This is a genomic window from Paraburkholderia sp. UCT2, assembly GCF_014397665.1.
Taxonomy (GTDB): Bacteria; Pseudomonadota; Gammaproteobacteria; order Burkholderiales; family Burkholderiaceae; genus Paraburkholderia; species Paraburkholderia tuberum.
On sequence record NZ_VZQO01000056.1, the window covers coordinates 1 to 50,985 of the forward strand.

At 65.7% G+C, this 50,985-nt stretch carries 45 protein-coding genes and 1 pseudogene; 12 read left to right on the forward strand and 34 right to left on the reverse strand.

Going from position 1 to position 50,985, the window contains the following annotated elements; translation table 11 throughout:
* Positions 1-184, reverse strand: a pseudogene (locus F6X39_RS31440) (threonine ammonia-lyase, biosynthetic); the annotation flags it as partial.
* Between the two features lie 101 nt (positions 185-285).
* Between F6X39_RS31440 and F6X39_RS31445 the strand changes: the two are divergent.
* A complete protein-coding gene (locus tag F6X39_RS31445) occupies positions 286-567 on the forward strand; it encodes a hypothetical protein (protein ID WP_187619476.1) in 282 nt (93 codons plus the stop codon).
* Here F6X39_RS31445 and F6X39_RS31450 read toward each other — a convergent pair.
* From F6X39_RS31450 to F6X39_RS31460, 3 genes are all read right to left on the reverse strand, one after another.
* A complete protein-coding gene (locus F6X39_RS31450) occupies positions 539-1,804 on the reverse strand; it encodes a virulence factor family protein (RefSeq protein ID WP_187619477.1) in 1,266 nt (421 codons plus the stop codon). The two genes, F6X39_RS31445 and F6X39_RS31450, sit on opposite strands and share 29 nt — an antisense overlap.
* Positions 1,801-4,392 carry a bifunctional lysylphosphatidylglycerol flippase/synthetase MprF gene (gene mprF, locus F6X39_RS31455; protein WP_187619478.1) on the reverse strand — a complete coding sequence of 864 codons (2,592 nt, stop codon included), beginning with the start codon at positions 4,390-4,392 and terminating at the stop codon, positions 1,801-1,803. Before mprF ends, F6X39_RS31450 begins: the two co-directional genes overlap by 4 nt.
* Before the next feature lie 448 nt (positions 4,393-4,840).
* The gene (locus F6X39_RS31460; protein ID WP_018417771.1) at positions 4,841-4,984 is read right to left on the reverse strand and encodes a hypothetical protein; all 144 of its coding nucleotides are present in this window, start codon (positions 4,982-4,984) and stop codon (positions 4,841-4,843) included.
* Between the two features lie 231 nt (positions 4,985-5,215).
* Here F6X39_RS31460 and F6X39_RS31465 point away from each other — a divergent pair, with 231 nt between their 5' ends.
* Positions 5,216-6,619 carry an MFS transporter gene (locus tag F6X39_RS31465; protein WP_187619479.1) on the forward strand — a complete coding sequence of 468 codons (1,404 nt, stop codon included), beginning with the start codon at positions 5,216-5,218 and terminating at the stop codon, positions 6,617-6,619.
* 51 nt (positions 6,620-6,670) lie between these two features.
* Here F6X39_RS31465 and F6X39_RS31470 read toward each other — a convergent pair whose 3' ends face one another.
* From F6X39_RS31470 to F6X39_RS31495, 6 genes are all read right to left on the reverse strand, one after another.
* Complete coding sequence (locus F6X39_RS31470; RefSeq protein ID WP_187619480.1) at positions 6,671-7,165, reverse strand: DUF421 domain-containing protein; 495 nt, start codon at positions 7,163-7,165, stop codon at positions 6,671-6,673.
* A gap of 89 nt (positions 7,166-7,254) precedes the next feature.
* On the reverse strand, positions 7,255-7,920 hold the full coding sequence (locus F6X39_RS31475) for a glycosyltransferase (protein WP_187619481.1): 666 nt from the start codon (positions 7,918-7,920) through the stop codon (positions 7,255-7,257).
* Complete coding sequence (locus tag F6X39_RS31480) at positions 7,917-8,522, reverse strand: SAM-dependent methyltransferase (RefSeq protein WP_187619482.1); 606 nt, start codon at positions 8,520-8,522, stop codon at positions 7,917-7,919. The genes F6X39_RS31475 and F6X39_RS31480 overlap by 4 nt, the downstream gene beginning before the upstream one ends.
* Before the next feature lie 33 nt (positions 8,523-8,555).
* Positions 8,556-9,752: an acyl-CoA dehydrogenase family protein gene (locus tag F6X39_RS31485; RefSeq protein ID WP_187619483.1), complete on the reverse strand. Its 1,197-nt coding sequence runs from the start codon at positions 9,750-9,752 to the stop codon at positions 8,556-8,558.
* Positions 9,753-9,872: 120 nt separating this feature from the next.
* The gene (locus F6X39_RS31490) at positions 9,873-11,846 is read right to left on the reverse strand and encodes a PAS domain S-box protein (RefSeq protein ID WP_187619484.1); all 1,974 of its coding nucleotides are present in this window, start codon (positions 11,844-11,846) and stop codon (positions 9,873-9,875) included.
* Positions 11,847-12,327: 481 nt separating this feature from the next.
* A complete protein-coding gene (locus F6X39_RS31495; protein ID WP_187619485.1) occupies positions 12,328-13,386 on the reverse strand; it encodes an NAD(P)/FAD-dependent oxidoreductase in 1,059 nt (352 codons plus the stop codon).
* A 157-nt stretch (positions 13,387-13,543) separates the two neighbouring features.
* Between F6X39_RS31495 and F6X39_RS31500 the strand changes: the two genes are divergently transcribed.
* Entirely contained in the window at positions 13,544-13,984 is a 441-nt protein-coding gene (locus F6X39_RS31500) for a carboxymuconolactone decarboxylase family protein (RefSeq protein ID WP_187619508.1), read from the forward strand.
* A gap of 41 nt (positions 13,985-14,025) precedes the next feature.
* Here the strand turns inward: F6X39_RS31500 and F6X39_RS31505 are convergent, their stop codons facing one another.
* Positions 14,026-14,886: a LysR family transcriptional regulator gene (locus tag F6X39_RS31505; RefSeq protein ID WP_018435610.1), complete on the reverse strand. Its 861-nt coding sequence runs from the start codon at positions 14,884-14,886 to the stop codon at positions 14,026-14,028.
* A gap of 151 nt (positions 14,887-15,037) precedes the next feature.
* On the opposite strand from F6X39_RS31505, the gene F6X39_RS31510 reads away from it, so the two are divergent.
* From F6X39_RS31510 to F6X39_RS31530, 5 genes are all read left to right on the forward strand, one after another.
* Positions 15,038-16,435, forward strand: a complete 1,398-nt coding sequence (locus F6X39_RS31510; protein WP_222945375.1) for an MFS transporter — start codon at positions 15,038-15,040, stop codon at positions 16,433-16,435.
* Positions 16,436-16,529: 94 nt separating this feature from the next.
* A complete protein-coding gene (locus tag F6X39_RS31515; RefSeq protein ID WP_187619486.1) occupies positions 16,530-17,459 on the forward strand; it encodes a LysR family transcriptional regulator in 930 nt (309 codons plus the stop codon).
* Between the two features lie 77 nt (positions 17,460-17,536).
* Positions 17,537-17,764 (forward strand): hypothetical protein, encoded by a 228-nt coding sequence (locus F6X39_RS31520; protein ID WP_187619487.1) that lies wholly within the window; start codon positions 17,537-17,539, stop codon positions 17,762-17,764.
* A gap of 225 nt (positions 17,765-17,989) precedes the next feature.
* Entirely contained in the window at positions 17,990-19,105 is a 1,116-nt protein-coding gene (locus F6X39_RS31525; protein ID WP_187619488.1) for a glycosyltransferase family 2 protein, read from the forward strand.
* Positions 19,071-19,343 (forward strand): hypothetical protein, encoded by a 273-nt coding sequence (locus F6X39_RS31530; protein ID WP_187619510.1) that lies wholly within the window; start codon positions 19,071-19,073, stop codon positions 19,341-19,343. The genes F6X39_RS31525 and F6X39_RS31530 overlap by 35 nt, the downstream gene beginning before the upstream one ends.
* Before the next feature lie 135 nt (positions 19,344-19,478).
* Here F6X39_RS31530 and F6X39_RS31535 read toward each other — a convergent pair whose 3' ends face one another.
* From F6X39_RS31535 to F6X39_RS31595, 13 genes are all read right to left on the reverse strand, one after another.
* Positions 19,479-20,786 carry an MFS family transporter gene (locus F6X39_RS31535; RefSeq protein WP_187619489.1) on the reverse strand — a complete coding sequence of 436 codons (1,308 nt, stop codon included), beginning with the start codon at positions 20,784-20,786 and terminating at the stop codon, positions 19,479-19,481.
* Positions 20,787-21,042: 256 nt separating this feature from the next.
* A complete protein-coding gene (locus tag F6X39_RS31540) occupies positions 21,043-22,566 on the reverse strand; it encodes a SpoVR family protein (RefSeq protein WP_187619490.1) in 1,524 nt (507 codons plus the stop codon).
* A gap of 232 nt (positions 22,567-22,798) precedes the next feature.
* Positions 22,799-24,070, reverse strand: a complete 1,272-nt coding sequence (locus tag F6X39_RS31545; protein ID WP_184022725.1) for a YeaH/YhbH family protein — start codon at positions 24,068-24,070, stop codon at positions 22,799-22,801.
* Between the two features lie 162 nt (positions 24,071-24,232).
* Entirely contained in the window at positions 24,233-26,155 is a 1,923-nt protein-coding gene (locus tag F6X39_RS31550) for a PrkA family serine protein kinase (protein WP_184022724.1), read from the reverse strand.
* A 591-nt stretch (positions 26,156-26,746) separates the two neighbouring features.
* A complete protein-coding gene (locus F6X39_RS31555) occupies positions 26,747-27,508 on the reverse strand; it encodes a 2-keto-4-pentenoate hydratase (protein ID WP_187619491.1) in 762 nt (253 codons plus the stop codon).
* Between the two features lie 375 nt (positions 27,509-27,883).
* Positions 27,884-29,674, reverse strand: a complete 1,791-nt coding sequence (locus F6X39_RS31560; protein WP_187619492.1) for a methyl-accepting chemotaxis protein — start codon at positions 29,672-29,674, stop codon at positions 27,884-27,886.
* Positions 29,675-30,031: 357 nt separating this feature from the next.
* On the reverse strand, positions 30,032-30,961 hold the full coding sequence (rbsK, locus tag F6X39_RS31565; protein ID WP_184022721.1) for a ribokinase: 930 nt from the start codon (positions 30,959-30,961) through the stop codon (positions 30,032-30,034).
* 86 nt (positions 30,962-31,047) lie between these two features.
* On the reverse strand, positions 31,048-32,091 hold the full coding sequence (locus tag F6X39_RS31570) for a LacI family DNA-binding transcriptional regulator (protein WP_187619493.1): 1,044 nt from the start codon (positions 32,089-32,091) through the stop codon (positions 31,048-31,050).
* 255 nt (positions 32,092-32,346) lie between these two features.
* The gene (locus F6X39_RS31575; RefSeq protein ID WP_187619494.1) at positions 32,347-33,438 is read right to left on the reverse strand and encodes an ABC transporter permease; all 1,092 of its coding nucleotides are present in this window, start codon (positions 33,436-33,438) and stop codon (positions 32,347-32,349) included.
* Positions 33,438-35,030, reverse strand: coding sequence for a sugar ABC transporter ATP-binding protein (locus F6X39_RS31580; RefSeq protein ID WP_187619495.1), 1,593 nt, complete (start codon positions 35,028-35,030; stop codon positions 33,438-33,440). Before F6X39_RS31580 ends, F6X39_RS31575 begins: the two co-directional genes overlap by 1 nt.
* 293 nt (positions 35,031-35,323) lie before the next feature.
* The gene (locus tag F6X39_RS31585; RefSeq protein WP_184022717.1) at positions 35,324-36,298 is read right to left on the reverse strand and encodes a sugar ABC transporter substrate-binding protein; all 975 of its coding nucleotides are present in this window, start codon (positions 36,296-36,298) and stop codon (positions 35,324-35,326) included.
* 315 nt (positions 36,299-36,613) lie between these two features.
* Positions 36,614-37,591 (reverse strand): magnesium/cobalt transporter CorA, encoded by a 978-nt coding sequence (corA, locus tag F6X39_RS31590; RefSeq protein ID WP_184049320.1) that lies wholly within the window; start codon positions 37,589-37,591, stop codon positions 36,614-36,616.
* Positions 37,592-37,770: 179 nt separating this feature from the next.
* A complete protein-coding gene (locus F6X39_RS31595) occupies positions 37,771-38,250 on the reverse strand; it encodes a hypothetical protein (RefSeq protein ID WP_187619496.1) in 480 nt (159 codons plus the stop codon).
* Positions 38,251-38,550: 300 nt separating this feature from the next.
* On the opposite strand from F6X39_RS31595, the gene cydX reads away from it, so the two are divergent.
* Together cydX and F6X39_RS31605 are read left to right on the forward strand one after the other, a co-directional pair.
* On the forward strand, positions 38,551-38,697 hold the full coding sequence (gene cydX, locus F6X39_RS31600; protein ID WP_187619497.1) for a cytochrome bd-I oxidase subunit CydX: 147 nt from the start codon (positions 38,551-38,553) through the stop codon (positions 38,695-38,697).
* Positions 38,694-39,275 carry an AAA family ATPase gene (locus tag F6X39_RS31605; RefSeq protein WP_187619498.1) on the forward strand — a complete coding sequence of 194 codons (582 nt, stop codon included), beginning with the start codon at positions 38,694-38,696 and terminating at the stop codon, positions 39,273-39,275. Before cydX ends, F6X39_RS31605 begins: the two co-directional genes overlap by 4 nt.
* A 116-nt stretch (positions 39,276-39,391) precedes the next feature.
* On the opposite strand, the gene F6X39_RS31610 is transcribed toward F6X39_RS31605, so the two are convergent.
* Together F6X39_RS31610 and F6X39_RS31615 are read right to left on the reverse strand one after the other, a co-directional pair.
* Positions 39,392-40,489 (reverse strand): saccharopine dehydrogenase family protein, encoded by a 1,098-nt coding sequence (locus F6X39_RS31610; RefSeq protein ID WP_187619499.1) that lies wholly within the window; start codon positions 40,487-40,489, stop codon positions 39,392-39,394.
* Positions 40,490-40,746: 257 nt separating this feature from the next.
* Complete coding sequence (locus F6X39_RS31615; protein ID WP_090805298.1) at positions 40,747-41,205, reverse strand: Lrp/AsnC family transcriptional regulator; 459 nt, start codon at positions 41,203-41,205, stop codon at positions 40,747-40,749.
* Between the two features lie 338 nt (positions 41,206-41,543).
* Here F6X39_RS31615 and F6X39_RS31620 point away from each other — a divergent pair, with 338 nt between their 5' ends.
* Together F6X39_RS31620 and F6X39_RS31625 are read left to right on the forward strand one after the other, a co-directional pair.
* Positions 41,544-42,062 carry a Spy/CpxP family protein refolding chaperone gene (locus F6X39_RS31620; protein WP_187619500.1) on the forward strand — a complete coding sequence of 173 codons (519 nt, stop codon included), beginning with the start codon at positions 41,544-41,546 and terminating at the stop codon, positions 42,060-42,062.
* 265 nt (positions 42,063-42,327) lie between these two features.
* On the forward strand, positions 42,328-42,765 hold the full coding sequence (locus F6X39_RS31625) for a PGDYG domain-containing protein (RefSeq protein ID WP_184022710.1): 438 nt from the start codon (positions 42,328-42,330) through the stop codon (positions 42,763-42,765).
* 40 nt (positions 42,766-42,805) lie between these two features.
* On the opposite strand, the gene F6X39_RS31630 is transcribed toward F6X39_RS31625, so the two are convergent.
* From F6X39_RS31630 to F6X39_RS31665, 8 genes are all read right to left on the reverse strand, one after another.
* Complete coding sequence (locus F6X39_RS31630) at positions 42,806-43,171, reverse strand: DUF3022 domain-containing protein (RefSeq protein ID WP_187619501.1); 366 nt, start codon at positions 43,169-43,171, stop codon at positions 42,806-42,808.
* A 96-nt stretch (positions 43,172-43,267) separates the two neighbouring features.
* Positions 43,268-44,179 (reverse strand): YhfC family intramembrane metalloprotease, encoded by a 912-nt coding sequence (locus F6X39_RS31635; protein WP_187619502.1) that lies wholly within the window; start codon positions 44,177-44,179, stop codon positions 43,268-43,270.
* Between the two features lie 83 nt (positions 44,180-44,262).
* A complete protein-coding gene (locus tag F6X39_RS31640; RefSeq protein WP_187619503.1) occupies positions 44,263-45,357 on the reverse strand; it encodes a LacI family DNA-binding transcriptional regulator in 1,095 nt (364 codons plus the stop codon).
* A 54-nt stretch (positions 45,358-45,411) separates the two neighbouring features.
* The gene (locus F6X39_RS31645) at positions 45,412-46,377 is read right to left on the reverse strand and encodes a 2-hydroxyacid dehydrogenase (RefSeq protein WP_187619504.1); all 966 of its coding nucleotides are present in this window, start codon (positions 46,375-46,377) and stop codon (positions 45,412-45,414) included.
* Complete coding sequence (locus tag F6X39_RS31650; RefSeq protein ID WP_187619505.1) at positions 46,377-47,666, reverse strand: MFS transporter; 1,290 nt, start codon at positions 47,664-47,666, stop codon at positions 46,377-46,379. The genes F6X39_RS31645 and F6X39_RS31650 overlap by 1 nt, the downstream gene beginning before the upstream one ends.
* 123 nt (positions 47,667-47,789) lie before the next feature.
* Positions 47,790-48,773: a sugar kinase gene (locus tag F6X39_RS31655; RefSeq protein WP_187619506.1), complete on the reverse strand. Its 984-nt coding sequence runs from the start codon at positions 48,771-48,773 to the stop codon at positions 47,790-47,792.
* A 141-nt stretch (positions 48,774-48,914) separates the two neighbouring features.
* Complete coding sequence (locus tag F6X39_RS31660; RefSeq protein ID WP_187619507.1) at positions 48,915-49,709, reverse strand: sugar phosphate isomerase/epimerase family protein; 795 nt, start codon at positions 49,707-49,709, stop codon at positions 48,915-48,917.
* 236 nt (positions 49,710-49,945) lie between these two features.
* Complete coding sequence (locus F6X39_RS31665; protein WP_184066019.1) at positions 49,946-50,839, reverse strand: LysR family transcriptional regulator; 894 nt, start codon at positions 50,837-50,839, stop codon at positions 49,946-49,948.
* Positions 50,840-50,985 lie beyond the last annotated feature (146 nt).

Sequence of the window (50,985 nt, forward strand, 5' to 3'; positions counted from 1 at the left end):
GGTTGTCCTCGCGCTTCAGATAGACCGGGTTGCGCAGCCGCGCCGACAGGTTCGGCGCGCGTTCGAGTTCGGTCTCGCGCGCCACGTCGTAGACGCGCGCGGTCAGGGTCTTTTTCAGGTAGTCGTGAGACGGCGCGACGCGCCCGGCCGCTGCGGCGGCCTGTTCGAGTTCGTTTAACAGCACGGCGAGCTCCTGGGTGGCAACATTCGATGCAACAACGCATCAACGGCGATCGACATCGAACGATAGCAATCGCGGCATGTTCGCCAGGAGGCAGGCAGAGAATGAACCTGAAAGCGGACATAAAAAAACCCGCCTCGTTTGGCGGGTTATGTGTGACTGCAAGTCGACGCGCGCTAACCCACCATTCGATGAATGATGCTAATAATCAGCGCAATACGGATGTCGAGGCAGTTCATGTCGGCGATCTTCGTCGACTCGGCAAGCTTTGTCAATCTCCGCGCAGTGCGGCAGTGCCACACAAGAAAAACGGGGCGCACCGGCAAGCGCGCCCCGCTGAGACGACCAACACCGACATCAATCGCGCACGCCGCTCTGCTTATTGAACGCCGCGAGAATGCGTTGCTCGAGCGCGTTGTAATCGCGGCCAAAGTGATGATCGCCGGTCGTGCGGATGACTTCGACGCCGGTCTTGTCGAGCGCCGGACACAGCGTGTCGGTCTCGCTCTCGCCATAGAAGCATTGAACGATCGACGGCGGCACATGCGTCAACTCGGGGCGCACGTTCAGCGCCTTGTCGCTCGCGGGCATGCCGAGCCAGCCGCCGACGCGGATCTGGAAATCGGCGTCGGGCGCGAAGCCTAGCAGCGAAATCAGCGACACCTTATCGCGCTGCGCCTGCGGCAGACGGTTATACGCGAACGGCAGCACGTCGGCGCCGAACGAATAGCCGATCAGCGCGATATGCTGCGCGTGCCAGCGCTCGCCATAGGTTTGCATCACCCGCGCGAGATCGCGGCTCGTTTGCGCGGGCGGCTTCTCGCTCCAGAAATAACGCAGGCTGTCCCAGCCGACCACCGACACCCCATCTTTCTGCAGTGCCTGCGCGATCGTCTTGTCGAGATCGCGCCAGCCGCCATCGCCGGAAATCACGATCGCCATCAAGCCGTTCGGATGCGCGGCCGGCAACTCGATCAGCGGCAGGTCGGACACGTCGTCGGCGCTGATCGAGACCGGCTGCAGATGCGGCGTCAGCAATGCAACGAGACGCGCGCGATCGGCATTTCCCGTGCTCGCCTTTTCGACGAAGCCCGGTACCTTGTCGCGAATCACGGTCGGGTCCGGCGGACACGGTTCGAAGCGCGCGTCGAGCGTGTGATCGGCGTCGACCGACACCGCGCCCGCGATCGTATTGGACGGCGCCTGCTCGAGCACGTGCATCGCGAGCGTCGCGCCCTGCCCCGTACCCGCGACGATCGGCGCGAAGTAGCGGCTCGACTGCGATTGCCGTTCGAGCTGATGGCTCAGCGCCTCGGCATCGCCCACCAACTGATGACAGGTTTCCTTTTTCGCGGCAAGGTTGGCCGCGTAGTGCGCGGTATCGACGCCGACCGTCATCGCGCCCGCTTTCGCGAGCGCATCGGCGCTCTGCTGATCGGCTGCGCTCCAGCCGCTTGCCTGCGAATACAGCACGACGAAGCCGCGCAGCGGCCCCTCGGGCTGCGTCACGCGCACGTCGCCATAGCGGCCGCCGGGCACGGTGGTGGTGGCCGCGTGCGCGAGCGCGCCGCAACTCAGAACGCTCGCCGCGACGGCGAGCCGGAACAACGGATGCAATGTCATGAACGCCGGCCTCCTGCCAGCAGCGACAGGTCCGCGAGCGTGAAGAACACGCCCGAACCGGATGCCGCGAGATAACGCGGCTCCCAGCGCGGCTGGAACTTGCTCTTGAAAGCACGCAGTCCGCGGAAGTTATAGAAGCGGCCGCCGAAGCGCCACACGATGCCGGCCAGCCGATGCCAGCGTGACGCGAGCGGCGTCGGCTGCACACCGGAGAGCGGCGCAATGCCGAGACTGAGCGAGCGGAAACCCGCCTGTTTCAGATGCAGCGCGAGTTGCGTGAACAGATATTCCATCGCATACGGCGACGCGCTTTCGACGTGACGCATCACGCCGACGGTCGCCTCGGTATTCATATCGGTCGTCATGAAGGTCACGAATGCGACCGGCTCGCTGTTCTGGCGCACCAGCATCACCGACTGCGCGGCCAGGTATTCGTCATGGAAAGCCGCGACCGAGAAGCTCTTCTCGCGCGCGTCGCGGCTGTCGAGCCAACCGTCGGAAATGCCGCGTAGCGTTTCGAGCGAGGCCGGCACATGGGCCTGATCGATCACTTCGACGCTAAAGCCGTCGCGCTCGCCGCGCTTGAGCGCATAGCGCAGATGCGCGCGATGCGAGCCCTTCAGATCGAAGTCGTCGAGCACGACGTGCGCTTCCTCGCCGAGCTTCATCAGCGTGAGGCCAGCGTCGAGATACAGCGGCAGCGCATTCGCGCGCACCTGGTAGAACGCGGCGCGGCCGCCATGTGCATGCGCGAGCGCGACGAACTTGCTGATGAGACCCGCCCACTCTTCGCGCGGCCCCACCGGATCGTGCAACGCGGCCCACGTGCGGCCGTATTTCGCGTACATCAGGAACGCCTCGCGCGACTCCGAAAACAGGAAGCTCTTGTCGCCCATCAACGCGAGACCGGCATCGCTGCGCTCCTGCGCGCGCACGATGCGCGCGGCGTCGTGCAGATCTTCGGGCGCCGGCTTCACGAAGCGGCCCGGCGCCGGACGCAGCAATTGCCAGAACGAGAAGGTCGCGGCGAATACGCTCGCGGCGAGCGTCGCGCGCAGCGCGCGCGGCGCGCGCTCGTCGAACGCGAATTGCCACCACAGATCGCCCGTGTACGGCACGTCACGGAAAGCGAACAGCATGACCCACGTCGCGAGCATCAGCACCATCGCGACCGACACGAGCCAGCCGGCCGTGAAACGCTCCGCGAACAGCGACGAATGACGGTTGAAGCGCTTGCGCGTCGCGAGCAGCAGCACGATCAGCATGCCGAGCACACCGGCTTCGACGAACGCGAGACCCTTGGTCAGCGACAGCGCGAGGCTCAGCAACGCGAGCGCGAGCGTCATCCACCATGCCGCATCGAGCCGCCGCAGCAGGCCGCGCGCGACGAACAGCAGCAGCACGCCGAGCACGCTGCATAGCATCTGCGAGCTTTCGAGCACCCACAGCGGCACCAGGTCGCGCAGCATATGAATGCGCTGCCAGAACGCCGGCGTCGCGCTCGAAATGACCAGCATGCCGCCGACCACGAACGTGACGAGGCTCAGAAACAGCGGCGCGAGTTCCGACACGCGCTCCGCCTGCAACATCGACAGACGATTCTTCAGCGCGCGCCCCTCGAAGCCCGCGAGCAGCGCCGCGGAGACGATCAGCGGCACGCCGAAATAGATCGCGCGATACGCGAGCAGCGCGGCGACCATTTGATGCATCGGCACGCTGCCGCTCAGCGTGAACACCATCGCCGCTTCGAACACGCCGACGCCGCCTGGCGTATGGCCAATCAGGCCGAGCAGCATCGCGGCCGCGTAGACGGTGATGAAGCCGACGAAGCTCACGTTCGCATGCGGCAGCAATGCCCACAACGCGAGGCCCGCGGCGACCACGTCGAGCACCGCCAGCGCAACCTGCGCGAGCAGATCGCGGCGCGCGGGAATATCGAACGAGAGCCACTGCCAGCGCGTGCGGATCGGCCGGGTTTGCCGACGGCACGCGGCCGCGGCGAGCGCCAGCGCGAGCAGCAGCGCAGCGCCGCTCCAGCGCAGCGCGACTGGCGACAGATGCAGCATCGGCGCGAGCTGGCCCGCCATGCAGACCATGCCCAGCGCGGTCATCAAGACGAGGGCGAGCGCGAGCGACACGCTCGTAAACACCGTCATGCGGCCGATCTGCGCGGGCGTGATGTTCGCGACGCCATACACGCGCGCCCGCACCGCTCCGCCCGTCAGCGCGCCGAAACCGGTCGCATTGCCGAGCGCCGAACCGGCCGTCGCGCCGACCCACAGCGCCGCGCGCGGCACGCTCGCGCCGAGATAGCGCAGGCCGACCGCGTCGCGCCCGACCAACGCGACGTAGCTGAGCGCGGTCGCGCCGAGCGCACCGATCCACTCGCGCGCCGACAACTGGCGCAGTTCGCGGATCACCGAACGGTAATTCACTGCCTCGGACAGATGCTGCAGCACGACCAGCAGCAACCCGCAAATGACGAGCGCGAGCACGGGCGACAGAAGGCCCCGGCTGCCAAGCGCTTTCGATGCACGGCCGAGCAGCGCGGGGAGGCGCTCGAAGCTGTGTTGAAGTCGGTGGAACATGGTCAATGCGGGCCTTGCGAGGAGCGGTCGCGGCGACGGGTCGTCACGCGCGGTATCGCCTGTGGCGGCGATTACAAAGTGATAACGGCAAAACGTGCAAAAGGTTGACAGCATTAGCAATTTTGCCGTCAGTTCACTTGCGCGTCGCGTGTCAAAAGCGCGCGATTGTAATGCTTCCTCGCGTGATATGAGGCGTCGGGCCGGCGCAACCGCGGCATCAAGATCGCGGCTGGGCGTGCCGTAATCAGGGGCGGAAGCACGATATCAGGAAGGGAAACGGCGATGGCAGCCCGGAATTGGCTAACGGCGGGCGTCTATCTGGTGGGACTGGGGAGCCGACTCGCTGAACGTGCTCCGCTTGACGGGGCCAGAAAGCACAATGCCCGCTACTCGAGCGGGCATTGACACGACAGCTGGGGCTTGCGGGGCCCGCGCGGGAAACTCGCGCTTAGTTCGGGCGACGGTACGCTTCGGCGATCACTGCGCAGTTCTGCAGATGCAGGTTCAGCGCATGCAGCGCCAGCGCGCGCAGCTTGCCGAAGAACGTGTTGGCAGCGGGGGTGGAACGGACGACATTCGATGCGGTATTCATGGCGGCTCCTTATCAGGGTTTATACCTACGGAATAACCCCGATTATAGCGATCTCGTGCCGCAGCGCAACAAAACAATATTTTTTGGCGACGTCGCGAATGCCAACGTAGCGCACCGGATACGCAAAATTCGTAAAGGGGCCGCATCGGTCGTTCAGGTATTAACAATCCGCACCGTACAGGTGCAATAATGCCCCCTTTGCCTGCGACGCTTCGCCGCAGGCTCGCCGATATGACCGTTGCCCAGACCCAAAAAGCTCTGATTGCGCCTCTTATCGTCGCGTGCGCGATGTTCATGGAAAGCGTCGACGCCAACGTGATCGTCACCGCGCTGCCGGCCATGGCACGCGATTTCGGGCGCGATCCGGTCACGCTGAAGATCGCGGTGACAAGCTACGTGCTCGGGCTCGGCGTGTTCATCCCGGTATGCGGCTGGCTCGCCGACAAGTTCGGCGCGCGCACGGTATTCCGCACCGCGATCGGCGTCTTCGTGACGGGTTCGCTGTTGTGCGCCGCGTCGAACTCGCTTGCCACTTTCACGGTTGCGCGTTTCATCCAGGGCGTCGGCGGCGCGATGATGGTGCCCGTCGGGCGCATCATCATCTTTCGCGTGGTGGAGAAAGCCGACTTCATCCGCGCGATGAATTACCTGAGCGTGCCCGCCATGCTCGGCCCCGCCGCCGGTCCGCTGCTCGGCGGCTTCATCACCACGTATCTGCACTGGCGGCTGATCTTCTTCATCAACGTGCCGATCGGCATTCTCGGCATCTATCTGACCAATCGCTATATCGCCAATACGCGCGAGCCCGACCCCGGCCCGCTCGACTGGATCGGCTTCCTGCTGTCGGCGGCGGGCGCGGTGCTGCTGTTGCTCGGCTTGTCGCTGGTCGGCGGCGAACAGATTTCGAATACGGACGCGTTCGGCATGTGCGCGCTCGGCGCGGTGCTGCTCGCGATCTACGTCGCGTATGCGCAGCGCGTCGCACTGCCGCTTCTGGATTTGCGTTTTTTCAAGGTGCCGACTTTCCAGGCGAGCGTGCTCGGCGGCTCGCTATTTCGCATCGGTCTCGGCGCGTTGCCGTTCCTGCTGCCGCTGCTGCTGCAGGAAGGCCACGGCATGAGTGCGTTCCAATCGGGGCTGATCACCTGCGCGTCCGCGTTCGGCGGCATGTTCATGCGCACGATCGCCTCCACGGTGCTGCGCCGCTTCGGCTTTCGCCAGGTGCTCGTGTTCAACGCCGCGCTATCGGGCATTTCGATCGCCGCGTGCGGGCTGTTTTTCCCGCACACGCCGACGTGGATCATCTGGATCGTCGTGTTGCTGGGCGGCTTCTTCCCCGCGTTGCAGTTCACGAGCCTCAACTCGCTGACCTACGCGGAGATCGCGAGCCGCGACGTCGGCCGCGCGACGAGCCTCGGCAGCGTCGTGCAGCAGATGTCGCTCGGCCTCGGCGTGACGGTCGGCGGCATCGTGCTGCAGATTTCGCGCGCGCTGCATGGGCATCCGAGCATCACCTGGTCGGATTTCTGGCCCGCGTTTCTCGTGGTCGGGCTATGCTCGTTCGCGTCGATTCCGGTCACGCTGCGCCTGCCGCGCGGCGCGGGCGCGGAGATTTCGCGAGGCGGGCGCGGCTGAGCCGGCTGCCGTGTCCCCGCGCAAGCGCCCCGCTCTTCACGGTTCGGGCGCTCACGCGCGCTTGCGAATCACGCTCACGTCGCCATTGCGTTCGAGAATCGCGGCGGCCACGTCGTCCATCGAGCGCGAACCGGTTTTCTGCCGCACGCTTTCCTCGATGTCGGTGCGCGTGACGAGCGCCGCGTGCATTTCGTTCGCGTGGAACTTGCCGTCGCTGAACACCTCGCGCTCGGCGCCGCCCACCAGCAGCTCGAAGCGGCGCGAGCGTATGAACGACCACGCGAGCACCCGGTGACACACGACGATCGCGAACGACGCGACCACGGTCGCGATAAACGGCGACGCACCGACGATCGCTCGGCTCAGCGTCGCGCCGAGCAGAATCACGACGACCGAATCGAACGGCGAGCGCTGCCCGAATGAACGGCGCCCCGATACACGGATCAGCGCGAGCGCGATCACGAACACGGCGATCGAGCGCATACCCATCTGCAACGGATCGAGCTCCCTGCCTTGGCCGAATAGAACGAAAAACGCGTCCATCATGTTCGTCCTCCCCGCGGCGTATTGCCGTGCGAATGTTCTGGTGTCCGGATAGTTGCGAGCGAGACGAGCCCGCGACGCGTCGCCGTCGCTCAGGCCAGCGCGCCATCGGTCGCCCATGAGATGAGCGTATCGCCGAATCCGCCGCGCACGCGGGCCACGGTGCGCGCGCTCGTGGTCACGCGCGGCGCGGCGCTCCACGCGATGCGCGCGCCAGTCTCGATCAGGCGATCGACGAGCGCGGCATCCTCGCTGCACTTGAGCGGCGGAAAGCCGCCTGCGCGCCGATAGGCGTCCGCGGAAACGCCGAGATTCGCGCCGTGCACATGACGATGTCCGTCGGCGTCGACATACGTCTTGCGAAAATATTCGCGCACGCTGTGCGGATGCGCGCTCCAGTCGTCGACGGCGATCGAGCCGCACACCGCATCGGCGCCGAGCGCCAGTTGCGCGGCCAGCCAACCGGGCGACACGCGGCTGTCGGCATCGGTAAACGCCAGCCAGCGCGCGCCGTGCGCAAGCAGCAGCGACGCGCCGAGCGCCCGCGCGACGCCGACGTTGCGCGCCTTCAGCGTCAGCGTCTGCACGCCGTAAGCGCGCGCGATCGCTCCGCTGAAATCGCTGCACGCGTCGAGCGCGACGACGATCCGCACCTCCTCGCCGGCGAGCGCTTCGTGTCGCGACGCTTCGAGCAAGGCCGCGAGGCACCGTGCGAGCAACGTCTCTTCGTTATGCGCCGGAACGATCACGCCGATCATAGAAGCCCCTCGTGCTGCGCGACCGAACGTGCGTCGCGCGACCACACGTCGATCAGCAAGTCGGCTTCGTCGTGATGCGCGAGACGCGCGAGACCGCAGCGCGCATCGAATAGCGCGTGCGCATGGTCGGCGGATTCGCGCGCTTCGGCGAACGGCCGGCGCCAATGGCAGGCGAGCAGCGTGCCGTCCGGCGTCAGCGACCCGCCGATGCGCGCGGCCAGCGTTTCGAGCTCGGCCGCGTCGAGGTAGTACGCGAACTCGCTGATCACGATCAGATCGAACGGCCCGTGCTCCGTCGGCCAGTCGCGCGGCACCCTGCGCTGCTCGATCCGCACGTTCGATGCGCCCGCCACGCGTTCACACGCAAGCTCGACGGCGCGCGCGTGCAGATCGGCGGCGAGCAGCGCGTCGCAGCGCGTCGCGAGCCCGGCCGTCAACTCGCCGTTCGCGCAGCCCGGCTCGAACGCGTTGCGATAGCGCGGCCGCGGCAGCAGCGCGAGCGTCAGCGAACGCTTGCGGCGTTCGTACCAGCCTTCGCGCAAACGCCACGGATCGTCGCTGCGTCGGTAGAGTTCATCGAAGTACGGCGCCGTCGAGCTCATCTCAGCGATCCTCTCAAGGCAGGGGGGAAAAAGTCATAGCGTCCACGGCGCGAGTGTTTGCGAAGACGCCTGATGCGATGCCGGCGCGGCAGTCGTGTCAGCGGCCTCGACGAGCCGTTCGCCGAGCAATGCGAGGTCGCGTTCCGCGTGGCTCTGCCGCAGAAACACCGGCAGGTCGGCAAGCGCCCGCGCGAAGCGCGCGTCGCGGCACAACGGGCCCGCGCCGAGCGCGCGCGTCGCGTGCTCGATCACGGCGCTCACGGCCTGCTCGACGGCCAGACGCGCGCGCAACACGCGCGTCGCTGCATCGGCCGACGGCTGCGCGTCGATCCACGCGGCGGTTTCGCGCAGCAGCGCGGCGGCCGACTGCAAGGCGACATCGGTCGCACCGAGATGAGCGAGCCGATGCGCGTCCGCGTGCCGGGCGCACGCGTCGCGCAGCGTGCGCGCGATTTGCGCGGCCGCGCCGTACCAGCACGCGGCGATACCGGCGCCGCCATGCCAGAAGCCCGCGCGGCGCAGATACGCATGCGGCGCGCCGACGAGCGTCGCCACGGTGTCTTTGAACGTGACATCCGCGCTCGCGGTCGCCTGCATGCCGACGGCCTGCCACTTCGATGTATCGATCGAGATCGAGCTCTGGTCGAGCGCGAGCGCCGCGAGCACGGGCTCGTCGTCGCGCCATGCGCTCACGAGCGCATGGGTGAGCACCTGCGCGCCGGAGCACCAGGCTTTGGTGCCGGACAGGCGCACCTGCGCGCCCTCGCCGGCAACGGTCTGGATTCCTTCGTCGATGGCACGCACCCGCGCGTGCGGCGCTTCGGCGGCCCACACGCCCCAGCGGCTTGCCGCGGGCGGCAGCGGACCATTGAGCTCGGCGAGAATCGCGAGCGCATCGGTATGGCCTTCGAACAGTTTGACGAGGCCGAGGTCGCATGCGGCGACGGCGGCCAGCGCGCGCCAGCGCACCAGCGTCTCCCCATGCCCCGGCCATGGCAAGGTCGGCGCGCGATCGTAGCCGCGCTCGATCAGATCAGCGAGCAGTGCTCCGAGGGCAGCGGGATCGTTCGCATCGAAACGCGCGTCGCGCAGAAAATCGTCGAGCGAGATAGCAGGCTTGCCGGGCTGCGGCGCGCGGGCGCTCGCGCGTAGTGCGCGGCCACCGTCTTGATTTGAGACCTGCCGTGACTGGGCCTTGAAGCTGGCCGCGTGGTCGCGCGTGTCGAACATCGTGCCTCCCTGCACCGGTTAGATCCGCGGCCCGCCGAGCGGCGGCGGACTGGAACGTATGCAGAGTCGCAGCAAACACCGTGCCCCGGCCGGCGAGGCAGCCGCGCAGCGAAACAGCGGCTACGTCCCGCCGCTTCCGCTCAGACGTCCATCCGCCTTCGCGAGCAACGCGTCGAGGACCACCATCTCGACCGGCTTCACGAGGTGCGCATGGAAACCCGCGCTGCGAGTTCGATCGAGATCGCTCGCATGGCCGAAACCCGTCATCGCCGCGTACATCGTGCGCGACATCTCGGGCAGCGCGCGCATCGCCGCGAGCGTCGCATAGCCATCCATCTTCGGCATCGCGAGGTCGATCAGCGCGAGATGCGGCGAGAAGCGTGGCGAGATCTGCAGCGCCTGCTCGCCCTCGTAGGCGATACGCACCTCGTGGCCCTTCAGTTCGAGCAGCATCGCGAGGCTGTCGGCCGAATCGCGATTGTCGTCGACGAGGAGAATGCGCAGCGGCTGCACGTGGGGCGCGGCATTGATCGTGCCGCTCTCCGCGGTGTCGGACTGCGCGGAGGCGAGCGGCAGACTCAGCGTGAACGTGCTGCCGAGTCCCGGTCCTTCGCTGCTCGCGACGATGCTGCCGCCATGCATTTCGACGAGCGACTTGCACAGCGTCAGGCCGATCCCAAGGCCGCCCTCGCCGAAACTTTGCCCTTCCTTCTCCTGCGCGAACAGTTCGAAGATCTTGTCGAGCGAGCGCACCGGAATACCGCAGCCGGGGTCGCGCACTTCGAGCACCGCCATGCGAAAGTCGACACGTCCCTGCAGCTCGATCGCGCTGCCGTTCGGCGAAAACTTCGACGCGTTGTGCAGCAGGTTTTGCAGGACCTGCACGAGCCTCGTCATGTCGCCGCGAATCATCACGGGAGCGTCGGGTACATGCGCGACCACGCGCTGCTCGCGCGAGTCGGTGAACGGCCGCGCCGCTTCGATCGCGCGCGTGACGAGCTCGGCGAGATCGACGCGCGCAATACGCAGTTCGACCTTGTCGGACATGATCCGGCCGATATCGAGCAGATCGTCGACGAGTCGCGTCAGGTGCGTGACCTGGCGATCGATCAGATCGCGCGCCCGCGCGATCACCGGGCTCAGATCGGTTTCCATCTGCATCGTGCCGATCGCGTTGCGCACCGGCGCGAGCGGATTGCGCAGTTCGTGCGCGAGCGTCGCCAGAAATTCGCGCATGCGCTCCCCGGAGCGCTCCAGTTCCTCGCGCCGGCGCCGCTCGGTCAAATCGCGCGTGACCTTGGCGAAGCCGCGCAAGCGTCGCGATTCGTCATAGACGGCCGTGATGATCACGTTGGCCCAGAACGTCGAACCGTCCTTGCGCATGCGCCAGCCTTCGTCTTCGACGGTGCCGATCTGGCGCGCGATCGCGAGCTCGCGCGCGGGCTTGCCGGCCGCGGCCTCCTCGGGCACATAGAACTGCGAGAAGTGCCGGCCGACGATTTCGTCGTGCGTATAGCCCTTGATGCGCGCGGCGCCCGAATTCCAGCTGACGACGAAGCCTTGCGGATCGAGCATGAAGATCGCGTAGTCCTTCACGCTATCGACCAGCAGACGGAAGCGCTCCTCGCTCTGGCGCAGCGCTTCGAGGTATTCGCGCTGCGCGGTCAGGTCGCGCGTGATCTTCGCGAAGCCCGTGACCTCGCCCTTCCCGTTGCGTATCGCGGTGATCACGACGTTCGCCCAGAACGTCGTGCCGTCCTTGCGCACGCGCCAGCCTTCATCTTCGAAACGGCCGGTCAGCGCCGCCTGTTCCAGCTCGTAGGTCGGCCAGCCGCGCGCAACGGCTTCCTCGGTATAGAAGCGCGAGAAATGCTGGCCGACGATCTCGCTCTGCGCATAGCCCTTCAGCTTCTGCGCGCCGACATTCCAACTGACGATGTTGCCTTTCGCATCGAGCAGAAAGATCGCGTAGTCCGAAATCGCCTGCACGAGCGACAAATAATCGACGCCGACGGGCGCTGACGGCGCGGCCTCGGCCTGTACTGGAGCGGGCCCGCCGTAGTCGCGGGAAGAAGAAGCATCGAGCTGGGTCATGGCGGACACGTCATTGGAATTTTCGTCTTAAGCAAACCTCGCGCCTGGCCGGCGGCGAAGCCGTCGCGCAAGCGGTTGCGCGGTCCACGGAGGGGCCGGGATGCGTCGCCAAGGGCGCTCGCGCGCCGGCTGATAAGGCGCCAAGCTTATAACGACGAGCCCCGCGACAGCTAGCGGGTCATGACGGAAAACGTCGCCGCGCTGCGGTTTCGGCTTTCCGTTTTGCCCTTCGTTGGCAAAAACAGGCGTGTCAATTGAAAAAGGTATTCACGACGCGGCGGGCTGCGCGATCGGCCACCATGAGGCCAGCAAGAAAGACAAGGCCGCGAGTCGACCCGCTGGAAAATACTGCCTGCCGCGAGGAACCCGAGCAGATAACAGCGGGCCGACCGTCGCGTGAGGCCAACGGCCGGCCCGGCGCGACATCGCTGCAAATCGGCACGCGTCGCGAGTCGAAACTGCTGCTGCGCTGGCGCGCCCGTCAAGCCGCCGCGCCGATCTTTTCCGCGAGCTTCGCGTCGTAACTCGAATGGACATGCACGCGTTTCCTGTCGGGATACGCGTATGCATACGCCTTGCGCAGCGCGAGCGACGCCTCGTGAAAGCCCGACAGGATCAGCTTCTGCTTGTTCGGATAGTTTGCGATGTCGCCGACGGCGAAAATGCCCGGCCGCGAGCTTTCGTAGTTCGAAGTATCAACGTCGACGCGCCCGCCATGAATCGTCAGTCCCCATTGCGCGATCGGTCCGAGATCGGCGACGAGTCCATACAGCGCGATCAGATGGTCGGCTTCGAGCTGTGTCTCGCCGTTGACCTGCCGCAGCGTCAGCGAACGCAGCGCGCCGTCTTCCACATCGAGCGCCGCGATCCCGCCGACGACGAAGTCCATCTCGCCAGCGTCGACCGCGCGCCGCATCAGCTCGACGCTCGAATCGGCCGCGCTGAAGCCGGCGCGCCGATGCACGAGGGTCACGCGCCGCGCGACCTTGCGTAGTGCCAGCGCCCAGTCGAGCGCCGAATCGCCACCGCCCGCAACGACCACGTTTTTGTCGGCGAAATCGGCGAGGCGCGGCACGCTGTAGTGCACGTAGCGCCTTTCCAGCGGCACGGCCTCGGGGAGCGTGAGCTTTTGCGGGACGAACGCGCCGTTGCCGGCGGCGAGCAGGATCGCCGCGACGTCGAACACGAGGCCGCGCTGCGTGCGCACGGTCCAGCGTCCGTCGTCGCGCTGCTCGAGCGTGTCGACGCGCTGTTCCAGATGAATCGGCACATCGAACGGCCTGCACTGCGCGACCAGTCGCTCGACCAGTTCGCGTGCGGTGCACGACGGAATCGCGGGAATATCGTAGATCGGCTTGTCGGGATACAGCTCGATGCACTGGCCGCCGACCCGTCCGAGTATGTCGACGATCTGACAGGTGAGGCCGATCACGCCGGCCTCGAATGCCGCGAACAGAGCCACGGGACCGGCGCCGACGATCAGGACATCGGTGCGGATCGGCGAGGCGGGCATAGCGGACGGATCGGTGGCAACGGTCATGGGGCAGGTCTCCGGATCACGGTGAAAGGCGCAATGGAAGCGTCGATGACCCACCATACCGAATCGGCCCGCACGCGGCAACGATGCCATCGTCGACGGTAAGGGTGCTAGGCGTGCCCGCTCAACGCCCGAAAGTGGCTACCTGAAAATACCTGGAATCAATACCTGGAATCGGCCATTCTACAAAGCCAATCCCGCCGCGATCAAATCGCTGCTCGGCGTCGAAGAGCGCATCGGCAAATCGTCGCTCGAAAAATCGCTGACCGAACTGGTGCGGCTGCGCGCGTCGCAGATCAACGGCTGCGCGTATTGCGTCGATATGCATACGGCGGCCGCGCGCAAGGGCGGCGAAACCGAGCGGCGTCTCGCGACCGTCGTCGTGTGGCGCGAAACGCCGTTCTTCACGGACCGCGAACGCGCGGCGCTCGAGTGGACCGAAGCGCTCACGCTGGTGTCGCACGATCATGTGCCCGACGCGGTATGGCAGGCGGTGCGGCCGCATTTCAGCGACGAGGAACTGGTCGACCTGACGCTGCTCGTCTCGGCAATCAATGCATGGAACCGCTTCGCGATCTCGTTCCGGAAGATGCCGGCCTGAGCGGCGGCATGACGGCAGCATGAGGCGACGCACTGCCCGCCTCACTCCCCGATCCACGACCCGCGCAGATCGCTGTCATGCAGCAACTGCAACAGCGTGCCCGCCGGGCGACTCAAGCGCTTCGCCGCCAGCGCGATGAATTCCACCGACGGCAGCGTCGGCAGTCCGGCCGCATTCAACGGCGGCGCGAGGCCGCGCGCGGCCAGATACTGCGGCCGCACGGTGATGCCGAGTCCGCCGCGCGCGGCCGCGATACAGCCGGAATGACTGCTGCTCGTGCAGACGATCTGCCAGCTCGCGCCGGCTTCGGCGAGCGCATCGAGCACGACCGCGCGCGTCACGCTCGGCTCGGCGACCAGAATCAGCGGCAGCGGCTGACTCAGATCGACGAGCGTGCCGGTGCGCGCGAGCCATTCGAGGCGCCCGGTGAAAAGCGGCACGCCGCGCCGGTCACCGAGCCGGCGCTTGCCGACCAGCAGATCGATTGCGCCCGCGTCGAGCAACTCGTAGAGCCTGCCCGTCATGCCGATCGTGATTTCCAGTTCGACGTCGGGATGCGCGTTGCGAAACGCCGCGAGCACGGTGGGGAGCGGGCCGAGCGCGATGTCGTCCGATGAGCCGAGCCGCACGCGCCCCTTCAGACGCGGCGCGCGAAACTGCGATTCCGCGCGTGACAGCGCCTGCAGGATCACGCTCGCATGCGCGAGCATCGCTTCGCCGTCGGGTGTCATCGCGAGCGAATGGGTGTCGCGCACGAACAGGCGCCGGCCCACGCTCTGTTCGAGGCGCCGGATATGTTCGCTGACGCTCGACTGTGTCAGGTCGAGCCGCCGCCCCGCTTCGGTGAAGCTATGGCAAGCCGCGACGGTCGAGAAGGTCTTGAGCCAGATTGGATTGAGCATGCGTGATTGTCGCGCTGCTTATCGGCATTGTCGATAACAGTCAGCGGGCTTAGTGGGGTTCCCGATTGATGAGGATGTCAATAAGATGACGGAATTCCGCCTGGCCCCGCTCTGGCGGCGCTTTGCCGCCGCCGCGCCCGCTGTCGAAAACATGACCAAGGACTCCTCTCAAACCGCCCTACTATGGATCGTCGCCGCCGGCTTCTTCATGCAGTCGCTGGACACGACGATCGTCAACACCGCGCTGCCGTCGATCGCGAACAGCCTGCGCGTCGCGCCGCTCGCGATGCAACCGGTCGTCGTCGCCTACACGCTGACGATGGCGATGCTGACGCCCGCCTCCGGCTGGCTTGCCGACCGCTTCGGCACCCGCCGCGTCTATTTCGCCGCCATTCTCGTGTTCGTGCTCGGCTCGATCTGCTGCTCGAGCGCGCACACGCTCGGCCAGCTCGTGATGGCGCGCGTGCTGCAAGGCCTCGGCGGCTCGATGCTGCTGCCGATCGGACGCCTCGCGGTGCTGCGCAGCGTGTCGGGCGAGCAATACGTGTCGGCGCTCGCGTTCATATCGATCGCGGGGCAGCTCGGCCCGATCGCCGGGCCAACGCTCGGCGGCTGGTTCGTGCAGGCGATCACGTGGCACTGGATCTTTCTGATCAACGTGCCGATCGGCGCGCTCGGTCTGTACGCGGTGCACCGCTTTCTGCCGTCGCATGACGAGGCGCAGGCGCCGCCGTTCGATGTGATCGGCTGCGCCCTGCTGTCGTCGTGCATGATCGCGTTTTCGCTCGCGATCGACGCGCCGGTCCCCTCGCATCGCGCGGCGTGGTCGGCGGGGCTGTTTGCGTTGGCCGTCGCCAGCGCGCTCGCCTACATTCCGTACGCCAGAAACCGCCGCGATGCGCTGTTCAAGCTGTCGCTGTTCGGCGAGCCGAACTTCAGCGTCGGCCTGATCGGCAACCTCGTATGCCGGGTCGGTTCGAGCGCGGTGCCGTTCCTCGTGCCGCTGCTGCTGCAATTGCAGCTCGGCTACTCGCCGCTGCACTCGGGTCTGATGATGCTGCCCGCGGCGCTCGCCGGCACGCTCGCGAAACGCTGGATCGCGCCGCTCGTGCGCCGCTACGGCTACGACACGTTCCTGCTCGTCAACACGATCATCGTCGGCTCGGCGATCGTCGCGTTCTCGCTGATTTCGCTCGGCACACCGCTCGTGATCGAAATCGCGATCCTCGCGGTGTTCGGCGCGGCCAACTCGATGCAATTCGCGGCGATGAACAGTGTCACGCTCAAGGACCTGTCGCACGAAGACGCCGGCATGGGCAATAGCCTGTTCTCGATGGTGCAGATGCTTGCGATCGGGCTTGGCGTGTCGATCGGCGGCGGGCTCGTCAATCTGTTCGCGGCGCAATGGTCGGCGGCGCTCGGCTTCCGGCTCGCATTCGTGTGCGTCGGCGCGATCACGCTCGTGTCCGCGTGGATCTTCCGCCACCTCGACGACCCGTCGGGCACGCGCGTGATTCGCGGCCAGGCTGCGCCGAGCGCGGGGCGTTGAGACGTGACGCGTTTCATCGCGTGCCGGCGCATGCATTCGAAAGGTCTTAGCGTTAGCATGTCGGGCATCCATGGCTACCAGGCAGGGAGCCCCGATGCCATTCGATGAGCGCGTGCTGAACGGCATGGGCGTCCTGACTGCGATCGTCGATTGCGGCAGTTTCGCGGCCGCCGGTGAAGCGCTCGACATGTCGCAATCGGGCGTAAGCCGCTCGGTCGCCCGGCTCGAAGCACGCCTCGGCATTCGTCTGTTCGACCGCACCACGCGCTCGGTCACGCTGACCGACGAAGGCCGGCGTTTCTACGAGCAGATCGTGCCGCTGCTCGGCGGACTCGAGGAAGCGGCCGCCTCCGCCGCGCAGGGCGCGACCGCGGTGCGGGGGCGTCTGCGCGTCAACATGGACCCGTTCTTTTCGCGGCTCGTGCTCGGGCCGCGCCTCGGCGGCTTCATCGACAAACATCCGGACCTGCAGCTCGAACTCGTCACGCGCGACCAGTTGGGCGACATGGTCGGGGACGGCTTCGATGTCGCGATCCGCTTCGGCGACCCGCCGGTGTCGACGCTCGTCGCCCGCAAGCTGCTCGATACGCGCATCCTGACCGTCGCGGCGCCGTCGTATCTGAAGAAGCATGGCAAGCCGGCGAGTCCGGGCGAGCTCGAAGACGGCCGGCATATCTGCATCAAGTTTCGCGATCCGCTCACCGGTTATCCGTTCAGCTGGGAATTCCATCGCGGCCGCAAGCAGCTCGCGCTGACGCCGCAGGGGCGGCTGACCGTCAACGATGTCGGCACGCTGCATAGCGTATGCATCGCGGGGCAGGGCATCGCGCAGATTCTCGCGCTCGGCGCGGAGTCGCTGCTCGCGAGCGGCAAGCTGATCGAGCTCTTTCCGGATTGGGGCGACGAGGTGTACCCGCTGTATGCGCTGTATCCGTCGCGGCACCATCCGCCGGCCAAGGTGCGCGTGTTTCTCGACTTCATCATGTCGCTGACGGGCGGCAGGCCGCGCCACGCGGCTGCCTGAGCGCGGAACGTCTGTTTGCTCCCGCCCGGGTCCGCGTCTTGCTGCCGGAGGCTTGTCTTCCCTCCAGGAGAGCAGCGATGAGCAAGACGACGGAAAAATCCCAAGGCGAAGCAAAAAGCACGGCCGACAACGAATCGAAAAGCGAGGCCAGCGCCCAGACCGAGGATTTCGCGCATCCGCACCGCGCCGTGCATAGCGACAACGCGAAGAGCAAGATGCCCGAGCGCCACGACGAAGGTCACAAGCAGTCTCCGGCGGACCGTCCGGGCAAAAAGCCCGGCGAGGGCGAACCGTCCGTCGGTTGAAAATAGAACCCTATATCAGAGCGGCCCTGGCTGCGTCGTGCACCCGGGCCGCATCACTTTTTCCTTCCAGCGCCTTTCTGTAAGCAAACATTTCTTCCTCATTTTTACCGAATATTTTTTTGACGCCTTGGACTATTTTGCTGCTTGCAGCAAGGTGTGCGCCCTGCGAACCGGCTGCCGCTTTCCGCCGGTTTTTGCCGCTTCCGATCGATAAAAGGCGTCATCATGTCCAACGCGTCAAGTCCTCCCCTCGCCCGTGCGGCGCTCGCCCATGTGTCCATCTGCGTGCCCACCTGCAATCGTCCCGACCTGCTGATCGAATGCGTCGACTCGTGCCTCGCGCAAAGCTATCCGCATGTCGAAATCGTGATTGGCGACGATTCGACGGACGCGCGCTCGCGGCAACTGATCTTGCAGCGTTACCGCGACGAGCCGCGCGTGCGCTACGAGAAGCACGAGCCGCCGCTTGGCCAGGCGCGCAATGTGTCGAGCCTGTTCGAGCGGGCGCGCGGCGACAAGATCCTGCTGATCCACGACGACGATCTGCTGACGAGCGACGCCGTCGACAAACTCGTGTCGTTATGGCAGCGCTATCCGCGGCTCGATGCGGCATTCGGTGCGCAATACGAAGCGGATCACGACGGCGCGATCGATCTCGCCGCGAGCGCGCGCCTGAACGAGGCGTTCCGGCGCACTGAGGCCCGCGAGGGTCTCCAGCCGCTCGCGGGCCGCACCGGCCTGATCCAGATGTTTCCGAACAACGGCTGGATGGCCGACGCGCGGCTCGTCAAGCGGGTCGGCTACGACGCGCGGTATGGCGTCTGCTGCGACTACGTTTTCGGCACCGAGCTATGCCTGGCCGCGCGCGAGGTGTTTTATCTGCACGACTATGTGTCGGTGTATCGGAAGACCGCGACGTCGGTCTCGCACAGCACGCGCGGCACGAGCATGGCCGCAACGTTGAGCGCCTATGCGTTCGTGAAGTCGCTGCGTCTGCCGGCGCCGCTCGAACCGTCGCGGCGGCAGGCGCTGCGGCGGCTCGTGCCGATCGCGGTATCGATTCACGCGAGAAACGGCGAGGCGCGCGCGGGCTGGCGGATCGCGCGCGCGCATCTGTTCGCCTACAACTACGGCTTTAGCGCGCGGCTTTACTACCATCTGCTGATGCTGGCGCGCGCGGCCTGGCGTGGCCGTCTGCCGATGCCGCGCGCGGCGGCCGATGCCGTCGCCGGCGTAGCGGCGACGCCTTCGATGGCGACGGTCGCGGCCGTTGGCGCGGCCACGGTGAATGAGGCCGCGAGGGTCGATGAGTTCGTCGACAATGGGCCGAAGCCGGTATGAGCTGCGACAGGCGCGTCGCGACCGGCGCGAGCGCGTGCAAGGCGATTTTCTGCCAGGCATTCCCTGCCTGGCAAACGCGTATTCGTTACCTGGTCCCGCCCGCGCCGCTGATTACGATGAGCACGACCCGTCTTCGCAGCAGAGGCAGATTCATCTGCGCAGCGGCGCGAGGATGGAACAGGCCGATAGCCTGCGCGACCTGCTGCATGCGTGGGGGACACGGATCGTCGTCAGTTGAGCGAAGCGCGCTGCTCCTCGCTTGCGGATTGACGCACAAACGTCGATGCCATGAAAAACGGCGGCCCGGTTGCCCTGGACCGCCGCTTGAGCGCTGCCATCGCGGCACGACGTTTCGCCGTGCCCGACTAGCGGTTCACGGCTCGTGCCGCAGATACCCTTCCGACGACGGATCGCGCATGCGCAGCGACACGATACCCGCGAGTGCACACAGCGCCGTCACGTACCAGAAGAACATCGTCTCGACACCGGCGGACTTCAGCCACAGCGCGACATATTCCGCCGAGCCGCCGAAGATCGCATTGGCGACCGCATACGACAGCCCTACGCCAAGCGCACGCACTTGCGGTGGAAACATTTCGGCCTTGATCAGGCCGCTGATCGACGTATAGAAGCTGACGATCGCGAGCGCCACTACGACCAACGCGAAGGCCGCATACGGGCTCGTCACGTCTTTCAGCGCATGCAGCAGCGGCACCGTGCCGAGCGTCGCGAACAGGCCGAAACACAGCATCGAGCGGCGCCGCCCGATGCGGTCCGACAACGCGCCGAACGCCGGCTGCATCAGCATGTAGACGAACAGCGCGGCGGTCATCACCGAGCTCGCGGTCTTCGCGTGCATGCCGGCCGTGTTGACCAGGTACTTTTGCATGTAGGTGGTGAACGTATAGAAGATCAGCGAGCCGCCGGCCGTGAAGCCGAGCACCGTCATGAACGCGGTCTTGTGCTCCCACAGCCCGCGCAGCGTGCCCGCTTCCTTGCGCTGGCGCATCGCCGCGGTGGTGGTTTCATCAAGGGATTTACGCAGATAGAGCGCGATCAACGCGGCGATGGCGCCAATCACGAACGGCACACGCCAGCCCCACGCCTTCAGCTCTTCGGTCGTCAGCGTCTGTTGCAGGGTCACGAGCACGAGCAGCGCGCACAGTTGGCCGCCGATCAGCGTCACATACTGGAACGACGCGAAAAAGCCACGCCGGCCCTTCAACGCGACTTCGCTCATGTAGGTCGCGCTGGTGCCGTATTCGCCGCCCACCGACAGCCCCTGCAACAGCCGCGCGAGCAGCAGCAACGCCGGCGCGAGCGCGCCGATCTGCGCGTAGGTGGGCAGCATCGCGATCACCAGCGAGCCGCCGCACATCATGAATACCGACACCATCATCGCGGTGCGGCGACCACGTTTGTCGGCGAGCCGCCCGAAGAACCAGCCGCCAATCGGCCGCATCAGGAAGCCCGCGGCGAACACGCCGGCCGTGTTCAGCAACTGCGTGGTCGTGTTGCCGCTCGGGAAGAACGACGGCGCGAAGTAAAGCGCCGTGAACGAATACACATAGAAGTCGAACCACTCGACGAGATTGCCCGATGAAGCGCCAACGATTGCAAAAATGCGGCGCCGTGTGTCGTGCGCCGAGGCCACGACGTATTGTTCGGTTTGGTCGTTCATGCTGGTGTCTTTCCTTATTTAAACGAAGAGGACGGTCGTGGCGCCGCCTTGATGTCGCGCGCCCAGCCTGAGCGGCCGTCGCGGGTGCGCGAATTTTACATAAATGAAAGCACCAGAAGGTTTTTTGTCAGCGTGGCCTGATGAAAGCCCTGGGTCGGCCGGATTTGCGCACCAACAGAACGAAGCCCCTGCCAGTTCGGGACTGGCAGGGGCTTGACGGGCGACACGGACCGCTCAGGCGGGAGTCAGGCGGCGCTCATATTCTCACGGACGGCGGCATATACCGGCAGTCGTGTCGTTTTCTGACGGTACCGTTTTCGTCGACGCTCTCGAGGTACACGTCGAACTGCCACAAGCGCGCCATGTGCTTGAGCACCTCGTCGCTATCCGACGACAGGTGCCGGTTGTCGCTCATGAAATGCCGCAACGTCAGGCTGCGATCGCCGCGTGTATTGACGGCCCACACCTGAATGTTCGGCTCGCGGTGATGCATGTCGTACTGCCGCGACAACGCCTGGCGCACGTACTGGTAGCCGCTATCGTCGTGAATCGCCGACACTTCGAGCGCGTCTCGCATGTCGTCGTCGAGCACCGAGAACAGGCGCATTTCGCGGATCAGATGCGGCGACAGATACTGCGCGATGAAGCTCTCGTCCTTGAAGTTGCGCATCGCGTAGTGCATCGCGGGCAGCCACGGACTGCCGGCCAGATTCGGAAACCACTTGCGGTCTTCGTCGGTCGGCGCTTCGCAGATGCGCCGGATATCGCTCATCATCGAAAAGCCCAGCGCATACGGATTGATGCCGCTGTAATACGGCTTCGTGACCGGCGGCTGATAGACGACGTTGCTGTGTGAATGGAGAAACTCCATCATGAAGCCGTCTTCGAGCTTGCCCTGGTTGTACATCGTATTGAGCAGCGTGTAGTGCCAGAACGTCGCCCAGCCTTCGTTCATCACCTGGGTCTGCCGCTGCGGATAGAAGTACTGACCGATCTTGCGCACGATCCGGATCACCTCGCGCTCCCACGCTTCGAGCAGCGGCGCGTTTTTCTCCGCGAAATACAGCAGGTTTTCCTGCGGCTCGGGCGGATAGCGCCCCTCGACCTCTTCGGGCAGCGGCGTATGGCGCGTGGGCAACGTGCGCCACAACTCGTTGACCTGCGACTGCAGATACGCCTCACGTTCGCGACGCGCGGCGAACTCCTTCTGGAGCGACAGCTTCTGCGGCCGCTTGTAGCGGTCCACGCCGTAATTCATCAGCGCGTGGCACGAGTCGAGCAATTCCTCGACGCGATCGAGCCCATAGCGCTCCTCGCATTCCGCGATGTAGTTTTTCGCGTAGACGAGGTAGTCGATGATCGCGTGCGCGTCCGTCCATAAGCCGAACAGATAGTTGCCCTTGAAGAACGAGTTGTGACCGTAGGCCGCATGCGCGATGACGAGCGCCTGCATCGTCATCGTGTTCTCTTCCATCAGATACGCGATGCAGGGATTCGAATTGATGACGATTTCGTACGCGAGCCCCATCTGGCCGCGGCGATAGCTTTTTTCGGTAGCAAGAAAATGTTTGCCGAACGACCAGTGACGGTAGTTCACCGGCATGCCGACGGACGCGTAGGCATCCATCATCTGTTCGGCGCTGATGAGTTCGAGCTGGATCGGATACACGTCGAGCTCGTATTGCTCCGCAACACGGGCAATATGCGAGTCGTACTCTTCGATCAATTCGAAGGTCCAGTCGGACGGGCACGGCAGAGGCCGTCTATCGGCTACGTTCATACGGACTTCCCTTTGCCCTCGTTGGGCGTTCCGGTGTGTCCCGTGCTGCAGCATCGCGGACTGCTCCGGCGTGAGCGGCTCCCGTGCTGGCCGCTCCTGCCTCGGCATGCCCCGACTGTCGCTGCGGCACGCCTTTGTTGCGCTGCGGCGCGGGCATACGGCGGGTTACCCTGGTCGTACGAATCGCCGCGCGCTTCGTCGTTCAGGCGCTTCGTGCGCCACCAGTATCCCATCAAGAAGTCGCCGCCTGCTTCTCGAACAACTCGCGAAACACCGGATAAATATCGGCCGCGGTTTCGACCTTCTTCATCGCCATGTGCGGTTGCGACAGCGCCAGTTGCGCGTATTCGAGCCACAAATTCTGCTCTTCGGGCGTCACCTGAATATACGCGAAATACCGCACCTTCTCCAGGATGTCATCCGAGAGTATCTTGCGGCACTTCGGCGAGTCGTCGGTCCAGTTGTCGCCGTCGGACGCCTGGGCGCCGTAAATGTTCCATTCAGTCGGCGAATAGCGCTCGTCCATCACCTTGCGCATCAGTTCGAGCGCGCTCGACACCACGGTGCCGCCGCTTTCGGTCGAGTGGAAAAACGTGTCTTCGTCGACTTCCTCGGCGCGCGTGTGGTGGCGGATGAACACGACTTCGATGCGCTCGTAGTTACGCTTCAGGAACAGGTACAGCAGGATGAAGAAGCGCTTCGCGAGATCCTTGCGCTGCTCGTCCATCGAACCGGACACGTCCATCAGACAGAACATCACCGCCTGGCTCGACGGCGTGGGCTGCTTCACGCGATTCACGTAGCGCAGATCGAACGGATCGATGAACGGGATCCGCCAGATGCGTCCTTTCAGATGGTGGATGTCGTCCTCGAGCAGCTTGATCTCGTCGCGGCGATCGGCGGGATCGGCCTTCAACTCTTCCAGTTGCCGCTCCATTTCGTGCAACTGGTTGACGAGCGGCGCGCCGAGCGCGATGCGCCGGCCGAGCGCGCTGCGCAACGAGCGCACCACGTCGATATTGTTTGGCGTGCCCTCCGCGGCCCAGCCCGCGCGGACGCTTTTCCACGTCGGCACGGCCATCAGATGGGTCTTGACGAGACGCGGCAGTTCGAGGTCGTCGAAGAAATACTGCATGAACTCTTCGCGGCTCAGCTCGAACACGAAGTCGTCCTGACCCTCGCCCTCGTTGCTGGCCTGACTGCCTCCGCCGCCGCCACCGCCGCCTTGCGGGCGCTGGATCTTGTCGCCGCGGATGTAGTCCGAGTTGCCGGGATGCACCATCTCGCGCCGGCCGCCCGGTCCATGACGGAACGACGGCTCCGCGATGTCCTTGCGCGGAATGGTGATGCTCTGGGTGTTCTGGATGTCCTTGATGCTGCGATCGCGCACCGCCTCCGAAACGGCACGACGAATATAGTTTTTGACGCGGCGCAAAAAGCGCTCACGGTTCGCAATACTCTTGTTCTTGCCTGCCAACCTGCGGTCGATGATTTGATGAAGCACGCCCGGTCTCCCGTCCATGCAACCGCGATTCCCTGCGGCCGCACTAATATTTCGGGTGCGCGAGACGCCCGCCGCGCAGTGCAATGCTATGCGGCTTGCGCCTCGCCGGTTGCCCGTACGGTCGGACCGTACGGGCGGCACACCATGAGTATCATGCGCGCATCATGACGACTTGCGCACGCGCAGATACCAGTCGCACAGCAAGCGCACCTGCTTCGGCGTATAGCCCTTCGCCACCATGCGATTGACGAAGTCTTCATGCTTGCGCTGCTCTTCGGCCGAGCCTTTCGCGTTGAACGAGATCACCGGCAACAGCTCTTCCGTGTTCGAGAACATCTTCTTTTCGATCACGACGCGCAGCTTCTCGTAGCTGATCCACGCGGGGTTCTTGCCCGCGTTCGCAGCCCGCGCACGCAGCACGAAATTCACGATCTCGTTGCGGAAGTCCTTCGGATTGCTGATGCCCGCGGGCTTCTCGATCTTCTCCAGCTCGGCGTTCAACGCGGCACGGTCGAAGCTCTCGCCGGTGTCGTGGTCGCGGAACTCCTGATCCTGGATCCAGAAGTCCGCATACGTGACATAGCGGTCGAAGATGTTCTGACCGTACTCGGAGTACGACTCCAGGTACGCGGTCTGAATCTCCTTGCCGATGAACTCCGCATAGCGCGACGCGAGCACGTCCTTGATGAAGGACAGATACTTCTGCTCGGTTTCCGGCGGGAACTGCTCGCGTTCGATCTGCTGTTCGAGCACGTACATCAGATGCACCGGATTGGCCGCGACCTCGGTCGAGTCGAAGTTGAACACGCGCGACAGAATCTTGAACGCGAAGCGGGTCGACACGCCGGTCATGCCTTCGTCGACGCCCGCGAAGTCGCGATACTCCTGATACGACTTCGCCTTCGGGTCCGTGTCCTTCAGATTCTCGCCGTCGTAGACCTGCATCTTTGAGAACAGGCTCGAGTTCTCCGGCTCGTGCAAACGCGTGAGCACGGACAACTGCCCCATCATCTTCAGCGTGCCCGGCGCGCACACCGCGTTGGCCAGCGACGAGTTGCGCAGCAGCTTCTCGTAGATTTTGACCTCTTCGCTATAGCGCAGGCAGTACGGCACCTTGACGACGAAGATCCGGTCGAGCAGTGCCTCGTTGTTACGGTTGTTGCGGAATGCCTTCCATTCCGATTCGTTCGAGTGAGCGAGGATGATGCCGTCGAACGGAATTGCGCCGAAGCCTTCCGTGCCCTTGAAGTTGCCTTCCTGGGTCGCCGTGAGCAGCGGGTGCAACACCTTGATCGGCGCCTTGAACATTTCGACGAATTCGAGCAGGCCCTGATTGGCGAGGCACAGGCCGCCCGAGTAGCTGTACGCGTCGGCATCGTCCTGCGCGTACTGTTCGAGCTTGCGGATGTCGACCTTGCCGACCAGCGACGAAATGTCCTGATTGTTCTCGTCGCCTGGTTCGGTCTTCGAGATAGCGATCTGGCGAAGGATCGACGGATAGCGGCGCACCACGCGGAACTTGCGGATGTCGCCGTTGTACTCGTGCAGGCGCTTGACCGCCCACGGACTCAGAATGCCTCGCAGGTAGCGACGAGGAATGCCATATTGCTCTTCGAGGATCGGACCGTCTTCCTCGTAGTCGAACAGACCGAGCGGCGATTCGTTGACGGGCGAGCCCTTGATCGCATAGAACGGCACGCGTTCCATCAGTTGCTTCAGACGTTCCGCGATCGACGACTTGCCGCCGCCGACCGGTCCTAACAGATACAGGATCTGCTTCTTTTCTTCGAGCCCCTGGGCCGAATGCCGGAAGTAGGCGACCACCTGCTCGATCACCTCTTCCATTCCGTAGAATTCACGGAATGCGGGGTATACCTTGATGACCTTGTTCGCGAAGATACGCGATAAACGCGGATCGTTGCGAGTGTCGATCTGTTCCGGTTCTCCGATTGCCGTCAACATGCGTTCGCCCGCAGTGGCGTACGCGGCGGGATTGTCTTTGCAGAGCGCGAGATACTCCTCGAGCGAGAGTTCGTCCTCCCGTGTTTTCTCGAAGCGGGTCGCGAAACTGCTGTAGATATCCATGCTACCTCCTCGCCGAAGTCTGGGGCGATGTCGTGCGCGGCGCGCTATTCGGAAACGACATCGCTCGAATTCATCCTAAACCCTTTTAAATTTTTTTTCACGGACTACGTTGCGAAAATCGCGCCGTAACCGCCACCCTACAATCCTCACCTGGAATCAGAGATTCGACCACCTACAATTTTTTTTACTCACGCAGCAACCAATCACGTCATCTGCTGCACCGCTGTATCGCTACTTTGTTCAGCACCGTATCGCTATTCAGTGCTCCTGCAGGACTTCGCCGGACCGCGGCATCGCGTCAAGTCACCGCGTTGCTATTGCACATCCCGTACCCGCACCGTCGACCCGCCACCAAAATGCGGCTGTCTGCGCACGCACACTTCGTCACAAAAAGCATGCACGTGACGAACTCGCGGCGCTCTCATAGGTGTATACGGAAGGACGCGGCAAAGTTGCAACAAATGCATTCGAACAGGTTGACGATTCAAAGACTGCCACCGTTTCAAATTCGCCAAAATAAAAACGGCTGCACGCGGGCAGCCGTTTGGAATCAAGCGTTGTAATTTGCGGTTACAAGCGCCGCAGCATCGATCAGGTCAGTTCAATTTCCACTTCACCCAATCCGTCGATATGACCACGCACGATGCCGGGTTCGTCGATCTTGTGCGCGCCGACGTATGAACCGGTGGTCAAGGTCCAGTTGCGCTCGATCGTGATGCCCATCGCCGCGCAATGGTTGACGAACCACACGAGCAGCTCGCGCGGATCGCCTGCCGGATTGCCGGTCACTTCCGGTATCAGCGAGCGGCCGTTGAAACTCAGCTCCAGTTCCGGCGACACGAAGTCGAAGCCGCGCGCGAGGCTCGCATAGACGGCCGGATGGCCGGTGATCAGCGCGCCGTTGTTCTGCGCGTCGGCCAACTGCGCGAGCGGCGCGACGTTCGGCCATTCGGCGAAGCGGCTGTCGACGATCTCGATGGCCGGCAGCACGGCGCCGAGCTTCGACAGTACCTCGTCGCGCGCATACGCCTGAGCGCGCGGCTCGATCGTCACGTCGAAGCGGAACGCGATCTCGAGCTCCACCAGCACGCGAAAGAAGCCGTCATGCGCGAGCCTCGCTGGCGACGGCATCACCAGCGAGGCCGGAATCGGTGCGCCCGACGCGGCGCCGCCCGGCGACTTCGCGCCGATCTTCCACGCGCCGGTCGACTCGCCGAGGCCCACGATCACCGCCTGCTGGATCGCGTAGGCGGTCGCCGCGTCGGGCGGCAGGCTGTCGGGTGCGGGCGCGTCGATCGGCCGGCGCTGCCGGCGTGCCTCGACGAGGCGTTGCGCAAGATCGTATCGCGTCATGTCGGTTCTTTGTGGCTGGCGCATGGCAGGGTTCGCAGGACGTAGCAATATGTGGGAACCACCTGTTGGAGGTGCGGGCAGCCGCGCGCCGCGCAAACGGATCGGGGCCGTGCCCGTCAATGTACCGGATCGCGACACGCGCCGGTGAAAGGCGGCGGCGCGCAAACGTTAATTCTTGCCGGAGCTGAAAAAAAACCGCGCATGGGGTGTCCAGGCGCGGCTTTTCGCGAAGCGATCGTCGCGGGTGCGACGCGGATGCCGGACAGCTAGCGAACGGGAACGGGAACGGGAACGGCTGTTGCGCCGCACGGCGCGTCTCGGCTCACCTGAGGCACGACAGCGCCGCCGCCCATGTACACCTGAATCCGAGCCAGCTCAGAAGGTCTCCCAATCCTGATCGCTGCCGGCCGTCGCCGCGGACCTGGCCGGCGCGCGCGTGGGCGTGGACGCGGCCGCTACCGGCGGCGCGACAGCGGCCGCGGCCGGGATCGATGCCTTCGCCGGCAACGCCGCCTGCGCGGTAGCCGGCGTGAGCTTGCGTGCGCGTGTAGCGACCGGGCTCGTGGACACCGGGCGCTTCGGCGCAGCAAGCGCCGACGCCGCTTCGTGACCGCCACGGCCGCTGTCGTCGACCTGGAACACCGCGACCGCGCTGCGCAGCCGCGTCGCCTGCTCCTCGAGCGACGACGCGGCAGCGGCCGCTTCCTCGACGAGCGCCGCATTCTGCTGCGTGACCTCGTCCATCTGCGTGACCGCGCGCGCGACCTGGTCGATGCCGCCGCTCTGCTCCTCCGACGCCGCCGCGATCTCGCCCATGATGTCGGTCACGCGCTGCACCGCGCCGATGATTTCGCTCATCGTGCGGCCGGCCTCGTCGACGAGCGCCGAGCCCGACTGCACGCGCTCGACCGACGTATCGATCAGCTCCTTGATCTCCTTGGCCGCCGCCGACGAACGCTGCGCGAGGCTGCGCACCTCGCCCGCGACGACCGCGAAGCCGCGCCCCTCCTCGCCGGCGCGCGCCGCCTCGACGGCTGCGTTCAACGCGAGGATGTTGGTCTGGAAGGCAATGCCTTCGATGATCGAGATGATGTCGGCGATCTTCGCCGAGCTCTGGTTGATGTCACCCATCGTGCCGACCACCTGGCCGACCACCGCGCTACCCTTGTTGGCGATCTCGGACGCGTTGGCCGCGAGCGCGCTCGCCTGGCGCGCGTTGTCGGCATTCTGCCGCACGGTGCCGGTCAGCTGCTCCATGCTCGAGGCGGTTTCCTGCAGCGCCGACGCCTGCTCCTCGGTCCGCGACGACAGGTCGATGTTGCCCGCCGCGATCTGGCGCGTCGCGGTCGCGATCGACTCGCTACCGCCGCGCACGCTGCGCACCGTTTCGGTGAGGCTGCGCTGCATTCTGGCGATTCCTTCGAGCAGTTGCCCCATTTCGTCGCGCGATGTCGCGATCACCGGACGACGCAGATCGCCGGCCGCGATGGCATCGAAGTGGCCGAGCGCTTCGTCGAGCGGACGCGCGATCGCGCGGCTCAGCGTCAGATACGACAGCGCCGCCGCCAGCACGCCGACCACCAGCGCACCGATGCTGACCACGCGGAACGTCTGGAAACTGCTCTGCGCGGAGTCGTAGCCCTGCCTGGCCGAATCGAACTGGTATTTGCGCAGCGCGTCGTCGGCGCCGACGAGGTCGTTGAAGACGACCTGCAGATTCTTCGCGTCCTCGACCAGCTTGCCCTGATCGTTCGCCGTGATCGTCGCCGCGAACGTTTCGAGTTGCTGATGCAGCGCGTTGCGCTTCGCGGCGACGTCCTGCGCAAGCCGGTCTTCGTCCGCGTTGCGTGGCAGATCGAGATATTTCTTCCACCACATGTCGGACGTGCCCCCGAGCATGCGCCCGCGCTCGATGGTGGTGGCCGCTTCCGGTGTGCCGACCAGGAACGCGGCGCGGTCGAGCGCGAGTCGTTCGCGCGCCGCGTAGATTTCCGCGTTGCCGATGTTCACCGCGCTCGGCATCGCGTTGGTGAACGTGTCCTCAAAGGCGTCGTTCGAACGGCTCATGCCGAACAGACCGAAAACGCCGATCGCAACCAGCAACGCGGCGAGGAACGCCATCGTGAGACCAATTCGCGCCTTGATCGTGATGCCTTTATTCAACATGCTTGGTCCTGTGTGCTGTACTCAATGAGAGGCTGCTGCCTACGCAGCGTGGGAGCGGCGTGTGTTGGGTCCGGCGCTTTTTTGAAAGAGCGCTCTAATTTCCGTTTACGGCAGCGCACTCATAGACTTGAAGCATTTAAAAGGTATGAACAAAGACGTTGTAAGACGTTGAAAGCAACTTGACTGGAAATGAGTGTGTTCGCGGCGCGCAGGGAAACGCGGCGATATTCGTCAAAGCACGATTTTTGACGGTTTGGCGGCGGGAATGGGTGGAGATGCGAGCCGTTCGGAGTCGCCCGAAGCGGTGGCGGGACAGTTCGATCAGGCAGCGTGCGCGGTGCCAATGCCGCCGCGGCATCAGTCCAATGCGTCGACCTCGGAGCGCGTCGGAATCGATGGCTGTGCGCCCGCGCGCGTCACCGATAGCGCGGCGGCGCGCTGCGCGAAGCGGATCGCCGCATCGACGCTCGCGCCCTGCGCGAGCTGCGCCGCGAAGCCGCCGATGAAGGTGTCGCCGGCCGCGGTCGTGTCGACCGCCTCGACGCGCGGCGCGTCGTACAGCGTCGCGGCCGCGCCTTCGAGCGACGCATGCACGCCGCGCGCACCGAGCGTGACCAGCACGTTGCGCGCGCCGGCCGCGCGCAATGCGGCGGCGGCCCGTGCGGCGTCCTCGGGCGAGTCGACGGGGAGACCGCTCAGCGCGGCGGCTTCGAGTTCGTTCGGAATCAGGTAGTCGATCAGCGGCAGCCAGTCGGCCGGCAACGGGCCGGTGGCGGGCGCCGGATTCAGGATCACGGTCTTACCGAGCCGCCGCGCCGCCGCCAGCGCCGCGCGCACCGATTCGGGCGGGGTTTCGAGTTGACAGATCACGACGGCGGCGGCGGCGAGCGTCGCTTCGTGTCGCGCGATGGTGGCCGGCGTGACCTCGCCGTTGCTGCCCGCGACGATCACGATCGTGTTCTGGCTCGCATCGTCGACGACGATCAGCGCCACACCGCTCGGCTCCCTGCCGGTTTCGAGCGCGGCGCAGTCGATGCGCTCCGCTTCGAGGCCCGCGCGCAGCTGCGCGCCGTTCGCATCGGCACCGACGCAGCCGAGCATCGACACCTGCGCGCCGAGCCGCGCGGCCGCGACCGCCTGGTTGCCGCCCTTGCCGCCCGCGACCTGCGCGAAGCCGCGGCCGGCCAGCGTCTCGCCCGGTTGGGGCAGGCGTGGCGAACGCACCACGAGGTCCATGTTCAGACTACCGACCACCGTGACGCGTGCGCGCGTTGGGTTGCTTGCCACTCGAGTGTCCTCCGTTGCGCGACGGGTCGCGTCGCCATTGCGCGCGCGTCCTTCGAGCGCCCCTCATGCGTCCTTGATCCGGCGCATCAGGCCGCCAGATCCCGCCGTTCCTCGCCCGCCCATGTCGCGGTGGACTCCCGCACGATCAGCCGCGGCGACACCACGCGGCGGCGCGCAGGCGCCCGCGCGGTGCTGTTCGACGACGCCTCGGCGATCCGGGCGATCAGCGTCTGCGCGGCCGTGTCGCCAAGCGCGCGCACCGACTGCCCGACCGTCGACAGCGACGGGAACGTGAAGCGGCCCAGCTCGATATCGTCGAAACCGATGATCGAGCAATCGCGCGGCACGCTGATATTGCGCTCCGCCGCCGCGCGCAACGCGCCGATGCCCATCATGTCGTTGCCCGCGAAAATCGCCGACGGCCTGATCGTATCGAACAGCTGCGCGGCCGCGCGATGTCCGCCCGTCCCCGAAAAATCGCTTTCGACGATCGCATCGGCCGGAATCTCGATGCCACGCTCGGCCATCGCGCGAATGAAGCCGTGCACCCGCATCGCGCTGACCGCGGTCTGCACCGGCCCCGTGATGCAACCGATCCGCACATGCCCGAGCTCGAGCAGATGACGGGTGGCCAGATACGCGCCCTTCTCGTGATCGATCTGCACGAGATCCGCGCTGACTCCCTCGATGTTGCGGTCCACCACCACGAGCGGCTCGCGCGCGTCGGCGAGCGCCTGCGCGAGCACGGCGTCGTCGCCGGCCGACGCGACGATCAACCCGTCGATGCGTTTTTCCTGCAGCACGCGCAGATAGTTGCGCTGTTTCGCGGGGTCATCGTCGGAGTTGCAGAAGAACACGCAGTAGCCATTGCGCGCGCAGCCGTCCTCGATGCCGCGCGCGAGCTCCGCGAAATACGGGTTCGTGCTGTTCGGCACCACCAGTCCGATCGTCGCGGTCGCGCGCGCCTTCAGCGAGCGCGCGACCGCCGACGGCACATAGTGCAGTTGACGGATCGCGTGCTCGACTTTCGCGCGCACATCGGCCGACACCGGCCGCGAGTTGTTCACGACGTGCGATACCGTCGTGAACGACACGCCCGCCACCGCCGCCACATCCTTGATCGTCGTCATAACCTGTTGCTCTCCTGTCGAACGGAGTTAGCGCTTTAGCGCTTACTCCGGTCCCATGCAGTTTCATCGCGGTCGAACGGAGTTAGCGCTTTAGCGCTTACTCCGATCCCATGCAGTTTCATCGCGGTCGAACGGAGTTAGCGCTTTAGCGCTTACTCCGGTCCCATGCAGTTTCATCGCGGTCGAACGGAGTTAGCGCTTTAGCGCTTACTCCGATCCCATGCAGTCAGTCATCGTTGCGCGGCGGCTCCCACCTCAGGCGCGTTTGCGACGGCTGCGGTACGTATCGAGCACCACCGCGATCACGATCACCGCGCCGGTGATCATGCGCTTGGTCGGCTCGTTCGCGCCGATCTGCGCGAGGCCCGCCGCCAGCACCGAAATGATCAGCACGCCAAAGAACGTGCTGATAACCGAACCACGCCCGCCCATCAGACTCGTGCCGCCGATCACGACCGCCGCGATCACCTGCAGCTCCAGGCCGACACCCGCATTCGGATCGGCCGCCTCGAGCCGCGAGATCTGGAACAGCGCCGCGAGTCCGGACAGCGCGCCCATCAGCGCGAACACGATCACCTTGTACGGCCGCGGATTGACGCCCGCGAGCCGTACCGCTTCCTCGTTGGTGCCGATCCCGACCAGATAGCGCCCGAACACCGTGCGCGTCAGCACCAGCTGCGCGATCACCATCACCGCGACCGCGATCAGAAAGGCCGGCGAGATGCCAAGCGCGATCGGGTTCGACAGAAAATCGAACGCATCGCCGATATACGCGGTGCGCGAATTGGTCATCTGATACGCCATGCCGCGCGCCGCCTCGAGCACGCCGAGCGACACGATGAACGACGGAATTCGCCAGCCCACCGTCACCGCGCCGGTCACGGTACCGGTCAGCGCCGCGACCGCGACCCCGAGCAGCGCGCCGGCAGCTGGCCCCCAGCCCCACTTCAGCGTCACCACGCTGACCACCGACGCCCCGAGCGCGAGCACCGAGCCCACCGACAGATCGATCCCCGCGATGATCAGCACGAAGGTCATGCCGACCGACATCACGACGAGATCCGGAATCTGGTTCGCGATCGTGCTGAACGTGTCGTAGGTCAGAAAGTGCGAACTCAGCAGCGAGAACAGCACGATCATCGCGAGCAGCGCGCCGGCGAGGCCCAGGTAGTTCGAAAAGCCGAGCCGCGTGCCGGCCGGCTTGCCGCTCGCGAGCGGCGCCGACGGATCGGCGGGCGGCGTCACGGCGGGCGCGTCCGGCGCACCGCCTTGCTTGCCGTCCTGCTGGCCGTCCAACTGGCCGTCCTGTTTGACACCCGCCGCCTCGCGCCACGATTGATCGGTCATCACAGACTCCCTGCTTCGTTGACGCCGTGCGTGTGCAGCAGCGCGTCACGGCCGCGGTAGCCGGCGAACGCAGCCGCGAGCAACGCATCCTGGCTCCAGCTCGCGCGCTCGAACACGCCTGTCATGCTGCCCGCCGACATCACGCCGATCCGGTCGCAGATCAGCATCAGTTCGCGCAGATCGCTCGACACCACGACGAGCGCGCGGCCGTCGCGAGCGAGCGCGCCCATCAGGCCGTAAATATCGAACTTCGCGCCGACGTCGATGCCGCGCGTCGGTTCGTCGAACAACAGCACGCGGCAGTCGCGCGCGAGCCAGCGGCCGATCACGACCTTCTGCTGGTTGCCGCCCGACAGCTCGCCGACAACCTGCGCGGGCCCCGAGCTGCGAATCCGCATCGCGGCGATCTGCTTGTGCGCCAGCGCGTTCTCGCGCTTCGCGTCGACGAGGCCGTGCCGCGCGACGCTGCCGAGATTGCCGAGCGACAGGTTGGCCGCGATCGGTTGCGGCAGCAGCAGGCCTTCGCCCTTGCGGTCTTCGGTGATCAGCGCGATACCCGCGCGTACCGCGTCCGCCGGCGAGTCGATTGGCACCGGCGCAGGCGGCGCGCCCGGCGTCGCGGCGAGCGACACGCTGCCGCCGTCCTTGCGGTCGGCGCCGTAGATGAGCCGCATCAGCTCGGTGCGGCCCGCGCCGATCAGTCCGCTCACACCGAAAATCTCGCCCGCGCGCACCTCGAACGACACGTCGCGCACGACCTTGCCGCGCGCGAGCCGCTCCACTTTCAGGAGCGGCGCGCCGATGTTGCGCTCACCGAGATCGATATGCTCGCCGAGCTCGCGGCCGACCATCCACGTGACGATCTGCTCGCTCGTCAGGTTCGCCATCGCGTCGACATGCACGAGGCGGCCGTCGCGCAGCACCGCGACCCGTTCGGCGACCCGCGCCAGCTCTTCGAGCCGGTGCGAGATATAGACGAGCGCGACGCCGCGAGCCTTGAGCCGCCCGATCTGCTCGAACAGCAGATCGACCTCGCGCGCGGTCAGCATTGCGGTCGGCTCGTCGAGGATCAGCACGCGGCAGTCGTCGATCAGGTTGCGGGCGATCTCGACCATCTGCTGATGACCGATGCCCAGTTCGCCGACCAGCGTGTCGGGATCGATCGCGTCGAGCCCGACCTGCGTCATCGCCTCGCGCGCGTTCTCGCGCAGCTTGCCGCGATCGATCCAGCCGAAGCTGAACGCGCCCGCACGCGGCAGCCGGTTCAGGAACAGATTCTCGGCGACCGACAGCGTAGGCAGCAGATTCAACTCCTGCATGACCATGCGCACGCCGAGCGCCTCGGCCTCGGTGCGGCTCGCGGGCGCGTACGGCGCGTCGGCAAGCCGCATCGTGCCCGCGCTCGCCTCGACCAGCCCGCCGATGATCTTCGACAGCGTGCTCTTGCCCGCGCCGTTCTCGCCGGTCAACGCCAATACCTCGCCCGCCCGCAGCGACAGCGATACGTCGGCGAGCACCGGTTCGGCATAGGTCTTGCCGATGCCGCTGACGCTCAGTACGACAGGCAAGGCGTCGTGGTCGGTCGAATCCATCGCGCTCCTGGTTGCATGGCGCTTCTGGCGCCTTCGTGGCGCCCCATTGCGCGGAATGCACAGCTGCTCACGGCCGCGCTCCCTCTCACCACGCGAGCCGCCGTCATGACGCTTATCTCTGGGATTAACGGCGGTGCGGCGGGATTCTTGAGCGTTCGTTGAAGAAAAGCGGATCACCGGGTGGTCGTTTGCCTCTAAAACACGCTATCCGCATAATTCGTGGCGATTTTTACCGCTTCTCGCGCACTTTTCCGGCAGCGCCCGGCTCGTGCTTCACGCCGGGCGCGGCGCGCTTACTTCAGGGTGTCCTTCGTCACCAGAACGACCGGCGTTTCGACGACGCCCGACAGCTGCGACTGCTTCTTGTTTTCGCTCAATGCCTTCAACGCGGTATCGATCCCGAACACGGCCTGCTTCGCCGCGAACTGGTCGGCGGTGGCGAGCACGCGGCCGTCCTTCAGCATCGGATGGATCGCGTTGATGTTGTCGTAGCCGACCACCAGCACCTTGCCCTGCTTGCCGGCCGCGCGCACGGCCGACACCGCGCCGATCGCCATGTTGTCGTTGCCGGCGAGCAGCGCCTTCAGGTTCGGATACTCGTTGAGCATGGCCGATGCGACCGCGTTGCCCTTGTCGATTTCCCACTCGCCCGACTGCACCGACACGACTTTCGCGCCGACTGCCTGCATCGCGTCCTTGAAGCCCGCGGTACGCTGCTGCGCGTTGGTGGTGGTCGACACGCCTTCGAGGATGCCGACCTCGTCGCCGGCCTTCAGGCGCTTCGCGAGGTAGTCACCGACGAGCCGCGCGCCCTTGCGATTGTCGGGGCCGACGAACGGCACGTTCAGGTCTTTCGACTTCAGCACGTCCGGATCGAGCCGGTTGTCGATGTTGACGACGATGATGCCCGCGTCGACCGCCTTCTTGACGACCGGCACCAGCGCCTTCGAATCGGCCGGCGCGAGCACGATCGCGTCGACCTTCGACACGATCATCTGCTCGACGATGCGGATCTGGTTGGCGGTGTCGGTTTCGTCCTTGATGCCGTTGGTGATCAGGTCGAACTTGCCGGGGTTCTGCTTCTGATAGTCTTTCGCCCCGGTCTCCATGGTCAGGAAGAATTCGTTGGCGAGCGACTTCATCACGAGCGCGACCTTCGGCTTATGAGCCGGGGCGTTCTGCGCGTGGGCGGCGGAAAAAGGCAGGACGGCGGAGGCGGTGGCGAGAACTGCGGCGGCAAGAATGCGACGACGGGTTCGATGGCTCATGCGTATCTCCAAGGTTGTCAGGCTCGCGGGCGAGCCGTATTTTTTGTGATGCGCAAACGTTTGCGAGGCCCATTCTCAGCGCAAGCTCTTCGGAATGTCAACGATTCGCGGTGTTGCAACGCACCGGCGCGCAACATCTGCGCCGCCGCAATGCGCTCGATCGATCCGGACAGCGTGTGGCAAGGTTCCCTCGCTCAGTTCGTGCAGTCGATGACGCCTGTGCGTCGCGTGCGGCGCGACCCACAGGCCGCTTATGCTGGCCTGGTATCGCGCGCGCCGCAAGTGAAACCCCGAGGAAATTAAACGGTGCACCGGCTACAGCCAGCCGGCCTTGCGAAAACGCCGGTACAGCACGAAGTCGATCGCCAGCATCACCGCCAGCACGACCGGATAGCCGAACTTGAAATGCAGCTCGGGAATGCGCTCGAAGTTCATCCCGTAGATGCCGGCGATCATGGTCGGCACCGCGAACAGCGCCGCGAACGAGCCGAGCCGCTTGGTGATTTCGCTCTCGGCGAGCGAGATCATGCCGAGGTTCACCTGCACCGCCGTGACGACGATTTCGCGGCGCCCCTCGATGGTTCTGACGATCCGGTCGAGGTGGTCGTAGACGTCGCGGAAGTACGCCTGCATGCCTGCGCAAACACTCGGAATGCGGCCGCCCGTCAGTTTGCCGACCGCTTCCTGCAGCGGCACGATATGGTGCTGGAGGATCACGAGCCGGCGCTTCATCGTGTACAGGTCCTGCACGATCGCGCGCGAGGCGGCCGAATCGTTCTTCTCGAAGATGCGGTCCTCGAGCATTTCGAGCTCGGTGCTGATCGCCTCCACGACCGGGAAATAACGGTCGACCACATCGTCGATCAGCGCGTACAGCACGAACGCCGAGCCCTCCTTCAACAGATGCGGCTCATGCTCGCAGCGCGCGCGCACGCTCTTGAAGCCGGTGCGCGTGCCGCGCCGCACCGACAGCACATAGTTGCTGCCGACGAACACGTCGACTTCGCCGATCACGAATTCGCCCTGCTCGTCCATCTCGACCGTGTGCATCACGGTGAACAGCGAATCGCCGTACTCCTCGATTTTCGGGCGCTGATGACCGTGTTGCGCGTCTTCGATCGCGAGCTCGTGCAGATTGAATTCGTCTTTCATGGCCGCGAGTTCCTCGGGCTCCGGATCTTTCAGCGCGACCCAGACGAAGCACTCGCGCCGCGCGACGTAGTCGCTGATGCTGTCGATATCGATGTCGGCGAGTTTCCGGCCGTCCTGATAGGCGGCGCAATTGATCAGCATGTTCGGATTACCTTGCATACAAAAGCAGACCTCGCCACCCTCTCACGTAAGCATTGCGTAAGACGGTCGACGGGTCTGCATGAACGGACAAGCACGCTTCCAGCCGGCTTGAATCAGCCGCCATGTTAAGACGCGCCGCGTGAGCCGCGCGTTTCCAATTGTTAATGCTCGACGACAGGCTACTGCGCGACCCGCTGCAGGCCGATGCGGTGATCGTCGTTGAACGTGACCGAGGCGCGGTTCGTGTAGCGCGGGTCGGCCGTCACGACGAAGTTCAGCTCGATGACCGGATCGAACTGCGTCGATACGCCGATCCGATGCGGGCCGGGCGGCAGATAGAACACCACGTGCTCGCCGTTCATCAGGTCGGTCACGCGCTCGCCGTCGATATAGACGAGCGCATCGCGGAACCGCACGATCACGTCGCGCGAACGCTCGCGCCGCACGTCCACCGCGACGAGGCCGGGGCCCGGCGCGGTATAGCCCTGTCTGACGATGCGCTCGGCAGGCACCGGTTTGAACGGTACCGGCTCGGCCGGCGTCGACGCGCAGCCGGCCAGCGTGAGCACGCTGAGCGCGACGCATGCGGCCAACGCGGCGCAGCGTGCGGACCCGGCCATCCGTGCGGCTCGGCAGCGGCAAGACAGGCGCATCGGCATGCTGGTTCTCCCGTGTGCTCTCGATTGTGGCCCGAGTTTCCGATTGCGCGGTGTGGGTCGTCGCTCCGTGTCCGCCGGTTCGGCGGACACGGTACGCTCGTACGCATGATCGTTGCGCATCATAGCAACGCGCGGACATTCCGCCAGCCACGGCGCACGGAGCTCGGGCGCCGCGCCTCTTGCATGGCGCGGCGTTCTTCTTCATGATCGGTGCAGGAGGCCGCGCTCGCGGCTGGCCATCGTCGGTTGCCGGCATGCCTGTCGATCCGCGACGCCGGACGCACGATCAAGGAGACTGCGATGTGGTATTTCACCTGGATTCTCGGCGTGGGTGTGGCGCTCGCCTTCGGCATCATCAACGTGATGTGGCTCGAGGCCAACGGCACGTTCGCGCGCGACCCGCGCCCCGATGCCGCCGCCGCGCCGCGTGAGGACAAGCCTGCGTGACTTCTCTGGTTTTCTTTTGCGGTCATGCGGGCACGGGCAAGACGACGCTGGCGAAAAAACTGCTCGGCCCGCTGATGAAAGTGAGCGGCACCCCCTTCTGCCTGCTCGACAAGGACACGCTGTACGGCGTCTATAGCGCGGCCGCGATGGCGATGCTGACCGGCAATCCGAACGATCGCGACAGCCCTCTTTTCCTGCAGCATCTGCGCGACCCCGAGTATCGCGGCCTCATCGATACGGCGCGCGACAATCTCGAACTCGGCATCAGCGCGTTGGTCGTCGGCCCGCTGTCTCGCGAGGTGCGCGAGCGGCGGCTGTTCGATCATGCGTGGCTCGGCGTCGCGCCGGACGTGAGGTTGTGTGTCGTGTGGGTGCGGACCTCGGAGGACGTGGCGCGGCAGCGGATCGTCGCGCGCGCGAATCCCAACGATGCGTACAAGCTCGCGCACTGGGACGCCTACCGGCGGCGGCGTTTCGAGCCGAGCGGCGCGAGCCGCGAGGGTCTGCTGATGTTCGACAATACCGCGCCCAGTTCGGCGGACCATGAAGCGCTCGTCGCGCAAATCGTGGCTGGATGACGGCCCTCCCTTCTGTCTGGCGAGTGCCGCGCTGGTCCGATTAGGGCTGAAAAACGGAAAATCCCCGTACGTCGGCGACGTACGGGGATTTTCATTCGACGCGAGCCATGCCGGCCTCAAACGGTCGCCATCGCCTCCAGCGACTGCCCTTCGTACAACTTGCCGAAGCGGTTCGCCAGAAAATCGCCGAGCGAGACCTGCTCCTGGCGCACGAAGCCCTTTTGCGGCAGCTTGCGCTCGCGGAACAGATCGAGCACCGCGCACATCGCGCCGGCGGTCGTGATCTGAATCGCGCTCATCGGTACGCCGCAGACAGTCTTCGCGAAGATCTTGCGCGTGAACACCTCCTGCACCAGCTGACCGTCGCGCATGCCGCTCACGGTGATGAACACCAGCACGACATCTTGCGCGGTCGACGGCACCGAGCGGCGCATGATGGTCTTCAGCGTATCGCGGTCGCTCGACAAACGCAGGTCTTCGAGCAGGAACTGCATCAGGTTGCGATGACCCGGATAGCGCACCGACTTGTAGTCGAGCGATTCGACGCGGCCCGCCAGCGTTTCGCACAGCGTGCCCAGCCCGCCCGACGTGTTGAACGCTTCGTACTCGGTGCCGTCGAGCGAGAAATGCTCGAGGCCTTCGAGCGGCTGCACCCATTGCGTGCGGCCATCGCGGATGGCCTCGCACGGCTGGCAGTACTCGTTGATCAGGCCGTCGACGCTCCACGTCAGGTTGTACTTCAGCGCATTGGTCGGAAACTCGGGCAGCGCGCCGACGCGCATCTTCACGTCGCGGATTTCCGTGAAGCGATTCGCGAGCTCGTGCGCGGCAATGCCGATGAAACCCGGCGCGAGACCGCACTGCGGCATGAATGCGTGATCGGCATCTTCGGCGATCGCGCGGATCGCGTGCGTCGCGCGTACGTCCTCGGTCAGGTCGAAATAATGGACATCCGCGCCCTTCGCGGCCGCTGCGACGTTGACCGCGAGGTAGTACGGCAGCGCGTTGATCAGCACGTCGAAGCCCTGGATCGCGGCGCGCAGCACGGCGGCGTCGGCGGAATCGATGCGGCGGGTGGGAATGCCCTGGGCGGCGAGCTTGTCGAGCGCGTGCTGATCGCGGTCGAACGCGACGACTTCGTAGTCGCCCGTCTCGCGCAGCATATGGGCAATGGTGTGACCGATCAGACCTGCGCCAACGATAGCTACTTTCATCTGCTTCTCCTTGTTATCCGTGTGCTGTCTCTGAGCTTGGGAAGTGCGCCGCGTGTTGCGCGCGGCGCCTGCGGGCCGAACCCTTGAATGACAGTGTAGGAAGAAGCAAAAACAGTTCATACGCGCAAAATGCTGCGGTATGACCATCCGGTTCGACGTTCTGACGAACCGGTCAAACGATTTGTCGAAACAGCATAAAAAAGGCGTCAACGATGGACTCTCGCAGCACTCGCGAAGAGGTTACGCCGCGCGCCGACTCACACCGTGCCGCGGTCGATCTTGCGCGCGAGAATGATCGACGTCGTGGTCCGCTCGACGCCCTCTAGCCCGCCGATCTGATCGAGCAGATCGTTGAGCCGCTCGGGCGAATCGGCGCGCAGCCATGCCACGTAGTCGAACTCGCCGCTGACCGCGCACAGCATCTGCACTTCGGGCATTTTGCCGAGGCGTTTCTGCACGGCCGGTCCGTGCTTCGGCGCGATGATGATGCCGACATACGCGACGATGCTCGAATCGAGCACATCCTGGCCAAGCCTCACGCTGTAGCCGGCGATCACGTTGCTGCGCTCGAGCCGCGCAATGCGCGCGATCACGGTCGTGCGCGCGACGCCGAGCTGCCGCGCAAGATTCGCGACGCTCTCGCGCGCGTTGGCTTGCAGCAGTGCAACGAGGTTGCGGTCGAGGTCGTCGAGCTGGTCGAGGCGCGGAGGTCTCATCGAAGGGGAAGGAAGTTGGTGTGGAATGTCGCGGATTATCGCGCGTCTGCACGCAGCGGCGCCATGTCACGCGGTACGGTCACAGATGCACGGCACACTGTGGGGCGGCCCGGGGCAGTATGTCGGCGCGATTGCCGCTCAGGCGCGAGCCGTTTCGCGTTCGTTTCGGTTGTAAGCGTTTGTCGCACACGCACCGTATTGTAGGGTTAACGTGTTACTAATAGCGGCGCCGGGCGAATGCGGCAGCCGCTTGCGGTGCGGCGCCATTCGCCGCTGGCGCGGGGCAAGACGCTCGCCGCGCGCCGTGTCTCAATAACGAACAGACATCAGGAGTTTCGATGAAAAAAGCACTGGTTATGCTGGCTACGGCCGTTTCGATGGGCGGCGCGTTCGCCCAAACCGCCGCGCCGGCCGCAGCGCCGGACACCATGGCCTCGGCCTCCGCGGCCAAGGCCGGCCACGAACGCAACGTCGAAGACCGCATCGCTTATCTGCACTCGCAACTGAAGATCACGCCCGCGCAGGAAACGCAATGGAAGGCGTTCGCCGACGTCATGCGCAGCAACGGCGAAACGATGGGCCGGCTGTTCGAGCAGCGCAAGGCGGCCACCAACGTGAGCGCGCTCGACGACATGAAACAGTACGCAACGATCGCGCAGGCGCATGCGGACGGCATGAAGAAGCTCGTCGATGCGTTCGATCCGCTGTATAGCAGCCTGTCGCCGGAGCAGAAGAAGCTCGCCGACGCGACGTTCCACCAGGGCGGCCCCGAGGGTCATCATCGCGGCCACCATGGCAAGGGCAAGGGCGGCAAGCCCGCGGCAGAAGCCGCGAGCGACGCGACAGTCAAGCCGTAATGGAAGAGCGCCCGCGGCGGGGGTTGCCCCGTCGCGGGCGCGGGTCCGTTCGGACGCGGTTGATTTCGGCAATTCCGATGGCGCCCGAACAGCGGCTTTCTCACCACGCCTCAGCCTTTCGCCTCCCCCCGCCCGACTCATGCATCTGGCATTATTCGGAGTCGCGCTGTCTGGGCCGGCTACCCGTCCCAGCGACTCGACGCACGATCGCCGCAAAGCGGCAAGTCTCGCCGCAACGCTCACCCCCTAATCTTCCACCCGCTTCATGACCGAACTCAGGAATCTCGATTTGCGTGACGATCCGCACGCCCAACGCGTCGTCAAGGACGAAACGGTAAGCGTCGAATTCGCCGCCGCCGAAGGCCAGTTGATGAGCCTCGAAGGCCCGAACCGCTATGTGCGCGGCGATGCGCTGATCACCGGCTCGACCGGCGAGCGCTGGGTCGTGTCGCGCGAGCGCTTCGATGCGAAGTACCTGCCCGCCGATGCCGCGCTCGCGCACGGCGAAGCCGGCGCCTACCGCAATCGCCCGGCGGTCGTACTCGCCCGCCGGATGGACGAGTCCTTCTCGCTCGCGCGCTCCGCGAGCGGCGGCGACGTGCTGCACGGCGCGGCCGGCGACTGGGTCATGCAGTACGCGCCCGGCGACTATGGCGTCGTGCAGGCCGCGCGTTTCGCGAAGGTCTATCGGCTCGCGGATTGAATCCGCTTCGCCCGCGCTTCATTCACGCTTCATTCGCGCTTCACGCGAACTCTTCGCCGAGCTCGACCGTGACTTCGCGCGGGACCGCCTGGCCGTTCGCGTACATTTCTTCGAGCGAGCCCAGGCTCGCTTCGACGTACGCGCGCAATACCGCAAAGCTGCGGCCACGCAACCGCGCCGGCATCGCGCGATAACGCGCGAGCGCCGCCGGCGCGATCGCGACCGTCATCACGATACGGCGCGCGGTGGAGCCGAAGCGCATTGCTACCCAGTGAACCGTCAGTGTGGGCGTGCCATCGTCGGCGGCACGCTCGATGAACTGCGTCTGCTCGGGAAACAGATCGCTGATGACGCGCGCGAGCTCGTCGAACTCCGGATGCGCGCAGTCGTATTGGTAAGCTTCCATGAAGGCTGCCGGGAAAAGAAGATCCTGAAACGTAGGCGCATTTTAGAGAAACACTGAAGGGATAGCGAGGTGCCTGCCGTCCAGCGGCTCATCCGCTCACGCCGCCGCCGGCCGCCGGTAAATCCGTATCAGCAGTCCCGCGACGAACACCGCCGCCACCACATAGATCGTATCGGCCGCCGCGAGCGGCAACAGCCGCGCCTGCGTCATTGCCGCAGGCACGTCGATCAGCGCGTGCACCCCGATCGCGAGCGGCAGGATGCCGCGCGAGCCGGCCCGCACGCCGCGCCACATCAGCACCGACAAGCCGATCTGGAACACCAGCGCCGCGACGCGTTCGAGCGCGAAAATGCCGGCCAGTTGCGGCGTCAGGCTCGCGAGAATCAGATGCACGCGCATCACCGCTTCGGCCGGCAGATTGCCGAGGTAATCGCCGAGCCGGCCACGGTTTTCGAGGACCGCTAACACGAGCCACTGGCACTGCACGAACACGCCGACCATCCACGCTTCTGCGCCGCCGTGGCCGAGGCCGTAGCTGAGCGCGGCGCCATCGTCGGCGCGCAATGCGGCGGTGCGCGTGTCGGCGGTGCTGGCGGCGGTCGTGCTGGCGGCGGAGCTCGCGCCCGCGCTTGCAGCGACGCCGGCGGGCGCGTCGACGTTCGCCTTCTTGCGCACCGCCGGCCGCGCCGCCGCGCGCTTCATGAGCAGCCGCATGCCGAAGAACCGCCCCACTTCCTCGCAAACGCCCGCGGCCAGCGCACCATAGACGACGAACGCGAGCGGCTGCGAAAGGAACGCCGCGGTCGTCTCGTTGCCGCGCAACAGATAGTCGTGCAGCGCACGCTCGATGACCATCGCGAACAGCGCGAACACCGCGACGCCGGCGATCGCGTCGCGCGGCCGAAGCGCGAGCGGACGGCGCAATTGTCGGTAAATCAGAAACGGTAAAGCGGCGATGACGAGCGTGGCGAGCGCGAGACTCGCGAGGGTAAGCGGTGGCACGACCATGAGTATCCTTGCGGGGTTCCTTGCAATCCCCGGCGCGCAACCGCTGCGCGCCGCAGCCCGCATCATCGCAGATTGGCCGGAAATCAGCGTGCGGTCGACGCACGCACGATCAGCTCGCCGGGCAGCAGGCAGTCGCGCGCGCCCGTCTGCGCGCCTTCGATGCGCTCGTGCAGGAATTCGACCGCGCGATAACCGATGTCGAAGGTCGGCTGGCGGATCGTCGTGATGCCGGCGAGCTCGGCCCAATCCGGATCGTCGATGGAAAGCAGCGCGACGCGGCTCTGCCAGTGCGCGCCGTAACGCGCGTTCAGATGCAGCGCGAGCCGCAACGCGACCGGTGCGTTGGCCGCGAACAGCGCGACGCGTGGGGAGGCGCCGGCGGGCTCGGCACCGGCCCCGCCTGGCGAGTCGATCGCACGATCCAGCTCCACGAGACCGCGCTCGAGCGCAGTTGCATCGGCGAGATCGAGCACCAGCGTACGACCGCGCGCGCGGCCATCGTCGCGCATCGCCCGATCGAATGCTTCGACGCGCAACTGCCGCGAGCTGACCTGCTCGAACGGCTGCACGACGAACCAGATGTGCTCGAAGCCCCGTTCGAGCAGATGCCGCGTACCGAGCGCGGCGGCCGCGCCATTGTCGAGACCGACCATGTCGGCGACCAGCCCCTCCACGCGCCGATCGACCAGCACCGCCGGAATCCCGCCGTCGCCGACCGGCCGCAACGTCTCCTCGCGCACGCCTAGCGCGTTGACGATCACACCTTCCACGCGATACGTGGTCAGCAGTTGCAGATAACGCCGCTCCATCTCGACTTCGTTCGCCGCGTGGCAAATCAGCGGCATCAAGCCGAGCGCGTGGCACGCGGCCTCGACGCCTTGCAGCACTTCGACGGAGTACGGATTGGTCAGGTCGGCGACCAGCATGCCGATCAGCCGGTTGCGGCCGCGCTTCAGGCCGCGCGCCATCTGGTTCGGCTGATAGTCGAGCCGCGCGATCGCGGCTTCGATGCGCGCGCGCAGCTCGGGCGACAGCGCGCTGAACTCGCCGTTCAGATAGCGCGAGATGCTGGTCTTGCCGGTGCCGGCTTCACGCGCGACATCGGTGATCGTCGCGCGTCGCGTCGGCGCGCTCGGGGCACCAGGCGGGATGCTGGCCGGGGGCGGGGTCGTGCTCATTCGCTCATCGCTCGTGCCGGTCCGAGGGCGGGAGCTTGCGCGCCGCCCTGCGAATCACTTCGCCAGGACGTCACGGTTGACGATGTTGGTCGTCAATGTGCCGTCGAGCGCGGCGACCAGGTTCTCCGCCGCGTTGAGCGCCATCGCGTGACGGGTCTCGTGCGTCGCCGAGCCGATATGCGGCAATGCGACCACGTTCGGCATGGCGAGCAACGGCGAGTCGGCAGGCAACGGTTCGGTGTCGAACACGTCGAGGCCCGCGCCGTGAATCGTGCCGTTGCGCAGCGCCTCGATCAGCGCCGGTTCGTCGACGGTCGCGCCGCGTGAAGCGTTGATCAGGATCGCGCTCTTCTTCATCGCGCGCAGTTCGGCGGCGCCGATCAGATGCCGCGTCTCTCGCGTGAGCGGCACCTGCAGACAGACGAAATCGGACTGCGCGAGCAATTGAGCGAGCTCGACGCGCCGCGCGCCATATGCCTGCTCCGCCTGGTGGTTCGCGCTGCGGTTCGTATACAGCACCTTCATGTTGAAGCCGAGCGCCGCGCGTCGCGCGACCGCGCCGCCGATGCGTCCAAGCCCGACGATGCCGATCGTCTTGCCCTGCACGTCGAGCCCGAACTGCGCGGGCCCGATGCTCGTGCGCCACTGCCCCGCCTTGACCCAGTCGGCCAACTCGACGACGCGCCGCGCGGACGCGAGGATCAGCGAGAACACGGTATCGGCGGTCGATTCGGTCAGCACGTCCGGCGTGTGCGCGAGCACGATGCCGCGGCGCGTGAGGTCGGCGACGTCGAACTGGTCGTAGCCGACCGAGATCGTCGACAGCGCCTTCAGCCGGCTCGCGCCTTCGAGCATCGCCGGCGCGATCTGCACGCTCGCGCCGATGCCGCCGTCGGCATCGCGCAGCGCGGCGACGAACGCATCATGCTGTGACGGATCGACCTGCACGACCTGCGCATGCTGTTGCAGATAGGCGAGCACATCCTCGGGCAGCGACTTCCAGGCGACGATCTTGTTCATCAGCTAATTTTCCTTGCGACGGTGGGACGAGCGGGGCCACGTTGTTCGGCCGCGGCCGGCTTGACGGCGAGCGTCAGGATCACCGCGGCGACGAGCGCCACGCTCATGAATGCATACGATGCCGCGGGCGAACCGGTCGCGCCGTTCAGATAGCCGACCACGTACGAGCCGACGAACGAACCGAGCGCGCCCATGCTGTTGATCAGCGCCATCGCGCCGCCCGCGACGTTCTTCGGCAGCAGCTCCGGCACGATCGCGAAGAACGGTCCATACGGCGCGTACATCGCCGCGCCCGCGATCACGAGCAGCGCATACGAAACCCAGAAATGCGCGGAGCCGAGCCCGTACGACGCCGCGAACGCAATCGCACCGATCAGCAGGAACGGCCACACGAACACCTTGCGGCGGTTGAGTTTATCCGATGCCCACGAAGCTGCAAGCATCGCGATCGTCGCGGCCAGATACGGCAGTGCCGACAGCCAGCCGGTTTCCACCATGCCGAACGACGAGCCGTTCTTCAGGATCGACGGCAACCACAGCACGAAGCCGTACACGCCGATGCTCCAGCAGAAATACTGCGCGCACAGCTTGATGACCGCGGGCGTGCGAAACGCCTCGCTGTAGTTGCGCACCGGCTTGATCGCGGCCTGCTCGGCGCGCAGCGTCTGCGCGAGCGCGTCCTTTTCCTGCTGCGTGAGCCACGACACCTGCTCGGGCTTGTCCTTGACGAGGAACCACCAGCAGATCGCCCAGATGATCGCGGGCGCGCCCTCGGCAATGAACATATGCCGCCAGCCGAACGAATGCACGAGATAGCCCGACACGACCGACATCCACAGCACCGTGACCGGATTGCCGAGGATCAGGAACGTGTTCGCGCGCGAGCGCTCGCTCTTCGTGAACCAGTTGCTGATGAAGATCAGCATCGCCGGCATCACCGCGGCTTCGACGACGCCGAGCAGGAAGCGGATCGCCATCAGCGACGGAATGTTGCTGACCATGCCGGTCAACGCCGCGCAGCCGCCCCACAGAACGAGGCTCCAGAACACCAGTTTCTTCACGCTGCGGCGCTCGGCATAGATCGCACCCGGAATCTGGAAGAAGAAATAGCCGAGGAAGAACAGCGCGCCGATCAGCGACGCGAGCCCCTTGCTGATGCCGAGATCCTGGTTGATGCCGGCCGCCGACGCGAAGCCGAAATTCGCGCGATCCAGATACGCGAGGCTGTAGGTGATGAACACGATCGGCATGATCGTCCACCAACGGCGAATCGCAAGCGATGAGGTCATGGAAGTCTCCTTGGACGGCGTCGTCCCGAATCAATGATGAAAAAATCTGGGCGCGCTGTGGGCGCTCTTGTTGTCGTCGATGCTGGTTGTGGATGCAGCGCTATCGATGCGGTCCGATCCGCGTCAGGCCGCGCTTGCGATGCCCGGTACCTCGGCCAGCTCCAGCGCGGCGAGTTCGGCGCGGCTCGGCAAACCTTCCGAATCGCCGATCACCTGGATCGCGAGCGCGCCGATGCGGTTGCCACGCGCGACCGCCTGCGCGAGCGTGCGGCCTTCGAGCAGCGCGCTGATCACGCCGACCGCGAAACCATCGCCCGCGCCGACCGTATCGACGACGTTCGCGACCGGCCGGCCGGCGATCGTCGCGGCATCGGTCGCGGTGCGGTAATACGCGCCCTGCGCGCCGAGCTTGACGATCACGCCGCGCGCGCCGCGCTCGAGATAGAACTTCGCGATGTCCTCCGGCTGCGTGTGGCCGGTCAGAATCTCACCCTCGCCGATGCCGGGCAGCACCCAGTCGGCGAGCGCGGCGAGCGCGTTCAAGCCTTCGACCATCGCCGCGCGCGAGGGCCATAGCGTCGGACGCAGGTTCGGGTCGAACGAGATCGTCCTGCCTGCAGCGCGCATTTCGCGGGCCAGGTGGAATGCGAGTTCGCGCGAGCTTGCCGAGATCGCCGGGGCGACGCCGGTCAGATGCAGATGACGCGCGGGCAGCACGTAATCGGCGAGGTAGTCGTCGAGCGACAGATGGCTCGCCGCCGAGCCCTTGCGGAAGTATTCGACCGCCGGGTCGCTGCCGTCGTCGCTCTTCGACTTCAGCTGGAAGCCGGTCGGATGGCGCGCGTCGGTGCTCACGCATTGCTGGTCGATGCCCTCTTTCGCCAGCGTGTCGCGCACGTACCGGCCGAACGAATCGTCGCCGACGCGGCTCATCCAGCCCACCCTGAAGCCGAGTCGGGACAAGCCGATCGCGACGTTCAGATCCGCGCCGGCGATGCGCTTCGTGAAGTGCCCGACGCCCGCGAGCGGGCCGGCTTCGGCGGCGACGAACATCGCCATCGCTTCGCCGTAGGTGATCACGTCGAGCGCGGGGTAAGGGTGCGTCATGCTGGGCTCCTGGTGGTGCTGCTGATGCGGTGATTCGTGTTGCGTGGAATGCGTTCTTTGCTGCCTGGGTTGCTGCCTGGGTTGCCGCCTCGTCTGCTATACGGCTTCGACCGAGGCGCTTCGTGATGCGGCGCCGCGCGTCTACACGCGCGCAAGCCAGCTCACATAACGCGCGGCATCCGCGTCGATTCGGCTCGGATCGAACGGAAACTCGATGCCGCGCGGCACATCGCGCGGCAGCCGGTCGAGAAGCGCGCAAAATGGCGCGTCATCGTCGGCCGGCGCGCTCGCAAAGCGCCGCGCGCCCTCGCCCGTGGTGGTCTTGCAATGGATGTACTCGACGTACGGCGCGAGCTGCGGCGCGATGGGTAGCGGCGCGACGTCGAGCCACGCCCAGTTGCCGGTATCGAAGGTCATGCCGAGCACGCCCGCGTGGCCTTCACGCGCGAGCGCATCGAACAGTCCGACGAACTGCGCGGGCGAGCCGCCCTGCGCCAGTTGCCCGTTTTCGACGACGAGCCGTGGCTTTGCACCGCCCGTGGTGCCCAAGCCGCTCGCGACGTGCGCGGCGATGGCCGCGCCGTGAGCCTTACCCGAGAAGCCGCCGAGTTGCAGCTTGACGAAGCGCGCGCCTAGCGCGGCCGACTGATCGAGCGCGACACGCAGTGCGTCGGTATCGAGCTGGCCGTCCGCCGCGTACAACGATGCCGGCGTCGAGAACACCGACCACAGCCCGAGATCGGCCAACGCCGCGCCGAGCGCGCGCAGCCGTTGCGCGTCCGCGTCCGCGTCGCTCGCGAACAGCTCCCGGCGCACTTCGAAACCCGCCGCGCCGGCGCACTTTGCCGCCTGCGCCCATTTCAGATGGCCGTCGGCGCGCACGGCGTTCACACCGAACGCGCTGGCGACGACCACGATCTCCACTGCATCAGCCATATCCAACTCACGCAATTCTGAAGCGAAACCGCTTTTGGAACCGGTTCCAACTAAACTTCGAAAAAAAGCGCCGAGGCGCTGCGATATGCGAATGGTGCTCGGGACAGCCATCGCGCACCATAGAGGAAATCCCCAGGCGCGGCCGGCATACGGCGAGCGTAAAGCGAGGCGCGCCGGCCACGGCAGCGCCCCGCACGGGTTCGCATTCGCGACCCCATACGCTGCCAGCGCGGAAGTCAGCCGCCCTCGTCCGCGACGCACATCGCCAGAAACTGCTCGACCACCCGCGACGGCGCGCTCGCATGCGGCACCAGAATCGACAGCCGCCGCGTCAGCGGCTGCGGGCTCAGCGACATGAGCCGCAGCGCACCGTTCTCATGCCGCATCGACATCGCCGACACGAAACCGACACCCATCCCCGCCCGCACCGCCTCCTTCACCCCTTCGACCCCCGCGATTTCGAGCGCCACGCGCATCGGCACGCCCGCGCGCGCGAACTCGCGCTCGACCGTCTGCCGCACGCCCGAGCCTTCCTCGCGCAGCACCAGCGGATACGCGCCGAACGCGGCCAGCTCGATGCGCCCGCCATTGTCCGCCTGCGCGAGCGGATGCGAGCGCGGCATGATCGCGACGATCTCGTCCTCGCGCCACGCATGGACGACCGTGTCCGGCGGCAGATCTGCGCCGGCGGGACCCTCGATCATCGCGATGTCGACCGAGCCGAGCGCACCGACGATCTCGGCCGTGTTGCCGTTGGCGGTGTGCACGCTCACGTGCGGATAGCGGCGATGGAATTCGGCGATCAGGTACGGCAGCAGGTAGCTCGCCGGCGTCGTGCTCGCGCCGATCCGCAAGGTGCCCTGTTCGAGACCGCGCAGCGCGTCGCGATAGGCATGCGCTTGCCGCCAGGTGTCGCGCAGCCGCGCCGCATAGGCGGCGAGCTGCTCGCCGGCTGGCGTCAGCCGCACCCCGCGGCCATCGCGCTGATACAGCGGCTCGCCGAACTCGTCCTGCAATTGCCTCAGCTGGCCGGACACCGCCGGCTGCGACAGATGCAGCGCCACCGCCGCCCGGCTGATGTTGCGATGCTCAGCGACGGCGGCGAACGTTATAAGTTGATCCGGGGTCATCTCGATTAAATATCCGTTGAGCCGATACTTCACATTCTAAATCACGATTTTTCATATCGATATATCTAATTTAGGATTAGCCCCATTGCTGCTTATGCAGTCCCATGCAAGTCCGTTACGAAGCCACCGATCATGTCCACACCCAC

Coding starts and splice junctions, on each gene's coding strand:
- F6X39_RS31520 (WP_187619487.1), top strand. CDS start 17,537: ATGAGCAAGACGACGGAAAAATCCCAAGGCGAAGCAAAAAGCACGGCC.
- F6X39_RS31645 (WP_187619504.1), bottom strand. CDS start 46,377: ATGAACAAGATCGTCGCCTGGAAGTCGCTGCCCGAGGATGTGCTCGCC.
- F6X39_RS31665 (WP_184066019.1), bottom strand. CDS start 50,839: ATGACCCCGGATCAACTTATAACGTTCGCCGCCGTCGCTGAGCATCGC.
- F6X39_RS31450 (WP_187619477.1), bottom strand. CDS start 1,804: ATGACATTGCATCCGTTGTTCCGGCTCGCCGTCGCGGCGAGCGTTCTG.
- F6X39_RS31620 (WP_187619500.1), top strand. CDS start 41,544: ATGAAAAAAGCACTGGTTATGCTGGCTACGGCCGTTTCGATGGGCGGC.
- F6X39_RS31505 (WP_018435610.1), bottom strand. CDS start 14,886: ATGCTCAATCCAATCTGGCTCAAGACCTTCTCGACCGTCGCGGCTTGC.
- F6X39_RS31585 (WP_184022717.1), bottom strand. CDS start 36,298: ATGAGCCATCGAACCCGTCGTCGCATTCTTGCCGCCGCAGTTCTCGCC.
- F6X39_RS31635 (WP_187619502.1), bottom strand. CDS start 44,179: ATGGTCGTGCCACCGCTTACCCTCGCGAGTCTCGCGCTCGCCACGCTC.
- F6X39_RS31540 (WP_187619490.1), bottom strand. CDS start 22,566: ATGAACGTAGCCGATAGACGGCCTCTGCCGTGCCCGTCCGACTGGACC.
- F6X39_RS31570 (WP_187619493.1), bottom strand. CDS start 32,091: ATGACGACGATCAAGGATGTGGCGGCGGTGGCGGGCGTGTCGTTCACG.
- F6X39_RS31580 (WP_187619495.1), bottom strand. CDS start 35,030: ATGGATTCGACCGACCACGACGCCTTGCCTGTCGTACTGAGCGTCAGC.
- F6X39_RS31485 (WP_187619483.1), bottom strand. CDS start 9,752: ATGTTCGACACGCGCGACCACGCGGCCAGCTTCAAGGCCCAGTCACGG.
- F6X39_RS31465 (WP_187619479.1), top strand. CDS start 5,216: ATGACCGTTGCCCAGACCCAAAAAGCTCTGATTGCGCCTCTTATCGTC.
- F6X39_RS31445 (WP_187619476.1), top strand. CDS start 286: ATGAACCTGAAAGCGGACATAAAAAAACCCGCCTCGTTTGGCGGGTTA.
- mprF (WP_187619478.1), bottom strand. CDS start 4,392: ATGTTCCACCGACTTCAACACAGCTTCGAGCGCCTCCCCGCGCTGCTC.
- F6X39_RS31550 (WP_184022724.1), bottom strand. CDS start 26,155: ATGGATATCTACAGCAGTTTCGCGACCCGCTTCGAGAAAACACGGGAG.
- F6X39_RS31470 (WP_187619480.1), bottom strand. CDS start 7,165: ATGATGGACGCGTTTTTCGTTCTATTCGGCCAAGGCAGGGAGCTCGAT.
- corA (WP_184049320.1), bottom strand. CDS start 37,591: ATGCTGATCAATTGCGCCGCCTATCAGGACGGCCGGAAACTCGCCGAC.
- F6X39_RS31650 (WP_187619505.1), bottom strand. CDS start 47,666: ATGACCTCATCGCTTGCGATTCGCCGTTGGTGGACGATCATGCCGATC.
- F6X39_RS31610 (WP_187619499.1), bottom strand. CDS start 40,489: ATGAAAGTAGCTATCGTTGGCGCAGGTCTGATCGGTCACACCATTGCC.
- F6X39_RS31535 (WP_187619489.1), bottom strand. CDS start 20,786: ATGAACGACCAAACCGAACAATACGTCGTGGCCTCGGCGCACGACACA.
- F6X39_RS31460 (WP_018417771.1), bottom strand. CDS start 4,984: ATGAATACCGCATCGAATGTCGTCCGTTCCACCCCCGCTGCCAACACG.
- F6X39_RS31560 (WP_187619492.1), bottom strand. CDS start 29,674: ATGTTGAATAAAGGCATCACGATCAAGGCGCGAATTGGTCTCACGATG.
- F6X39_RS31515 (WP_187619486.1), top strand. CDS start 16,530: ATGCCATTCGATGAGCGCGTGCTGAACGGCATGGGCGTCCTGACTGCG.
- F6X39_RS31660 (WP_187619507.1), bottom strand. CDS start 49,709: ATGGCTGATGCAGTGGAGATCGTGGTCGTCGCCAGCGCGTTCGGTGTG.
- cydX (WP_187619497.1), top strand. CDS start 38,551: ATGTGGTATTTCACCTGGATTCTCGGCGTGGGTGTGGCGCTCGCCTTC.
- F6X39_RS31575 (WP_187619494.1), bottom strand. CDS start 33,438: ATGACCGATCAATCGTGGCGCGAGGCGGCGGGTGTCAAACAGGACGGC.
- F6X39_RS31640 (WP_187619503.1), bottom strand. CDS start 45,357: ATGAGCACGACCCCGCCCCCGGCCAGCATCCCGCCTGGTGCCCCGAGC.
- F6X39_RS31625 (WP_184022710.1), top strand. CDS start 42,328: ATGACCGAACTCAGGAATCTCGATTTGCGTGACGATCCGCACGCCCAA.
- F6X39_RS31525 (WP_187619488.1), top strand. CDS start 17,990: ATGTCCAACGCGTCAAGTCCTCCCCTCGCCCGTGCGGCGCTCGCCCAT.
- F6X39_RS31555 (WP_187619491.1), bottom strand. CDS start 27,508: ATGACGCGATACGATCTTGCGCAACGCCTCGTCGAGGCACGCCGGCAG.
- F6X39_RS31490 (WP_187619484.1), bottom strand. CDS start 11,846: ATGACCCAGCTCGATGCTTCTTCTTCCCGCGACTACGGCGGGCCCGCT.
- F6X39_RS31475 (WP_187619481.1), bottom strand. CDS start 7,920: ATGATCGGCGTGATCGTTCCGGCGCATAACGAAGAGACGTTGCTCGCA.
- F6X39_RS31655 (WP_187619506.1), bottom strand. CDS start 48,773: ATGACGCACCCTTACCCCGCGCTCGACGTGATCACCTACGGCGAAGCG.
- F6X39_RS31510 (WP_222945375.1), top strand. CDS start 15,038: ATGACCAAGGACTCCTCTCAAACCGCCCTACTATGGATCGTCGCCGCC.
- F6X39_RS31495 (WP_187619485.1), bottom strand. CDS start 13,386: ATGACCGTTGCCACCGATCCGTCCGCTATGCCCGCCTCGCCGATCCGC.
- F6X39_RS31530 (WP_187619510.1), top strand. CDS start 19,071: ATGAGTTCGTCGACAATGGGCCGAAGCCGGTATGAGCTGCGACAGGCG.
- F6X39_RS31630 (WP_187619501.1), bottom strand. CDS start 43,171: ATGGAAGCTTACCAATACGACTGCGCGCATCCGGAGTTCGACGAGCTC.
- F6X39_RS31615 (WP_090805298.1), bottom strand. CDS start 41,205: ATGAGACCTCCGCGCCTCGACCAGCTCGACGACCTCGACCGCAACCTC.
- F6X39_RS31595 (WP_187619496.1), bottom strand. CDS start 38,250: ATGCCGATGCGCCTGTCTTGCCGCTGCCGAGCCGCACGGATGGCCGGG.
- F6X39_RS31480 (WP_187619482.1), bottom strand. CDS start 8,522: ATGAGCTCGACGGCGCCGTACTTCGATGAACTCTACCGACGCAGCGAC.